This is a genomic window from Streptomyces sp. NPDC001663, from assembly GCF_042893105.1.
GTDB lineage: Bacteria > Actinomycetota > Actinomycetes > Streptomycetales > Streptomycetaceae > Streptomyces.
In genome coordinates, this window is record NZ_JBIAUR010000003.1 from 456,621 (window position 1) to 510,991 (window position 54,371).

Here is a 54,371-nt window from a genome sequence, read left to right on the forward strand (position 1 = left end):
AGCCTGTTCGGCGAGGGCGACGGCAGCGACCTCAAGGTCGTCGACAGCGCGCTCGGCCGGCTCGGCGCCCTGAACTGCGCCGAGCACGTCCAGCCGCTCAGCAAGTACGCCCTGTATGCGCAGAACGAGCAGGTGCACATCGCCAGTTGGCCGTGTTTCGGTCTCTACCGCGACCTCGCCTTCCAGCTCAGCGCCGAGGCCAACATCGCCGCGACCCAGGTGTACGCCATCGAGGGCAGCGCCTTCGTCCTGATGGCCACCCAGGTCATCTCCCCGGCCGGCATCGACGTGTCCGCGTCCACCCCCGAGCAGCGCCGTCTGCTCACGGCCGGCGGCGGCTGCTCCCGGATCTTCGGCCCCGACGGGCGTACCCTCACCAAGGACCTCGACGAGGGTGAGGAGGCGCTGGTGTACGCCGACATCGACCTCGACGAGATCGACCTCGCGAAGAACGCCTACGACCCGGCCGGGCACTACGCACGCGCCGACGCCACCTACCTCGTTCACCGTCGCGAACCGCGCCGGCCCGTGGTCCGGGAGGGAAGCCCCGCCGAGACCGTGTTCCCGGCGCTGGACGACGAGATCCCCGAGCCATGACCCGGCCTGCCGAAGACTCCCCGCCCCCGGGCCGGCCCCCCGTCCAGACCCTGGACCGGGGGCTCAGGCTCCTGGAAGTGATCGCGCTGTCGGACGTACCGCTGACGCTGGCCGAACTGAGCCAGCAGATGGGGCTGCACCGCTCGATCGTCTACCGGCTGCTGCGCACCCTCCAGGACCACCACCTGGTCGCGCACACCACCCACGGGTACGTCATCGGCACCCGCGCCCAGTCACTGGGCCGGCGCACCCTGCCCATGCTCCAGCGCATCGCCAAACCGGAGATCGCCAAGCTGGCCGCGCGCGTGGGCCTGACCTCCTTCTTCGTCGTCCGGGACGGCGAAGAAGCGGTCACACTGGTCTCCGTCGAGGTCGAGAGCACCCGCTCGCGCACCGTCTACAGCCCCGGCGACCGGCATCCGCTGACCCTGGGCTCCCCGGGCATCGCCATGCTGTCCGCCGAGCCGCAACTGCTCGGTGAGCGACCGGAGATCAGCCGGGCCCGCGCCTGCGGCTACGCCACCACACGCAACGAGGTCGTGCGCGGCCTCGGGACGATCTCGGCGCCGGTCGTGTCGGCGCCCGGCCAAGCCGTCGCCGCCGTGTCGATCGCCTTCACCGTCGAACACCCCGGCCCGCCACAGATCGAGGCAGTCCTCGACACCGCCCGCCTCATCACCGGCCGGCTGCGCGGAGAGCTGTCCACCGGAGCGGTCCTGCCCGGGGTCGAGTGACTCGTCCGCCGACTCGGCGACCGACTCACGTACGGCACGTTTCGCATAGCGAACGTGCCCGTGGTCCCCCGGGGTTGGGCGGCTTAGCGTCCAGTCCTGCCAGAAAGGGGACCCGCGATGACCACGGCCGCCCACCCCAGGACCGTCAAGGAACAGACCTTCGACGTCCTGCGCCAGTACGACCTCACCACCCTCTTCAGCAATCCGGGCTCCACCGAGGTCGGTTTCCTCGCCGATCTGCCCGCCGACATCTCCTTCGTGCTCGGCCTGCACGAGGGCTCGGTCGTCGGGATGGCTTCCGGCAGCGCGCTGGCCACCGGTCGCCCCGCGCTCGTACTGCTGCACACCACCGCCGGCTACGGCAATGCGGTCAGCGCCCTGGCCACCGCCCGTGCGAACCGCGCGCCCCTGGTGGTGATCGTGGGCCAGCAGGACCGCCGGCACCTCGCCCACGAACCGTTCCTGGCCGGGCGGTTGGACGGCCTCGCGGGAGAGTACCCCGTGTGGCAGCACACGCCGGCCCGTCCGCAGGACGTCCCCGGCGCTGTCGCCCGCGCCTGGCACGAGGCCCAGGAAGGCCGTGGTCCGGCGGTCGTCGTCGTCCCGATGGACGACTGGTTCGCCGAGGCCGACGACGACGTCGCCCAGGCCGCGCCGCGCGGACCGCTCGCGGTACGAGGCGGTCGTACGGCCTCCGACGACGCCCTGTCCGCCCTTGCCACGCTGCTGACGGCCGCCGACTCGCCCTGTCTGGTGGCGGGCGCGGGCAACGACACGGCGGACGGCTGGGAGGCCCTCGTCGCGCTGGCCGAGCGCCTGGACTGCCCGGTCTACCAGGAGCCGTTCGGCGCCCGCGCCGGCTTCCCCCAGGACCACCGTCTCTTCGCCGGTCACCTGCCTGCGGTGCGCCCCGCACTGCGCGAGGTGCTCGCACCGTACGACACGGTCCTCACCGTCGGAGCCGCCGCGTTCCGCCAATACACCTACGCCCCCGGCGACTTCACCGAGCCGGGCACCCGGGTCGCCGTCATCACGGACGACCCGGAGGAGGCCCACCGCAGCCCGGGGGAGCTGGTGCTGCTCGCCGAACCGGCCGACGCCGTACGCCGGTTGGCCCCACTGGTGCCCGCCGTCCCGCGTTCCTCGGCGCCGAACCGGCCGACGGCACCCCAGCCGCCCGCCCCCGGGGAGCCCCTGCGGCCAGCCCACGTGCTGGCCGCCCTCGCCGAGCGGCTCGACCCGAATGCGGTGGTGGTGGAGGAAACCCCCTCCAGCCGCCCGGACCTGCACCGGCTGCTGCCCGCCCGCGCGCCCCTCGGCTTCCTCAGCGCGGCCATGGGCGGACTGGGCTTCGCCATGCCGGCCGCGATCGGCGTCCGCCACGGCGCCCCGGACCGGCCCGTCGTGGCCGTGCTCGGCGACGGCTCCTCCCTCTACTCGGTCCAGGCCCTGTGGAGCGCCGCCCACTACGACATCGGCGTCCTGTTCGTCGTCCTCGCCAACGGCCGCTACGCGATCATGGACCGCCTCTCCGAGCGCGAGGGCGCCACCGCCCCGGCCTGGCCCGCCTTCACCGAGCTGAGCGTGTCGACCCTGGCCAAGGGCCTGGGCTGCCCGGCCGAACGGGTCGAGGACCACACCGCGTTGCTGTCCGTCCTGGACAAGGTCCTGCCGACACTGGCGGACCGGCGTGAGCCGCTCGTGCTCGAGGTCGCCGTCGAGGCCGACGCCCACTACTCCTCCTGACCCGCTGAACGGAAGGCACAGACCCGTGAAGGTCGTCATCATCGGAGGCGCCGGCGGCATCGGCTCCTCCGCCGCGTTCAACCTGCTCTCCGCACAGGGGACGTACGAGATCGTGCTCGTCGACACCCGCCCGAACATGATCACCAGCCACACCATGGACCTGGAGAACGCCCTCGGCCTCGGCGCCACCGCCGACACCGTGCGGGGCGGCACCCCCGAGGACGTCCTCGACGCCGACGTGGTCGTGCTCAGCGCCGCCGTCCCGCTGCGGCTGAACTCCTCCCGTTCCGTCTTCCTCGCCGACAACGCGCGGGTCGTGAACGAGTGCCTGCGTCCCCTGCGGGAGGCGGGAGCGGACTTCGGCGGACTGGTGCTCATGCTCACCAATCCCGTGGACCCGCTGCTGACCTGGGTGCACCGGCAGGGCTGGCTGCCGCGCGAGCGGCTGATCGGCTACACCCTCAACGACAGCCTCCGGCTGCGCACCGGCATCGCGTTCGCGCTCGGCGTGCCGCCGAAGGACGTCGACGCCTGGATGCTCGGCGAGCACGGCGAGGGCCAGGTCCCGCTGTACAGCCGGGTCAGGGTCGGCGGGGGGCCCGTCGTGCTCACCGACGAGCAGCGCACGGCCGCCGAGGAGTACGTGGACACCTGGTACTCCAAGCACGTCGCCCTCGACTCGGGCCGCACCTCCACCTGGACCACCGGCCTGGGCACCGCCCGTCTCATCGAGTTGATCGCCACCGGCTCCGGGACCCTCGTCCCCGCCTCCGTCGTGCTGGACGGCGAGTACGGCGTGCACGGCACCAGCCTCACCGTGCCCGTCGAGCTCGGGCCCGAGGGCGTACGCCGCATCGCGGCCTGGGACCTGCCGGAGGAGGAAGCGGCCGGCATGGTCCGGGCCGCCGACCGTGTCGAGGCGGGCGCCGCCGATCTGACCGACCAGGCCGTGGCTCAACCGTCCTGACACAACTGATGACGTATCACCACGTATCAACGACGCTACGTAGCAAGGAGATCGACCTCATGGCCATCACCCGAGACCTTTACATCGCCGGAAGAGACGTGCCCGCCGCCTCCGGCCGGACCACCGAGGACATCAACCCCTTCACCGGGGAGGTGTACGCCACCGTCGCCGCCGCCGGTCCCGAGGACGTCGTACGTGCCGTGGACGCGGCCGACGCGGCGTTCGAGGAGTGGGCCGCGCTGGCCCCCTTCGCCCGTCGGGCGATCTTCCTCAAGGCAGCCGACCTGCTGGACGGGCGGGGCGGACAGGTCGCCGACCTGATGGCGCAGGAGGCGGGCGGCACACGGCCATGGGCATTCTTCAACGTGATGCTGGCGGCGAACATCCTGCGCGAGGCGGCGGCCGCGATCACCGCGCCGCGCGGTGAGGTGCTCAGCACGCAGGAGCAGGGCGCGCTGGGCCTGGCGGTACGCGAACCGCTGGGCGTGGTCGCGGCGTTCGCGCCCTGGAACGCGCCGGTCATCCTGGGCGTGCGCGCCGTGGCGGCGCCGCTGGCCGCGGGCAACACGGTCGTCGTCAAGGCGAGCGAGGACGCGCCGATCGCCTGCGGGCTGCTGGTCGCCGACGTGCTGCGGGAGGCCGGGCTGCCGGACGGCGTGCTCAACGTCATCACCAACGCCCGTGAGGACGCGGCCGAGATCGCCGAGACGCTGATCGCCGACGAGCGGGTGCGGGCGGTGAACTTCACCGGCTCCACCGCTGTCGGACGGATCGTCGGAGAGCTGGCGGCCCGTCACCTCAAGCCCGCGGTACTGGAGTTGGGCGGCAAGAACGCGGTGCTCGTCCTTGACGACGCGGACGTGGACTATGCCGTGGACGCCGTGACGTTCAGCGTGTTCATGAACGCCGGGCAGATCTGCATGTCCGGCGACCGGATCCTCGTCCACGAGTCCCTGGCGGAGGAGTTCACCCGGAAGTTCACCGCGAAGGCGGGTTCGCTGCCGGCCGGCGACCCCGGGGAGCCGTACACGGTCGTGGGCCCGCTGGTGAGCGCACAGGCCGCCCGGCGGGTGGCCGGCCTGGTCGCGGACGCCGTGGCCAAGGGCGCGAAGGTCCTGCTCGGCGGCGGTGAACCGGACGGCGCGGTCCACCCGGCGACCGTCCTCTCCTATGTCCCGAGGGACGCGGACCTGTACCACGCGGAGGCGTTCGGCCCGGTCTGCGTGATCGAGACCTTCACCGACGACGACACCGCGGTGGTCCTCGCCAACGACACCGACAACGGCCTGACCTGCGGCATCATCACAGAGAACGCCACCCACGGACTGACGGTGGCGCGCCGGATCCGTACGGGCATCGTGCACATCAACGACCAGTCGGTGGCCGACGAGCCGCAAGCCCCGTTCGGTGGAGCGAAGGCCTCCGGGTACGGGCGCTTCGGCGGCCGTTGGGGGGTCGAAGCGTTCTCCAACACCCGCTGGGTGACCATCGCCACGCAGCAAGCGCACTACCCCTTCTGAACCGACCTGTCGGACACTTCGCGACAGGCCTGGGAACACGCCGCCCCCGCGCCCTGGGAGTCATCGCCGATCCAGGGACAAGCCGGGGACTTGCACGAACGACCTGTCCGGCGGTGAATTCCTGCGTAGAGGGGTGCTGGAGCGTCGTGCTTGAGCCCGTGGCGGGCGGTTCACCTCCGCTCGCGCGGAGGTGAACCGACCATCGGGCACGGGCCGGTGCAGGCGTTCGCCTGCCCTCCGCGCGAGCGGAGGCAAACCGTATGGTGGCGGCCCTTTCGCCGGGCGGAATGCGTGCTCACCGTCGAGAGCGCCTTTCTAACGGCCCGGTATGCCCGCGAAGGACGGTCAGCCTGAAGGCTGGCTCTGCACCGGTAGACGTCCTGGCCGTTGACAGCCAACGACACCGGTCATAGAGGCTCCGCCCCGACGGCCGGGGTGGGTTGGACACAAGGATCGGAAAAGGCTGACAAGGGCCGAGAAGGAGTACGGCGCCAAACAGGCGCCGACCTGGGAAAACGGCCAGGATGAGCATTGATCGACAAGGGTCGCCAAGATCCTCAAAGGACTCGTAATCCGTCGGCCGTGGGTTCGAGTCCCACTCGCCCCACTGTGCAGCCTTATGACCTGCGGAAACGTCTCAGCGGGCGTGCGGATTCAGGGCTTTGGGCCAACGGATTGAATCCGCTGCTCGTGAGTTCAAGGGCGTTGTGATCGGCGTTGGTTGGAACCGCTCTGACCTGCATGGACGTATCAGCCCACTGTCGGCGCAAGCCGCCGCGGGTGGACGCTGCGAGAGGGTGGACGCCGAAGTTGGGACGCTGATGGGACGCAGGTCAGCGGAAGTGGCTGCCTGGGGACCTGCGCCTACGCTGCTCTGGCCTTGGGCGGCGGGGTCGGTGCGGTGTGGTGGCGGGCCACCGGGGTACTGGGCGACTTCTGGATCACCGGGCTGCCGCCGCCCGGCTGGGAGAGGGGTTCGTGAGTGAGCGGTTCTGGTGTCGCTGATGGTGCGGGCGCGGGCGGAATCTACTCGTACAGGCTTCCCGCCCAGCCCGCCTCGCCCGACCTGCTACCCCCATCCGCCGTCTTCAATGAGGCCCGGTCCGCTGCGGGCACGTGATGTCTGCGAAGCCCTCGACCGCGAACTGCTGCCCAGGAACATCGAAGGCACCCGCGCCAAGCGGAGATGCTCCGTCAAGCTCGGCACCCTCACCGAGATCGACACCGGCAGCTTCGCCAGGAAAGCAGTAACCGACCAAGGCCCGCGACCAGCCGGGGAAGGATCATGCCCCGCCGACGTCCGGCCCGCGACTATGAGCCCCTCTCCGCCAGCTCAGCGGGAATCTGTCTCCAGCGCCGAGCGGGCGAGGACGCGGTTCAGCCAGGTCAGCAGGTCGCTGACGATCTCCTGTTTGTTGGTCTCGTGGAACAGTTCGTGGCGGGCTTCGGGGTATCTGAGGTACGTCACGTCGTCGAGGCCGGCCTCGCCGTAGCGTTCGACAAGCAGGTCGCTGCGTGAGAGATCGGCGTTCAGCGGGTCGTGATCCCCGACCAGGACGCAGATGGGCAGATCCGCCGGGATGCCCTTGGGCTGGGCAAGTGACGTGGAGGCGATGGTGATGTCGGCCATGCCCTGGGCGTCGAGGCTGAAGCCGCACATCGGGTCGGCGAGGTAGGCGTCGACGGCCGGTTCGTCCCGGCTGAGCCAGTCGAACGGCGTGCGGCTGGGCTGGAACGCCTCGTTGAGCGCGAGCAACGGGTCTCCTCCCTCCGCGGCCTCCTGTGCCTGTGCCGCGAGCATCACGTCGACCGCGGTGGTACCGGCGAGGGCGAGTGCGTCGATCAGGTGGGCATGGTCCAGGACGTACTGCTGCGAGGCGAAGGAACCGAGGCTGTGCCCGAGCAGCACCAGGGGCAGGCCGGGGTGCTGCTCGCGGATGGTCTCCGACAGGGTGACCAGGTCACCGACGAGTCGGTTCCAGCCGTCGTCCCCGAGATGACCGGGCTCGGCGTGCCTGCTCAGCCCGTGTCCGCGGTGATCGTTGGCATAGACGGCGTAGCCCTGAGCGGTCAGCTCCGCCGCGAGGGGGGCGTAACGGCCGGCGTGCTCTCCCATGCCGTGGGCTATCTGCACGACGGCTCGCGGTGGGGTGTCCGGCTTCCATACGTGCACGTGGATCTGGACGCCCTCTTCGCTGTCGAAGGTGAACATCGGACTCCTTGTCTTGGATACGCGGGGGCAGCCCTGAGCGCCCGGCCGGGTCGGAGGGGTGGGCTGCCCGGGCGGTTCAGGCTCACGGGGGTTGTGGTGTACGGAGGTTGGGGTCGCCCGGCAGAGTCAGGCGTGCTGTTCGCCGAGGTAGCCGGCGACGATCCGGGACTGGTCGGCCCGGAGTTCCCGGGCCGTGGCGTGCGTGGTGATCTCGCCGTGGGAGAGGACGTAGCCGCGGTCGGCGATGTCGAGGGCGAGCCCGACGTGCTGTTCGACGAGCAGTACCCCGCAGCCGGTGTCGTCGGCGAAGCGCCTGACGATGGGCAGCAGCTCCTCGACGATGATGGGTGCCAGGCCGAGGCTGAGCTCGTCGAACAGGAGCAGCTTGGGGCCGCGGGCCAGGGCTCGTCCCATGGCGAGCATCTGCTGCTCGCCGCCGGAGAGCAGTCCTGCCTTGCGGTCCTGGAGGCGGGACAGGGCGGGGAAGTAACGCTCGGCGGCCGTCTGGTCGAGGCGCTCGCCCCGGTGACAGAGGCGCAGGTGTTCCGCCACCGTGAGGCCGGAGAAGATGCCGCGTCCTTCCGGGACGTGGGCGATGCCGAGGCGGGCGCGCGTCGCTGCCGGAATCCTGCCGATGTCCGTTCCGTTGAAGGTGATCGTGCCGGCGAGAGGACGCAGCAGCGCGGAGACGGCCTTGAGCGTGGTGGTCTTCCCCGCTCCGTTGGCCCCGAGGAGGGCGACGACTTCTCCCGCGCCCACTTCGAGGTCAATTCCGCGGATGACAGCGGCTCCGTCGTATCCGGCGGTGAGGCCGGCCACCTCGAGGACTGGGGTACTCATGATGTCTCCGGTGTGCTGGTGAGGGCCTTGGCGGAGCCATCGCCCGAAGTGCCGGACGCGGTGGCGGGCTGGGCGGCGGAAGCCCCGAGGTAGGCGGCGATGACGGCGGGGTCGGTTCGGATCTGTGCCGGTGTCCCGGAGGCGATCACCTTGCCGAACTCCAGGACGACGATGTGGTCGCAGATCCCCATTACGAGGCTCATGTCGTGGTCGATGAGGAGCAGCGCGGTGCCGGCGTCAGCGACCGCGCGCAGTCTGTGTCCGAGTTCGGCGCTCTCCGTCGTGTCCAGGCCGGCCGCGGGTTCGTCGAGACAGATGACGCGGGGCCGGGCCGCCAACGCCCGTGCCACACCGACGAGTTTGCGTCTGCCCTGAGACAGCTCGCTTGCCGAGGCGTCGGCCAGGTCCTCCAGCCCCAGGGCCGAGAGGGCCTCCGGGACAGCGGGGTTCGAGGGCGGACGGCGGCCGAAGGTCTCGCCGAGCGCGGTCCACCACGTCGAAGGGTCCGCCGTGACCTGGAGGTTCTCCGTGACCGTGAGGTCTTCGAAGAGTTCGCTGCTCTGGAAGGTGCGGGCGAGTCCTCGGCGGGCCCGTACATGGGGCGGCCGTCCGGTCAGGTCCTTGCCGTCCAGTTCCACCCTTCCCCGGGCGGTGACGAGGCCGGTGACCGCGTCCACGAAGGTGGTCTTGCCGGCCCCGTTGGGGCCGATGAGCCCCACGAGTTGGCCCTCGCCGACCTCCAGGGAGACATCGCTGAGCGCGTGGACGCCGCCGTAACTGACGCCCAACTGCTGGACAGAGAGCACGTTCACGATGCGACCTCCTTGGCGTCGGCAGCGGTACGGCCGAGGCGGATCTCCGGGGAGCCGACGGTGGATGCGCTGTCGCTCGGTGGTCCCGTCGTGGCCGCCGCGCGTTTCGCCCTCTTCGCCGTCCTCCGGCGGTGGGCGGCGCCCGCGATGCCGTCGGGGTTGGCGATCAGCGTCACGATCAGGGAGACGCCGCCGAAGAGCAGGGCCCAGGTCCCCTTGATCCCGAACCACTTGTCCAGTGCGTGGGGCAGCAGCGCCTCGGTGGACATCAGCCCCGCGATCACGGCTCCGGACACCATGGTGATGCCGCCGATGTAGGCGAATCCGATCAGGCCGAGGGCGGCCAGAGCGGTGAAGCGGGCGGCGCTGATCGAGCCGAAGTTGTAGCCGTAGAGGGTGCCGGCGGCGCTGGCGATGAAGGAACTGATCGCGAATGCGGCAATCTTCACGGCCCGCACGTCGACACCGGCTGCCGCGGCGGCGCGCTCGTTGGAGCGGACGGCGAGCATGCGCCGGCCGAGTCCGGTGCGCCTGAGATGGGCGACGTACAGTCCGAGGGCGACGGTGACGGCCAGGACGAGGAAGCCGAACATGGGGCTGGGTTCGTTGCCGTCCAGGCCGCGGAAGTCCGCCTTCGGTCCGAGGTCGGTCCCGAACAGGCGCGGCGGGGGTACGGACACTCCGGCCGTCCCGCCGAACCAGGTGTTGTTGAACAGCGCCTGCTCCATGGCCAGGGCCGCGGCCAGGGTGACGACGGCCAGGCTCACACCCCGCACCCGCAGGGCGGAGACGCCCGCGGCCACTCCGAGCAGGGTGGCCAGCACCATCGCGCCGAGGGCGGAGAACGGGAACGGGATCCCCCACCCGACCGAGAGGTGGGAGAGGACGAAGCCCGCGGTTCCGGAGATCGCGAGCTGCATCACGGAGATCTGTCCGACGTAGCCGGTGATGACGACGTACGACAGGACGATGACCATGCCGATCATCGAGTTCGTGAGTGCCTGGCGGAAGTCGAACGGGAGCACGATCAGTGCGGCGACGGCGACCGCGGTGGCCATCAGGGCGGGACGTAGCAGCCGCTCGGGCAGCGGCACCGCGGGCAGTCGCTGTTCGACGAGTTCACCGCGGCGCGGCAGACCGGCACCCCGCACATACAGGGCGACGACCATCAGGGCGAAGACGAGGAGCTGCTGGAGGCCGGGCATGGCGTTGCCGCTGTCGGTCGGGAACCAGCTCTGCGTGGACAGGTAGTACACGATCGACTGGAGCACTCCGATGAGGATGCCCGCGGTGCAGGCGATCCACAGCGAGGTGAACCCGGCGAAGAGGGCGGCGGCCAGGGCCGGGACCACCTGCAGGGGGAGCGTCATGGAGTCGACCTGGACGATGGGCGCGGCCAGGACACCGAGCAGTCCGGCGATCAGGGCGGCCAGGAGTGTGTTGGCCATCGAGACGCTGTTGGGTGACAGACCCGCCAGAAGTGCGGCCTGTTCGTTCTCCGCGGCCGCGCGAGTGGCCAGGCCGAAGCGGCTCCACCGGTACAGGGCCCCGAGAACCAGGGCGATCACGACGACCAGTCCGGCCAGGCCGAAGCGGTCGGAAGGTGTGGTGATGCCCAGCATGGTGACGGTGCCGGCCGGAAGAATGCTCGGTGCCTGCTGCGGCTGAACCCCGAAGACCAGGAGCACGGTGGCCTGCAGGGTGAGCAGGATGCCGAGGGAGGCCGCGAGTTTGGCCAGGGGCGAGACAGTTCTCAGCGGCTTGAAGACCGCCACCTCCGTGAGCACTCCGACGGCGAGCGCGACCGCGAGGGCCCCGACGAGAGCGGGCCCGACGGGCAGCGTGAACCCGAAGAAACCGGTGGTCAGGGCCCAGAAGGCATAGGCCGAGGCCATGGCGACGGCGCCGGTGGACAGGTTGATGATGCCCGAGCCCCGGTAGGTGACCACGACGCCGAGCGCGATGCCGGCGATCAGTGCCCCCTGGCCGAGGCCGAGCACGGCGAAGAGCAGGATCTGTTCCAATTTCATGACTCCTGTCATGAGTCCGCGAGTCCGTGAGTCCGCGCTGCCGAGGCTGCGTCCCGCGAGGGCGTGCGGCCTCAGCAGCGGCGGGGGCGGAGGCGGGCGGGGCTCACTGGGGTGGGCGGATCCAGTCGGTCAGGGGCTTGAACTGGCCCTTGCCCTCGTACTTGTAGAACCTCGCCTGGTCGTTGCAGACGGCGGGGGCGTCCGCGTACTTGCCGCACGTGACCTCGGCGGCGCCCATGATGACCGGCCCGGGGAACTTCTTGAGCTGCTCGGTCACGGACGCGGGGGTGATCTTGTCCGGGCCGATGGCGTTGAGCACCTTCGCGTACGTCAGGATCGTGCTCCAGCCCAGCGGCGCGAACACCTTGGACTGGTCGTCCTTGCCCAGCCCGGCCTCTGCCGAGGCCTTCAGGAACGCCTTGGAGTCGGCGGCCGAGGGGTCCATCGGCAGCGTCTGGGCGACGCCGTACGTCCAGGTGGGCAGGTCCCCTCCGAGACCCTGGGCGACATCGGGGGACATGCACAGCGGTGTGGAGACCACCGGCTTGGTGACATTGAGCTGCTTCAGTGCCTTGGCGATCCCGACGCATCCGCCACCGATGGAGATGGGCACCACGACATCCGCGGTGTTCGCCCCGGCCGCGGTGACCGGGCCGATCAGGTCGGTGGACTGCGCGTCGAATCCGACGGACTTCACCTTCAGGCCGGCGGCTTCCAGGCCCTTCACAGCAGCCCCGGAGGCGATCTTGTCGCCGGGAGTGTTCGTGTGGATCACCGCCGCGGTCTTCGCCTTCAGCACGTCACGGGCGTACGTGCCCCAGGTGCCGAAGATGTGCGGCAGGTCGCCGAACGTGCTGAAGGTGTTCTTCGCGGTGGGCATGGTCGGGCCCGTCGCCACTCCGACCAGCACGGGCTTCTTGCCCGCGATCACGGAGTTGAAGGAGGCGTCACCGAGGTAGAGATTGCCGACGCCGATGGCGGAGACCTCCTTGTCGCCCAGCAGTTGCTGGCCGCACTTCTGTCCCTCCTCCTCGGCGGACACCACCGTGCAGACGTTCAGCTTCAGCGGGTGCCCGCCGATGCCGCCCAGCCTGTCGTTGACGTACTTCACCGCGGCACGGGCACCGAGGGTGGCTTCGGGGTTGCCGCCGGGGCCGCCTTCGACGTTCACCCAGCCCAGGGTGACCGCGTCGAGGCCGGCGTCGGCCTTGCCCGCCTTTCCGCCGACGTAGCCGAGGTAGTCGGTCACGACGTCACTCGCCGAGCGGGAGTCCGAAGTCGCGGAGGAGCCACCCCCGGAGGCGCCGGACGACGAGGGTGCGTTGGTGCCCGATCCGCCGCATGCGGCGACGCCCAGCAGGGGCGCCATGGCGGCGGAGACGAGGCCGAGTCTGAGGGGGCGTGAGATTGCGGGCATGCGGGATCCTCCAGGATCGGAAAACGGCAGGGCGGTGCCCGGCACGGCATGCGGGGAGATCGCGGAAGGCAGCAGAGGGGCAGGAGGGCGCACCGGGATGACCGGTGCCTCGGTCCAGCCCGAGGAACTTCGAAAGACCAGGTGATCGGTGCTTTCGAGTTTCGTAACTTTCTTACGGATCGGGAATCTAGGTGTACGCTGGCGCCCTGTCAACGCCCCCGTTCACACCGAATTAACGATCATGCAATGGGAGGGGAAGGACATGACGGAGCACGCCGTGAGACGCAGGCTCCCTCGGCGCTCACCCGAAGAGACCCGGGCCCTCATGCTGGAAGCGGCAACCCAGCTCGTCTGCGCCGGCACCTCCGACACGAGCGAGGCTGCCGTCTCCGCAGCCCTTGCTCATATCCGCGTCAAGCGGGTCACCGAGGAAGCCACCCGCATCATGCGGGAGAGACTGGGCGACGACACCGCACCGGCGATCACGACCGGATCCATCTACCAGATCTGGCCCGCCCAGGCCGACTTCCAGGCAGATCTCCTCTTCCACCTCACCAGCCGACAGGCCGAACTGGTCCCGGGGCTGCCGGAGAGCATCCGCCGTTTCAAGGAGGCGGTCGACACCGGCAAGACCTGGCAGGAGGCTCTCAACGACGTCCTGACGGACAATCACGAGAACCACCGAGTGGACCCGATCTACCGCGTGCTGCTCGGCTTCTACGCCAGCGCCGCCAACCCACGCGTCCGCGACGCCCTGGGGCACTACGGCGAGTCGTTCACCGAGGTCGCCTGCGAGGCGTACCAGGCGCTGCTGGACGCCTACGGGCTGCGCATGCGCGCGCCCTACAAGATCGAACACCTCGCCACCACCATCGCCGCCCTGCTCGACGGCTTCCACATGCGCTGGATCGCCGGACATCCCAACCTGGAGGACCCGGAAGGACGGGACCGCTGGTCCCTCGCCACCCGGGCCGCGGTGATGGTGTTCGACCAGTTCACCGAACCGGCGTAGGTGGGTGCGCACGTCCATGCGTCGATGAGCGCGCCGAAGGCCGCCGGATCGCGGACGGAGCGCGTCACCAACAACTCAAAGCAAGATCTCCGCAGCCCCCGGAACTCAACACCGTTGCGTTCCGCCAGGCCGTGATCCTGGTCGTGCTCGGTTGAGCCGATCGGCACGCTGCGACCCAGGTCCATGCGCAGTCCGGTGGACAGGATCGCCTCTTGATGTCAGGGATGATGCTCCACCCCGATACCTGGGAAGGAGCATCATCGCGTCGGTAAGGGACTCCGCTCTGCGAGGGTTCTATCCCCTTGGCTGAACTGGGCGGACGCGGCTGCTGCTGTGGTATGCGTCCAACTCATTGGCTCCCAGGGGCCATTGAGGGGCCACAAGGACAGGAACGGACCGACAAGCACTGCACAGGGCTGACACTGATCAGCACGTCTGACCTGCAAGAACGGCGTGAATCGGCAATGATCGGCAAGGGCCGCCAAGATCCTCAAAGGACTCATCATCCGTCGGCCGTGGGTTCGAGTCCCACCCGCCCCACCATGCACACCTGTGACCTGCGGAAACGTCTCAGCGGGGGTGCGGATGCAAGACTTTGGGTCACGGGGTTGGATCCGCCGCTCGTGAGTTCAACTCCGGTACTGTCGGCGTTAGTTCGAGTCACTCTGACCTGCACGGATGTCTTGGTTCGGGGTGGGGCAGGGCTCCGCAGGTGGCGTGTGGGAGGACATGGCGCCGGATTCGGAACGCTGGCAGGACGCGAGGAATCGGAAGTGCTGTCCGGCGATCTTCGAGTGCGCCGCTTTCATCGGATGTACTTCGCCGGCTTGGTGGCGGCGTTGAGCAGGTACTCCAGGGGACCGCGGCGGAAGAAGCGGGACCAGACGGCGGCGAACACGATCGCCCCGAGGACGAACAGGAGCAGCGGTACCCAGGACTGCTGGGTGCTGGTCCCGCTGGGCACGGACAGCGCGGACTGTACGAGGAAGTGGCCGACGTAGGCGGTCAGGGACATGGTGCCCACGGCGATGACCGGTTTGGCCAGGCGGCGCAGTCGCGGCAGGCGTTCCATCGCCACCGTCGCGCCCACGATCACGAGGATCGCGACTCCGACGCTGCCGACGATGTCGAACGTGGTGCCGCTGTGCGGCCCGGCCGTCAGCAGCAACGAGGCCGGCTGATCGGACTCGAACGACCCGCCGTCGGGGAGCATCGATCCGGAGCTGCCGGACGACGGCCCGTCCTCCGCGAGGCTCCTCAACGCGCCCGGGCCGGCGAGCAGCAAGGACATGCCGTACGCGGTCACGGTGAGGGCGGCACCGAGCGCGGCCAGGCGCCGCTGGACAGTGCCGGAGGACAGGTCGAGGCGGCCCAGTGCCATACCGGCGATCACGAACGGCATCCACGTGATCGCCGGGTAGAAGCCCGTGAGCAGCAGATCGAGCACGCCCACCTCGCTGAGCCGGTGGAACGGGTCGTGGGCGTTGATGCTCTGTTGGATCGGCTGGGTCAGCAGCGAGTTGAGGGCGAAGGCCAGCTGGGGTGTGACGACGGCGAGGGCGGCCGCGGTGGTCGCGAGCGTCCTGGCCCGCAGTCGTACCAGGGGCAGGGCGAGGAGGAAGTAGACCCCGTAGAAGCCGAGGATGATCACTCCGCCGTATTCCATCGCCATCGCGGTGCCCAGCGCCAGCAGCATCAGGGCGCGGATCGCGATCCGGGCCTTCGCCTGACGGCCCGCCAGGCCGGTCTTCGGCTCCCCGCGGCCTGCGATCAGCATCAGCGAGAAACCGGCGAGGGTGGCGAACAGGACCGACGAGTGCCCCTCCGCCAGGTACCGGACCCAGCTGCCGACGCCGTCCGTGGCCGACAGCGGGGGACCGATGTGCACGACGTACATCCCGAACACCGCCAACGCACGGGCCAGGTCCACCCCGACGAGGCGTCCCATCGAGGGACCCGGCGAGGCCGGCACGGCGGACTCGGTGGAGGTTCGGGGCTGGGGAGGCGAGCTCTCCTGCGGCGCTGACATCTCCCGCGGCGGTTGTGTCTGTGTCATAGGGAGAATCTCGCGTGGACGTCAGGGGGCGGACCATCCGGCAGGCTTCGGTGACGGCCCCGCCGATCGGCGGGTACCGCCCTGCCGACCGGCGGAGTCCCGTCCCGACCGGTCCGGGGCGACCGGACGGCTGTCTTCTCCAGCCACTTGACGGGGGTGGCCCCGACGGTCGCCGGATGGGCGCGAGTCGGCCGGGTTTCCAGGCTGGAGGCATGACACACCGTGTGCGACACAAGGAGACCGACACTTCCCTCCGGTCATCGGCCGACGTGCCGGGCCGTGACGCCGTCCCTGGCAGGGGCGAGTTTCTGGAATTCCTCGGTCTGACGCTGGCGGCGGGCGCCTTCGTCCTGTGCGTCGTCTCGCCTGAGCTTCCCGAAGCGTTGGTGCACAGCCTCGCCACGAGCACAGCTGGACTCGTCCCCTGACGCGACAGATGCTCACGCGCTGGTGCGCCGGACCGCAGTGCGGTGCCCGGCAGACTTCGTGAAGAAAGGAATGTCGTGAACACCGCATCCGCCCCGACGACGGATGAGACGTCCCTGTCCGCCCGAGAGACGGTCAGGGCACTGTACGCCTATGTCCGGCCGCACCGGTGGGCCGTCGTCCTCGGCCTGCTGTGCGCTCTGGTCGGGGCGGCCGGGGGACTGCACCCCGCGCGGTGACCTGTTCGGCGGCGTGTACGGGCTCCTGGGTTGTCGAGGTCGGCCGTTGCCGCGCTGACGCAGTTCGGCGAGCCCGCGGGCACCGGCGTCCGCCGAGGCATGTGACTTGCACGGTCCACGGAACTCGAGGGGGTCTCGTGAGCCGACGCCGCCCGACGGGACGGCATGAGGTCGGGATCGGTCAGTCCGTACTGAGCGGGATCCGTAGCCGCACTCGGTAGCCGCCCTCCGCGGTCAGGCCCGCCTCCAGGGTGCCGTGCAGAATGTCGGCCCGTTCCCGCAGACCGGCCAAGCCCTGCTGCGAACCGGGCAGGGACAGGGAAGGGCGGGTCGGCGGTGAGTTGGTGACGGTCACTCCGACGTCGTCGCCTTCCTGCCACAGCTCGACGTGTGCCCTGGCGCCGGGGGCGTGCTTGCGGACGTTGGTCAACGCCTCCTGGACCGTACGGTAGAGGGCCCGTTGGGCGGGGGTGCCGACGGCGGACGGAAGCTCACCCGACAACTCCGCGTGAGTCCCGCTTGATTCCACCAATTTGTGCAGGTCGACCAGGGTGGGCTGAGGCGTCAGCTCCGTGGCGTGGCCGCCGGAGGCGCGCAGCAGCGTGACCATGGTGCGCAGTTCGTCGAGCGTGGTGACGCTCAGCGAACGGATCGTGCGGGCGGCCTCCTTGGCGTCCGCGTCCTTGGTGGCGACCTGCAGGGCTCCGGCCCGTACGGCGATCAGGCTGACCTGGTGGGAGACCACGTCGTGCATCTCGCGGGCCAGCTGGGTGCGTTCGCGGGCGAGCACGGCCTGCGCGTGCAGGGCCCGCTCGTGCTCCCTGGCCTCCTCGATCTCGGCCAGCCGCCGCGCCAGGTCCCGTTGCGCCTGGAAAAGCTGGCCGAAGAGGACCGGGGCCGCGGCGGTCGCCAGGCCGTACACGAAGAAGACCAGTGTCATGGTCCGGTCGACCTCGGCCAGGGGCCACGGAGTACTGCTCGCGACGGCGGACAGGGCGACGCACCCCGCGAGGAGAAGGCGGTTGCGGGAGCGTTCGGCCAGGGTGAACAGCGCCACGAGCACGACGACGGCGACATCCTGCATCAGCGCGATGGGCAGGGTGAGCAGGAAGACCCCGAGCGGGAACCTGCGCCGGAAGAACAACGCGGCGCAGCCGACCGCGGCCAGCGCGACGCCGAGGCGCGTGTGGTCCCACATGTTCAGCCATACGTCCACGGCCGCCACCGCCACCAGGACGATGTCGACGACCGGCGCGGGCACACGCTGCCACAAGGCGCGTGCACGGCTCATCGTCCGGCCTCCGACTGCGGGCGCTCGTCGAGCAGCCCGGCCCGCTGCGCCAGTAGTGCGGCCTGCACCCGGCTGGTCACCCGCAGCTTGGTGAGGATCGCGCTGACGTGGTCCTTGACCGTGCCGGCACCCAGGTGGATGCGGAGCCCGATGTCGGCGTTCGACAGGCCCTCCGCCACCAGGACGAGGACGTCACGCTCGCGGGCGGTCAGCAGCCGGACGCGGGCCGCCTCCCCGTCGACTGCCGCCCCGCTGCCGGGGTGGCTGCGCAGCAGCGTCCGCGAGGCCTTGGGGGACAGCACCACACCGCCCGCGGCCAGGGTGCGCACCAGGTGGGCGAGCTGCTCCGGCTCGGTGTCCTTGAGCAGGAAACCGGCCGCGCCGCAGTGCAGCGCGGTCAGGATGTACTCGTCGGCGTCGAACGTCGTCAGCATCGCCACCACCGGCGGATCCGCCATCGCGCGCAGCTCGCGCAGGACGGTCAGCCCGTCGACGTCCGGCATCCGGATGTCGAGCAGCACCACGTCCGGCCGATCCCGGCGGACGGTCTCCACGGCCTCGCCCCCGCTCGCCGTCGCGACGACCTCGATGTCCTCGGACGCGCCGAGAATGAGTTCGAAGCCCGAGCGGACCAGTGCCTCGTCGTCCACCACCACTACCCGGATCACGTGCGCTCCGCCTCACCTTCATCCATGCCGTCCAACCCATGCCGCCTCGACCCTAAAGCCCGACAGAGCTCCCGCGGTCCGACGAGCGGCAGCTCCAGCCACACGGCGGGGTAGCAGCCACCGGTCGGCAGGGACACCGCAGCCTTGTGCTGGGTACTCCATGACCGGCCCGGTCTCCAGCTTGAGCGGCATGGCACATCACGCGGACTCCCCGTCCCTGCACGCGAGCGCGGTGGGCCCTCGACGGACGCGCCAGGCATGGGCCGACTGATCGGGTTGGACCTGGCCCGCGGCCTGGCCGTCTTCGGCATGTACGCGGTCCATGTGGGCCGCCCTGTTCGCCGTCCTGGCCGGCGTCGCCGTCGCCCTCATCACCGGGCGCCGCACGCCGAAGACCGGCCTGGCCGGCCGCCAGGCCGTCGCCAAGGTCGTCATCAGGGCCGGGATCCTGCTGGCCCTCGGCACCGTCCTGACCATGACCGGCACCCCGGTCGTCCCGATCCTCGCCTTCTACGGACTGTTCTTCCTGCTCGTGCTGCCGCTGTACCGGCTGGGCGCGGGGCCGATGGTGCTCACTGCCGCAGGTTGGGCCCTGGTCGGCCCGCAACTGCTGTACGTGCTGAAGCCGGTGGTCGGCGACCGCGCGTTCCCCACCGCCGGCCAGGCCGACGGCATCATCTCGATGCTCTTCACCGGCGGCTATCCGGTCCTGACCTGGGTCCCGTTCGTCATCGCCGGTATGGCCGTCGCCCGCCTCGACCTGGCCGCCACCGCCGTCCGGACACACCTCGCCCTCACCGGCGCCGCCCTTGCCATGACCGGGTACGGCGGCTCCTGGCTGGCGCTGCGTCTCGTGCCCGGTGCCGCCGAAGCCGTACGGGACGCCGCAGGGGGACCGGGCATGTCGTCCATGCCGTCCGCATCGCCCGGCAGCGCCGGCATCTTCGGCGACACCCCCGCCGGGATGCTGGTCGCCTCCCCGCACAGCGAAGCGACCCTGTCCATCGTGGGCAACACCGGCGTGGCGATCCTGGTGATCACCGCGTGCCTGGCTGCCATGGACGCCTTCCCCCGGCTGCGCCGCTCGGCCAAGCCCGTCATCGCGGTCGGCTCGATGTCACTGACGGCGTACGTCTACCACATCGCCGCCATCCCGCTCCTGGACACCGAGGAAACGGCCGGCCAGCCCCTGTACGTCCTGCTCGGCTTCATCGCGTCCGTCACCGTCCTTGCCACCCTCTGGTCCCGCTTCTTCCAACGGGGGCCGCTCGAATGGCTGATGGGCAGGGCGACCGGGATCGCCCGGCGCATTCGATGAGAGCGAAGTGAACGCGGCGCTTCAGCGCCCCCCGGCGACCGCCGCGCTGTCGCGCAGGAAGCCCGCGAAGGCCTCGGCCGCCGGGGTCAGGGCGTGGTCGCTCATGCGGACCAGGAGGATGCGGCGCACCGGGGCGGGGGGCAGGAGCGGCAGGACGCTGACGCCTCCTCGGATGCCCTCCAGGGCCAGGGTGGGGGCGAGGGCGACGCCGATGCCGGCGGCGACCATGGCCTGGGCCTCCTGGTAGTCGTGGGCCTCATAGGCGATCTGCGGTTCGAAACCGGCCGTGCGGCAGCTGCGGGCGAGGGCCTCGGCCACCGGATGGTGGTCGGCACGGGTGATCCAGGCGTCGTCGGTGAAGTCGGCGAGGGCGGCCGAAGCGCGGCCGGCGAGGGGGTGGTCCTTGCCGACGAGGAGGGCCGGCGGGTCGTCGACGAGCGGGGTGACGACGATGTCCGCGCGGTCGATGCGGTTCCAGTCGTAATCCCACATCAGGGACATCTCGACCTCGCGGTTCTCCAGCATCGCCCACAGTCCCGCGATACGGGCGCTGCGCACCGTCAGCCGTACGTCGGGGTGCGTCTCGCGGAAGGCGATCACGGCTCGCGGGAGGAGGGAGGCGCCGACGGTGGGGAAGGTTCCGACCCGGAGCGTGCCCGCTCGCAGTCCCGCGAAGTCGGCGAGTTCGTTCTCGGCGGCCGTCAGCTCGCGCTCGATCCGCTCTCCCCGTTCGGCCAGCGCGCGCCCCGCGTCGGTGAGGGTGACGCCCCGCGCGTGACGCTCCAGGAGCGGCTGCCCGGCCTCTGCCTCCAGACGGCTGACCTGCTGCGACACCGCTGACGGCGTGTAGTTGAGGGCTCGTGCGGTCGCCGTGACCGAGCCCCGACGGGCGACCTCGGTGAAGAGCAGGATGCGCCGGACGTCGAGCATCTCGCCACCTCCAGCGTTCACTTCAACTTAATACCCGTGCAGATTTCCGAGATTGTACTTCACGCTGCCCGCGCCCACTGTGGATCGCACCACGCACGGAAGTGCCGTCGGGTTTTCCACGAGGAGTCTGTTGTGTTGCGTCTGCAGGGCGAGATGATCCGCGGAGGTACCAGCAAGTGCTGGATCTTCGACCACCACGACGTGGTGGCGACCGGCGTGGACGCCGACACCCTGCTGCTCGCCGCCTACAACGCCGCCGACCCCCGCCAGATCGACGGCGTCGGCGGTGCCTCCTCCACCACCTCCAAGGCGGCGATCGTCCGGACCTCGACGCAGCCGGACGTCGACGTCGAGTACGCCTTCGCGCAGGTCGGCATCGGCGACGAGCAGGTGGAGTGGACCAGCAACTGCGGTAACTGCGCCACCGCCGTCGCCCTGTACGCCGTCCACAACGGCCTGGTGCCGGTCGCGTCGGACTCGACCACGGTGCGGATGCTCAACGTCAACACCGGAGCCCGGCTCAGCGGCACCATCCCCACCCCGGGGCGGGCCGCCCCCGACGCGGGGACGGCCCGGGTGCCGGGCACCGCCGCGCTCGGCGTGCCGGTGCTCCTCGGCTTCGAGGACCCCGCGGGTACCTCGACCGGCCGGGTCCTGCCGACCGGCCACGCCTTGGACACGCTGACCGGGCCCACCGGCGCCGTCGAGGCGTCGCTGGTCGACGCCGGCGCCCCGGCGGCCCTGTTCGAGGCCAAGGCGTTCGGACTGGACGGCACCGAGTCCCTCGCCGACTTCGCCACGGCGCTGCCCGCCCTCACCGTGCTGCGCCGGCAGGCCGCCCTGGCCATGGGGCTGGTCAAGCAGACCGACCCCGTCAGCCACGCCGTCCCGAAGGTCGGAGTGGTCGCCCGCCCTGTCGCCTACCGCACCACCGATGGCACCCTCGTCCCACAGGACGAGTACGACCTGGCCGTCCGCATGGTCTCCATGCACGCACCCCACCCGGCGATCGGTCTCACCTCGGCCGTCGCCCTGGCCACCGCGGTCGCCATACCCGGCACCCTCGCCCACCGCGTCGCCCGGCAGACCGCCGACGGGACGCTGCGCCTGGGCACCCCGGCCGGTGTCATCACCGCCCGAGCCGTCCCCGCAGCGGAGGGAGCGTCCCCCACGGTGCTGCTGCACCGCGCCGCCCGCCGCATCGCCCGAGCCGAACTCCTCGTTCCCGTCCTGGAAGGACGCCCCGCATGAGCCGCAACGACGCTGCCCCGGGTACCGTCAACGCTCCCCCGAGCCGCATCCGCAGGATGCTGTCCCTGCTCTACGTCCAGTGCCTGATCGGCGTCCTGGCCGGGGCCGCCGTCGGCTGGCTGTGGCCGTCGTTCGGAGCTGAGCTCAAGCCCCTGGGCGACGGGTTCATCGCGCTGGTCCGCATGATGATCGCGCCCGTCGTCTTCTGTACCGTCGTCCACGGCATCGCCTCCATGGGCAACGCGCGCGCCGTCGGCCGGGTCAGTCTCAAGGCGCTGATCTACTTCGAGGTCCTGACGACCGTCGCCATGGTGATCGGGCTGGTCGTGGTGAACGTCGTCCAGCCCGGCAGCGGGCTGCACGTCGACCCCTCGACCCTGTCGACCAAGGGGCTGCCGCCGGAGGCGACCGCGAGCCACGAGAGCCTCTCCGCCTTCCTGCTCGCCATGATCCCGGACACCCTGCTCAGCGCGCTGACCGGTCACGAGATCCTGCCCGTGCTGCTGATCTCGGTGCTGTTCGGCTTCGGCCTGAACGCCGCCGGCGAGGCGGGTGCGGGGATCACGCGGGGCGTCGAGAAGCTCTCCAGGGTCCTGTTCACGCTCATCCGCTGGATCATGCGGCTGGCCCCGGTCGGCGCCTTCGGCTCCATGGCCTTCACCATCGGCAACTACGGCCTGGACACCCTGCGCCACCTCTTCCTGCTGGTCGGCTCCTTCTGGCTCACCGCCCTGTTCTTCGTCCTGGTCGTGCTCGGCACCGTCATGCGCGTCAACGGCCTGCGCCTGCTGCCCTTCCTCCGCTACATCAAGGAGGAGCTGCTGATCGTCCTGGGCACCTCGTCCTCCGAGCCGGTGCTGCCGCGGATGATGGCCAAGCTCCAGCACGCGGGCGCCTCGAAGCCGGTCGTCGGGATCACACTGCCCGCCGGGTACTCCTTCAACCTCGACGGCACCGCCATCTACCTGACCATGGGCTCGGTCTTCCTCGCCCAGGCCCTCGGCATCGACCTCAGCCTCACCCAGCAGCTGTCCATGCTCGCCGTCATGCTGCTCACCTCCAAAGGCGCGGCCGGTGTCACCGGCTCCGGCTTCATCGCCCTGGCAGCCACCCTCAGCGCCGTTCCTCACGTGCCCGTCGCCGCCCTCGCGCTGATCTTCGGCATCGACCGCTTCATGTCCGAGGCCCGCGCCCTGACCAGCGTGGTCGGAAACGGCGTCGCAACGCTCGCCGTGGCCAAGTGGGAGGGACAGCTGGACGAGGAGCGCGCCAGGGCCGTTCTCCGCGGCGACCTCCCGTTCACCGCCGGGCCCGAGGGTGACCACACCCCCGAGCCGCAGGCAGAACCGACGCCCGACGCGAAACCCGAGCCGGTCGAGGAGGCCGACCCCAAGGCGGCGGCCGGGGCGGACCGCGAGCCGGTGCCCGCCGTCGGCTGACACACCTCTCACCGCCGGTCCGGAGCGCGGGCTCCGGACCGGCCCCTTCTCGTGCTCGGGAACACCCCCACTCATGGCGGACATCGCGGCGGCGGCAACGCTCCTCCTCGCGCTCTCGGCATTCCTGGCCGACCGACAGCGCGGCATCTGGATCATCGACGCTGTGCCTGCGAACAACCTGGTGGCCCAAGAACCCTCCGAACAGCCACAGAACGCCCATTGAGCCCGCACGGGGCGGCCACCGTCATACTCCCGCTCGGCAGGCCGGCTACTTGAGGCGCAGCTTGGGTGAGGCGTAATCGAAGGGCAGGACGTTCAGTTGGTGATTCTCGGGGCTTGGAGGGGGGCGTTCAGGCGTGGTCCGCGCAGCAGGGCGTGGGGTTGGGTACCTCGAAGGGTGCCAGGGTGCCGCCGACGGCGGGTACCAGGGCGAGGGTCAGGTGTCCGTCGCGCCATTCGGGTCGTACGTGGTCATGGGTGAGCACGGCGGTAGCGGTGTCGGGGGCGGGGCTTGTCGGCGGCATGCCCACCACGGTGACCCGGTCGATCGCGGTCCGGGCGAGCAGGTCGGCGACGGTGACCGTGCCGGTGAGGCGTTCGACCGCCGGATAGACCACGGCTCGGCCGCCACGTCGTCGAGCGTGTTCGTCGGCGGCCAGGGCGGCCGTGCGGGCGGCCTGGGCCGGGCCGTGCTCGCGGCCGCCCAGGGCCGCGCCGGCATCCGGATCCAGCACGTCGATCAGACGCTCCCACGCCGCCTCGGCCGCCTGGACGTCGGGCAGGGCGAAGGAGACGGCCACGCCCCGGCGTTCGTCGGTGCGGATCAGGTGGGTGCAAGCGAACGTGCCCGGCGGAAGGGCGAGTTGGTCCATCAGGTGGTGGATCAGATGGTCGGCCTGGCGCAGGTTCGCCGTCCCGGCGTCCACCCCGATGACGGAGTGGACGCCGGGCGCGTAGTGCGGTGTGGTCATGCGGGCAGGACCCACATCGGGTTGGAGTAGAACCACAGGTCCTTCCACGGGTCGGCGTCGCCGAGGACATCCATGGCCGGTCCTGCCGGGTCGACGGAGGCGCCGTTGATGCCGACGGCGCTGCGGTTGCCGTCGGTGCCACGAAGGCGTACGTACACCGGCTTGTCCAGCCGACCGAGGGAGTACGTCAGGCGCACCGAACCGGTGGACTTGTTCACCTCGAAGGACTTGACCACCTTGGTGGTCGGCGTGGCGAAGGTGTCCTTGTCGGAGACCGTGCCGGTGACGTCGCCCTGGATGACGTCGACGCGCGCCAACTGGGGCACGAACTGCGACCAGTTGGGTCCGTTGGCCAGGCTGATCTCGACGACGAGGTCGACCTGGCTGCCGCGGCGCACCTGCAGCACGCCGCCGAGGGTGACCGCGCGGCTGCCGGAGCGAAGCTGGGCGCCCAGGCCGCTGATGAGCCCGCCGTGGTCGACCCAGACGCGTCCGGCCCGGATGCCGTCCATGACCGCCTTGTACGAGAAGGAGGCCGCCCCGACGTGGGTGCGGGAGTACTGGCCGGGCCAGAAGTCGGTGTCGGAGAGGTTCAGGCCGCCGCCGTAGACCGGGTCGTTGTACTTGCCGTTGGCGTTGAAGTCGCCGCCCGGGCCACGTACGGCGCTGTCGGCGTAGACGTTGTGGGAGTCGGAGTTGGCCGTGATCCACCACGGCTTGCCCTCGGCCAGCAGGCTGTCCCACAGACCGCCGACGGTCGCCGTCATCCAGTCGAAGCCACCCCAGGTGCGGTAGCTCTCCAGCGGGTAGCCGGCGAACGAGTCGGCGCTGGGGCTGTTGTCGTAGATGCCGCGTGCCGAGCCCGGTCCGTTGGGCTTGGGCAGGCCGCCCGCCTGGTGGCCGGGCGCGCCCTCCATGCCGACCGCGATGGTGGGCTGCGCGTCGCGCCAGGCGCGGATCTCGTGCGGGGAGTCGATGCCCTTGCGCGCCGGGTGGTTGGCCAGGAACAGCGCGTCCTTGACCTTGCGGCGCTGCACCTGCTCGGCAAGGAAATTGACGCCCGCGATCGCCAGCGCCTCGTTCGCGGGCGTGCTCGCGGTGGCCTTCTTGACCGCGCCGTCGAAGGAGTTCTCGAACTCCTTCAGCACCGCGACCTCGTTCTTGCCCGGGTGGACGAAGACGGTGCCGTGCTCGGCGGCCGGGATGTTCCACTCCAGACCCTGGAAGACCAGCGTGTCGTCGATCTGGTCACGCGCGGCGACGATGTCCGGGTTGACCTTCTCCACACCGATCTTGGCGTGCGTCTCGCTGCCGTGGTCGGTGATGACCATCCAGTCCAGGCCGTGTGCGTTGGCCTGGCGGACGTGGTCGATGACCCGGTACTTGGCATCCGAGCTGTACTGGGTGTGGATGTGGTGGTCACCGGCCAGCCACAGGTACCCGCCGGAACGCCTGCCCGTGGTGGCGGCCGACGCGGGCACCGTCGCGGCGGCCTCGCCGGCCCCGGCCAGGACGCTGCCCGCCGCAAGCCCCGCACCGAGCAGGCCGGTGCGCCGCAGCATGGAGCGCCTCGAGAGCTGGCTGGGGGTCAGTTCCTCGTCCGGAACGTTCATGTCCAGGGCGGGCGGCAGGGACGTGGAGTCGCCGTTGACGTGGTGATGGTGGTGGTGACCGTGGTCGTGTCTGTGGCCGTGGCTCATGCTCAACTCCCGCTGGCAGCAGGCGTACACGCTTGGGACGTGCAGATTCTGAGAAGGGCGCATGAACAGCGGGGGTCTTGGTGATGGTGAGGCAAAGAAATGCTCATGTGCACCAAACGCGCCAACAGCCGCTGCCGATCGCACAGCGAAGGCGAGCATCTATGTGCCGATGGAGGTGCGGAAAGACCTTCACCGATCCGCGGCTCTGGCTCGCTCCAAAGCCCAGAAGAACAAAGCCGCAGGGTGACACGCCCGGGTCAGCTTTCCCGGCGAAGCTTCTCCAGGTCCAAGCGGAGGCTGAGCTGGCTTCCCAGCTCACGAAACCCCAGCGCCCGTGCGACGTTACGGGAGGCCATCAGGCGGGCACGCCACTGCGGCAGAAAGCCGTCGGCGAGTGCCTGCGCCACCGCCGCAGAAGCGACCTGCCGCGCCAGCCCGCGGCCTCTTTCCCCTGGTGCTGTGAGCACGCACAGGTGAGCGACTGCAGCGGGCCAGGCTTGAAACCCCGCCGCGGCCACCACGTCCGCGCCCTTGCGTACGACGAACGCAGCGGAGGTGATCTCGTCCATCCCGCTCTCACCTGCGTCCTCGGGAGGCACCGACTTCACCAATGTCTTCAGGTCCTGATGCCCGGGGGCGAGCCGTTCAACGGAAGGGCCGGCCGGCAGTGGGCGGAAGCCGTCACGGGAGACGTATCCCAAAACCGCCGGACCCAGCACCTCAGTCACAGGCAGTACGGCACGAACCGCTTCTGGAGACGTCAGCGAACTGGTCGGCATCCCGGCCAGGATCCGACGCAGAACCAGCGCAGCCCTATCGGTCGGTGCCGTGACGATCGCCGAGTCACCCAGCACCACAATCCCGGCCCACGACGGCGGAGCCATCCGCGAAGCGGGCGACGTGACCACGTTCAAGCCCCCCGCCAGGGGAAACGACAACGGCACAGCAGCCAGCATTTCCCATACGCCCTGGGCCTGCTTCGGTAACAGATCGACGGCCATCAGCCGATCCTGCCACCCCGAGATCACAGACAGCGAGGGCAGCCGGTGCGGGAGCGCAGGAGGCATGCCCCCCGTTGCCGGGGCTGCCAGGTCTTGGCCGGATCGAGGATGAGCGGGGCCCGGTGGCCGGGGATCAGAGTGCCAGGCGGCGGATCGCGACCACGGCCGCGTCGTCGTTGAGGTGTCCGTGGACGTGGGACAGCAGGTCGTCCTGGAGATGGCGCAGCAGTTCGTCGGGGTCCTCTTTGGTCCACTCGGGCGCCCGTTCAGCAAAGGGGTAGAAGACCCCGTCGGCATTGCGCGCTTCGATGACGCCGTCCGTATAGAGGAGCAGCAGGTCGCCGATCTCGAACGGGAAGGTCTGGACGTCGTAGGCGGCGATCCCGAAGACCCCGCCGAATCCGATCGGGAGGTGGCTCGCCTCGGCCAGGAGCGGGGTGATGTGACTCCCCCGCAGGAGCAGCGGCGGTGGGTGGCCGCAGCTGATGAGGTGGACGACCGGATCGTAGTCGGGGATGTCGAGCAGCAGGACGGTGGCGAAGTCCTCGTTGGTGTCCTGCTCCGCCTGCGGTCGCCACTGGCTGGTGTCCCAGCGGAACGCGCCGTCCAGGTGGACGGCGAGGCGGGGGAGGGTGGCCTGCCGATGGGCGGCAGCGCGGAACGCGCCGAGCAGCAGGGCGGCGTTGTTGATCGCGGCCAGGCCATTGCCGCGCACGTCGCCGATGAGGAGCCGGGTGCTGTGGTGGGCGGTCCGTGCGGCCGCGTACAGGTCTCCGCCCAGCTCGGCTTCCTCCTCGGCGGGGAGGTACAGACCGGCGATCCGCAGCGGGCCGGCGTGTGCGGGCAACGGCCGCAAGAGCACACTCTGCGCAGCCTCGGCCACCGACTGCACCTGGCGCAACTGGCGCTCACGCCGGTCTCGCACCACGCACACGGTGACACAGATGACGGAGACGACGATCAGAGCAGCGATCTGGGCCTGGATGTTGGCAGTGGGCAGGACCCCTCTGAGCACACCGATCAGCACCTGGGCCGCCACCGCGAGAAAGCCCATCAGCGCCGTCACGCGGGCCCCGGCGAACGCCACTGTGATCGCGGGTGCCGCCACCAGCAGCGGACCGAGGTGGATGTGCGGCGGAGACAGCACATCCACCACACAGACCGTGACGATCAGCGCCAGTGGGATCAGGATCAGGGCGGGTGCATGACCCGGCCGCCAGGAACCCCGGAGGTCCAGCCGTGGTCGAAGGGCCATGCCCCAAGCCTTCCATACGGGCACTCGTCGAACGCCTCACCGCCACGTACAGGGTGACCTCGCCGCCGCGATCGGGGCCGCTGGAGCTGTCGAGCACCGGCGTGGGACGAGGGCGTGCGCCTTCTGCCGTCCGGACACGGAACTGGGGATTCTTGAATGCCGCGGCGGGACGTCTCGCTCTGTGTGAGATGGGGCGACCGGTGTTCGCCGCGTCGTCAGTCGGAGGATTCGTTCAGCAGGGCCCTTGCCTTGCGCTCGACCAGCACAGGGACGAACTCGCGAACGGGCCGCTCACTGAAGGCGGCGTGTGCCCTGGCTACGGCCGTCTCGACCTCGTCGGAACTGTGGGTGGCGCTGAATGCGCTCTTCAGGCGCTCTACGACGCCACGGATTGCGTCTTCTTCGCGGGTCTTGTCCGCCATCGTGCCGCCTGCCAGAAAGGGGGCCTCTCAGCCTCCGCCGAGATTCTCGCGCGAAAGGACCGCGCGTTGGTGATCATTGCATTCCGTGTGCGGGGCGTCGCCGGGAACCGGCCGCGCGTGGTGTGCGTAAAGGGCGAGGCTGACCAGGGTCATGAGCAGCTCGACCTCCCCATTGCCGTCAAGGCGCAGCGTCACCCATGGCGAGTCGGGGACCAGACGCACGGCGGCTGACCCGGTGAGATGGGCTTGAAACCGCCGGATGGCCCGGGCCGTGAGGTGCAGGTCGACCGTGCTGTCGGAATGGAAGTGGACGATCTCGCTCTGAGGTGAGCGAAGCGCCCGGCCGGTGCCGCAGCTCGGCTCCGCCTCGGTGAGGTCGGGCCAAGTCGCCAGTTGGGTGAAAGCACGCGCGGCCAACGTCATGCGCCCATCATGGCCAGCTCACCTCACCGATACCAGAAGGTGAGGGATCCTTAACCGGGCCGCATACCGCGAACGGCCGGTGAGACACCGAGCCTGGTCGGAGACATCGAGCAAGTTCGCATCGTCCGGCAGCAGTTCAGGCCGTTACAGGAGGACGCGATCGTGACTTCTGGTCCAAGTAACGGGGAAAGCTTTCGTCGTGGTGGACAGAGTTTGACGTCACGAGTGGCGAGGCGGGGGACCGACGGATGTCAGGCAACGCGGTATTGCTGCTGTTGGCCGCCGCCTTCGGAGCGTGGGCGCTGGTGGAGGCGGTCTGGTACGCGACGAGGTTCACCTCGGACCCGGTGGCGCGCTCCGTCGGCTCCCGTATCGTGCGGGTCGACGTACCGCCGCCCGACACGGATCGAACGCACGGCCTGCCGGTGGCCGTGGCCTTCCAGGACCCGTCGACCGGGCAGGAGCTGACGCTGCGAACGGCCGACGGGAAGAACGGCGCACTGTTCGCCGCCTGGGAGGGCCGGCCGGTCTGGGTGCGTTTCCCGTCGGGAGAACCCTCCCGGTTCCGCGTGCAGAGCTCGCCGGTCAGCCGGGGGCAGGAGCTGGCCGGTGCGTTGTTGGCCGCGGTGCTCTGCGTGGCCGTCCTGCTCGTGCGTTTCACGACCGTCCAGCACCACAGTTACGGCTGGGCCCTGCTCGGGTTCGGCGATGGCCTGACCGTCCTCCTCGCATGCGCCTGCGTCGGCGCCGTCCGGCGGCGAAGGCGTCGCCAGGCTCTCCTCGACGATGCCCCGACCGTTCCCGCCGAGGTCGTCTCCCTCATGCGCGACGCCCATCACAACGAGGAGATCACCACATACACCTACACCGCCGTCGTCAGCTTCACCACGCACGAGGGCCTGACGGTCATCGGTATCGGCCCCGACGGCCTGACCCACCAGGACGACGTCCCCCTCGGGACCCGGCTGTCCGTCCGCTACAGCCCCAAGGACCCCGCGACCTTCACCTTCGTCCCACCCTACGATTCCGATCCTTACCGCACGGTGACCGCCTGGATCGTCGTGACGATCGTCTGGGGGGCGATCGTCACGCTGCCCGGCATTCACGCTCTCCTCTGAGCCAGGACACAGACGTAGGCCGTGCCCAGGAAGTCGTCCCTCCGGACCGGATCGTTCGGGTGTGGTTCCTTCTCGGACACCGTTCCGGGCGACTCTCCCGTGCGTAGTTCCGGGAGTCATCAGAGAAACCACGTAGTCGAACGCGTAGTTCACGCCGGGCGCCTGACCGGAATCTGGACGTATCAACCAGAGGCGGAACATGACCCTGTCGGGGCAGCGGTGGTATCAGGCGAGGGCGGCGACCAGCAGGGTGAAGGCGGCGATGATGACGGCGACGCGGACGTAGTGGTAGCGGTTCCAGCGGTGCAGCTGCTGCTTCCAGTCGGCGGGCCGGTTGTCGGGAGTCCAGGTGCTGTTTCGGTTGTTGATCGGGACGAGCAGCAGCACCGACATGACCACGCTGACGATCAGCAGGCCGGCGGCGGTGACGACGAGTCCGGTGCCGTGGTGGTGCCATCCGGCGATGGCCCAGATCGCGCTGAGGACGAGCGAGCCTATGTACCAGAACGGCATCAGGGCGCCGAGCATCCGGCCGCCGTGGGCGTGGCCGAGCTGGCCGCTGTCCCCGGGAAGCGCGTCCAGGATCCGGTTCATGATGAAGGCGACGGAGAACTCCACCCCCACCATCAGCCCCACGACGACGGTGGTGACGACCTCAAGTGCGTTGAGCATGACGATCCCTCCGTGAACTAGCGTTGCTAGATGATGAGGCAACGCTAGTACTACTGCCGCTCGATTGTCTAGCGGTGCTAGGATCGAATCATGTCGGTACAGGAACGCAAGCAGCGCGAACGGGCGGAGCGCGAGCGCCTCATCGTGGCCACCGCCCGCGAACTCGCCGAGCAGCAGGGCTGGGACGCGGTCACCACCCGCCGGCTCGCCGAGCGCATCGAGTACAGCCAGCCCGTCCTCTACAGCCACTTCCGCGGCAAGCGCGAGATCATCGGCGCCGTCGCCCTCCAGGGCGCCACCGAGATGGCCGTCGCGTTGCGGGCCGCGACCTCCGCCGCGGACGGCCCCCGCGCCCGGGTCGCCGCCCTGGCCCGCGGCTACCTCGACTTCGCCGAGCGCAACCCGGCGGTCTACGACGCCCTGTTCCAGCTCGACGGCGGCCTGGCGTACGCGCAGGAGGACACCCCCGAGCCACTCAAGGACGCCTTCGCCGCCCTGCTGGAGACTCTCGCCGAGGTCGCCGGCGACGGCGTTCACCCGGGACTGTTCACCGAGACGTTCTGGGCGGCCCTGCACGGGCTGGCCACCCTGACCCGGGCGGGACGGCTGCCGCCGCAGGACACCGAGCGGAGGGTGGAACTGCTGGTGGACCGGCTCGCCATGGTCTGACACACCGTCCCGGCGGGCACGCAGCCGGGGCCCCGGTGGGGAGATCAACTTCAACCCTCACGCAGCGGAGTGTCGAGGCGTCGCCCAGGTGGGAGCCACGGGCGGCTTTCCGGCCGTCCGCCGGACCATGTTGAGGGCTATGGTGGTGTACGGACGTCCCAGACCCCGGCGGCTTGTGGTTGCTCGATACAGATGGCTGCGGGGAGCGGATCTTTCGTCCGTCACCCGGCGCATCCCTGGAGGGAAACTGGGTGGGTCCGCTGTCCTGTCGTACAGGCTGCCGGGCCGGCCGATGCTCCGCCTCCGTCGAACGTACGCCCCTGCCAGGAGCGCGCCGGGAGGGCCGGGAATGCCGGCGTCACCGCGTGCGCTGCCGGATGGTCTTTTGAACCGAGGCGTCATGCCCCTTCCACAGCTCATCATCCACCGCCGTGATCGACGGAACCGGGCGCTGATCACCCTGGCCGGTGAGATAGACCTGGATTCGGCCCCGCTGGTGCACACGGCACTGGCGCTGTGCCTGCGCGACGGCATCCGCACCGTCGATGTCGACCTCACCTCCGTCCCCTTCTGCGACTGCAGTGGCCTCAACGCCTTCCTGGACGCCGCGCAGAAGACCGCCGAGGCCGGCGGGACCCTGCGACTGCACCACCCGCCACCGATACTGGGCCTGATTCTCGACCTCACCGGCTCCGGGTTTCTGCTCCTCGGCCCTCCGCCTGGGCAGCCGGCACCTCCTCTCGGGGATGTCCCGGCCCCGACCACCGCAGCCCCGCCGCACTGGCCCGTTCCGCTGGGCTCTGTCCTCTCGGGTGATGCGCGGTGACAGCACGGTCGGAGCCGGGGAGGCAACGAGAACCCCATGGCAGCGAGCCGGCCACCATGGATGCGGTCCTGTTGCGTCGGCTGAACCGCCGGCAGGCGCAGGCCGTGAGCGGGGAGCTCGCGGATCTGTACGTGGGCTCCCGCGAGAGGTCGCCCCGTGAGGCGTATCGCCCTCCCGGCCGTCAGGACTTTCTGAACCGTCTCACCGCCGAGATCCGTCGGCCGGGGTTCGCCATGGTGATCGCGGAGACGGACGGCCTGGTGGGATGCGCCTTCGGGTTCCCGGTGCGCAGCGGCGGCTTGTGGTGGCTCGGGTTCGACGGGGCGCTGCCGCGCAGCATCGAGCAACTCACCGAGTCGGGCGGAGTCTTCGCGATCACCGACATCCTGGTCCGCCCGCACCCGCAGGACCAGGACGTGGCTCGCCGGTTGCAGCAGCGGCTGCTGACCGACCACCACGCGGCGCGGGGCGCCACCCTGGTGGACCAGGCCGATCACCCGGCCCTCGCTGCGCGCCGCTCCTGGGGATGGCTGGACGCGGGAGAGATCTGGAGGCCGATCAGCGCCACGCTGCTCCGGGCGCTGGTCCTTCCGGCCGGGGAGCGAACCGCGGCGCGGCTGGAAGGACTTGCGCACGATGCCTGGACGCGGTGGCCCGGATGAGGTCCGACAGCCGCTCGGCGCAGGTTCAGGCACTGGTCGCCGCGCAGGCGGCGCGACGTGGTGCCCGGGTCGGTGTGGTGGACGTGTGCACCGCGGCCGTGGCCGCGCTCCCGGTCGGTGGGGCGGGACTGTCGGCGATGTCCCGGACCACGGCGAGCCATCCGTTGTGCAGCACCGACGACGTCAGCGAACAACTGGAGGAGTTGCAGCTCACACTGGGCGAGGGGCCCTGCGTGGACGCCTTCACCCATGGCTCGGCCGTCCTCACGCCCGATCTGCTGACCGGCGCACTGCAGGACCGCTGGGTCGTGTTCGCGGATGCGGCCCTGGAGGCAGGGGCACGCGCCGTGTTCGCGCTTCCCCTGCAGATGGGAGCGATCAGCCCGGGAGTCCTGGACCTGTACGCCGACGTGCCGACCGTGCTGGACGCCGAGGAACTGGCCGACGCGCTGGCCTTCGCCGATCTCGCGACGCTGCTCCTGCTCGATGCGCGGATCGACGAGACGGGCGGGCCGGCCGGCGGACCGTCGCCGGACCGTGGCTTCGAGGACCTGGGCGCATACCGGGCGGAGATCGACCAGGCGACCGGCATGCTCACCGTCCAGCTCGGCGTCGGCATCGACGAGGCCTTCGTCCGGCTGCGTGCCTACGCCTTCATTCAGGGACACCGGCTCGCCGACGTGGCCGCCGACGTGGTGGCCCGTCGGCTCCGCTTCTCCCCTGACACGGAACCCGGACGGACCGACGAGGAGACCTGATGCACCAGTGCCGTCCGACGAACGCGCCGCACTTCCCGCCCCTTCACGGCGGGCACAGTCTCCATCGAGGGTGACACGATGAATCAGCAGCTCCTGGCCAAGACCTTCGTCGAGCTGGCGGACAACCTGGTCGCCGACTTCGATCTGATCGATTTCCTGCGCCTGCTCACCGACCGCTGTGCAGGGCTGCTCGGCGCGGGCGCCGTCGGTGTGCTGCTCGCGGACCGCGACGGTGAACTGCGCGTGATGGCCGCCTCCGACGAACAGGTGCGCCTGTTGGAGCTCTTCCAGCTCCAGAACGACGAGGGCCCCTGCCTGGAGTGCTTCCGCACCGGCACCCCCGTGATCGTCCCCGACCTGACCCGGGAGGTAGACCGTTGGCCGCGCTTCGTCACGGCGGCCCACCGCGGCGGCTTCGGGGCGGTCCAGGCGCTGCCCATGCGCCTGCGGGACGAGGTCGTCGGCGCTCTGAACCTCTTCCGCGCCGCCCCGGGCCCCTTCGACCCGGCGGGCACGCTCGTCGCCCAGGCCCTGGCCGACGTCGCCACCATCAGCCTCCTGCAACAACGCTCCGCCCAGCGCAGCAGTGTCCTCAACGAGCAGTTGCAGACCGCGCTGAACAGCCGCGTACTGATCGAACAGGCCAAGGGCAAACTGGCCGAACGCCAGGGCGTCGACATGGAGCAGGCGTTCACCGCGCTGCGTGGTTACGCCCGCGCGCACAACCGCCGCCTGTCCGACCTGGCCCGCGCCTTCATCGACGACTCCGAACCCCTCCCCGGTCTGGGATCCTGACCCACTCCGCGCCGCACTGCCCTCCGCAGCGGCGGGACTTGGTGGGAACACCCCGTCCGGAAAATGCCGGGAGGACGGAGGCGGGAGGACGGAGGCGGGAGACAACGGCCCCCGGCGAGGCGCCGATCCGGGGCTATGCTGGCGTACAGACGTCCCGGACCCTGGCGCCGCACCGCCCGTCGGCCACGACGGCACTCCCGTACATCTCCCGGTCTTCTGAACCGAGGCGCCCCATGAGCAGCCCGCGGCACCCGCACGAACCCGAAAGCTCAGAGCGTCCCGTACTGGACACGGTGCGGCTGCGCCGGCTGAACCGCTGGCAGGCCGAGGGCCTGCGGGAGGACCTGGCGGATCTGTACGTGGAGTCGTCCGTCACCCCGCCCGGCGAGGAGTTCCGCGGCCGGCAGGAGTTCCTGCGCCGGCTGGAGCACGACGTACAACTGCCGGGATTCGACATGCTGGTCGCCGAGGCAGAGGGTTTGACCGGCTGTGTCTCGGGGTTCCCCGTGCCGCGCGACGGCTCCTGGTGGGAGGGGTTCGACGGGCCGTTGCCGCAGAACCTGGAGCAACTGACCGCATCCGGGCACGTCTTCGCGATTCTCGAAACCGTCGTCCATCCGCACCAGCACGCCCTCGGGCTCGCCCGCCGGCTCCAGGAGCGTCTGCTCGCCGACCACCAGTCCTCGCTCGGTGTCACCTTGGTGAATCAGTCCGCCCGTTCGGTCCGTGCCGCCCTCAAGGACCGGGGCTGGCAGGAGGCTGGCCAGATCCACCGCCTGCCCGGTCCAACGGCCCTGTGGGTGCTGGTATTTCCTCTCGGCGAGCGCACGGAGGACCATCCGGACGGCCTCGCTCACAACGACCGGACCCAACGGCCCGAATAGAGCGCGGCGGATCGCCGCGGTGCGTCGACAACATCCGCCACGGCACCCTCCGGAGCCTCGGGCACCGCGCACACCAGCCTGTCCTCACGAGCACCCTGACGGAACAGCGGTGCGTTCTCCGCGACACGGCGTGCGCTCGAACGGGATTCGGCCATGGTGCGAAGGACGCGCGCGGAAGGCGTACGGCTTGCTTCCGAGGTCCTGCCGCGTGCGCCGGGCGGGATCGTTCCTGTCGACTCGCGGGAGTGGGAGGAGGGGCGGGTGGGGTGGCGGGATCTGGTTCCGCGTCCGCCACGGGCCGTGTCGTTGTGGTTCGCTGGCGTGGACGTCGGCTGCGGCCCGCCACCCGGGGGCCGAGGTACGTGACCGAGGCGATCCCGCGTACATGATGCGGGGATGCGCTCGACGAGCCGACGTGTCCGATGCGCCCTGCCCCCGCGTGCCCTGTGGTGAGAGAAGGGTTCTTCCATGCCGGTTCCGCGAGGGTCGATCCCGACGATGCCGTCGGCCGCCTCCGGTACGACGGCCGTCTTCTTCACCGCTCTCGTCGGTCTCGCCGCTCACCGTGCGGCGCACCGGCCCGGACAGTACCTGCCGGTGGAGGTGGAGATCGACGGCGTACGGCACTGGCGTACGTACTCGATCACCTCGCCCTCGTCCCGCTGCTCCACGCCCGCTTCCGCGAGCTGCGGACCGGTGAACTGCACGGTGAACCGCGCGAGTTGATCCAGACCTGCGGCAACGGAGCGGCAGGTCCGCTCGCCCTCGCTCTCTAGGCCCCTCAAGGAGCCTGCGATGTCCACAACTGCCGTACCTGTCACACCCTTTGAGCCGCGCGAAGACCAACTCGAGGATCACACGGAGCTGCTCGGCGAGGAGCTCGACCGGATCCGCGCCGAGATCGTCGCGGCCCGTGGCGCCGAGGACGCCCGCTACATCCATCAGGTGATCGCCGCCCAGCGCGCCCTGGAGGCCGGCGGCCGCGCCGCCCTCGCCGTATCCCTCTTTCCGCCCGCCTGGCTCGCGGGAACCGCGATGCTGACCACCGCCAAGATCCTGGAGAACATGGAACTGGGCCACAACATCCTGCACGGCCAGTGGGACTGGATGGGCGACCCGGCGATCCACTCCACCACCTGGGAGTGGGACTTCCTCACCCCCGCCGACGCCTGGAAGCACACCCACAACCACTTGCACCACACGTACACCAACATCGTCGGCCTCGACCGGGACCTCGGCTACACGATCCTGCGCATGAGCCCGGACCAGCCCTGGCATCCCGTCCACCTCCTCCAGCCGCTGTACACCGCACTGCTCGCGCCCGTCTTCGAGTGGGGCATCGCCCTCTACGACCTGGAGGCGGACGCCGTCCCGTCCGGCCGCAAGAGCGTGCGGGCCCTCCTCGGCGACCTGGCCGGCCTGGTCCGCAAGGCCGTGCGCCAGGCGGCCAAGGACTACGTCCTCTTCCCCCTGCTCGCCGGCCCGTCCGCGCTGCCCTGCCTGGTCGGCAACGTCATGGCGAACGGGCTTCGCAACATCTGGGCGCACACCGTGATCTTCTGCGGCCACTTCCCCGGCGACGTCCAGACCTTCTCGTACGAGGAGGAACAGCTGGAGGGCGAGACGCGCGGTCAGTGGTATCTGCGCCAGATCCAGGGCTCGGCGAACATCGAGGGCGGACCCCTCCTCCATGTGCTCACCGGCAACCTGAGCCACCAGATCGAGCACCACGTCTTCCCCGACCTGCCCAGCAACCGCTACGCCGAACTCGCGCAACGGGTGCGTGAGATCTGCGCCCGGCACGGGATCACGTACGTGAGCGGGCCGCTGTGGCGCCAGTACGCGTCCATGTGGGGCCGCGTCCTGCGTCACTCGGTGCCGGATGCGTCCTGGCGCCGCGAGGTTCGGGCCGGATGACGGGCGCGGGCACAGAGGCGGAGAGGGGCGAGCCGCAGTAGCCTGGAACGTGGGTTGGCTCACGCTCACGTGCAGCCGCCCGGAAGGGCGACTCCGGCGTGGTTGCGCCGGAGTCGTTGTCACAGCCGCAGTGCAGTTTCCGGCCAGGCGGCGACCTTCGCCGCTGAGCGACCACACCACGACCGCCGGTGCGGCGGCAGTTCTTGCTGCAATGGACGGCCGACCTCGGCGGCCGATCGGTATCAGGGTGTTCGGTCGCGGACTGTCCACTTGCCACATTTGCACGGATCGCGTCCTGGAACGGTCCGGAGGAGTACCCTGGTGTTACCGAGGGTATTTCGTGCACCGGCCGCCATGCTTGTGTCGTTTTCGGCGATTGATCACACCGGGCCGGTTCGACCGGCCCGGAGCAGGGTTCGCATCATGACCGCGACCGTTTCGTACACGCCGAGGCTCGAAGACCGGCCTTCCTCTCCCTCTCCCCGCATGTCGTCGGCTCTCACCGGTTCGGCTTCGGCTCTGCTGGATGGCCCCTGGCGGCCCCGCTCCTGTTATCCGGGGGCTGAACTTCCCTCGCCGACTGCCGTGTTCGATCCGCAGACGGTTCCCGTCTCGGCCGCCTGGTTGATGGCCGCCGTGAGCTACCCGCTGCGCATGTCGAGCACGGGCCGGCTGATGGAGGAGGCGGCGCTCCTGCGCACCGTGTCGGGGATCGACCGGGCGGTGGGGGCCGTCTGGGACGCCGAAGGAGGCCATGAGGCCAGCGGTCCGACCTCACGTCCACGGATTCCGGCAGTCACCGCTCCGGTACTCGGCATCCCGGCAGGCGCTCAGCGGACACCGCATCCGGCAAAGGGGATGTGAGGGTCATGGAGACCTTCGTGACCGCGGTCGTGCTCTCGGCGATGGTCGCTGTGGGTGTGCTCCTGATCCATCTGCTCAACAACCAGCACGACGAGCGCATCGAGGCTTTCCACTACGGCCGCTCCCGATCGGCTGTCCGGCGACGGGGGCGGCTGCGGGCACGGCGTCGGACCCGGACGGCGGGGAAGTGAGTCGCCGTGCTCCCCGCCATGCACCCCGTCAGGCTTCTGGCGGACACCGGCAGTGAGCCGGTGTTTCCCGGCACCGCGGTCCTGCGGATGGAGACGACAGCCAGGCGCACGGGGACGTTCGACGGAGCGTGGTGGCCGCGGTCACGCGATCTCAAGAGCCAACTGTCGGGTCTCCTCACCGTGCTGACGGCTCGTCTGGGCCCCATTGCCCGCGTGGGCCTCGACGCGGGCGACTGGGACGGTGCCCCGGGTCATCTGTTCGTCGACGGGCGCATGGTCCGCATCGACTGGTCCGCCGTGGGCGACAACACCATGATCGTCACCCGTGGCGACCAGGACCACTTCCTGTTCCTCGTGATCCCTCCGGGGACCGGTATCGGCCCAGCGCACGCCGCGATGGTCATGGCCGTACAGGACGACAACGCCGTCTCGGCCGAGGGGATCCTGGCCGCCACCGGCATCACCCGGGCCGACCGGAGCGACATGCCGCAGAGTTCGCCCGGCTGAGCCGGGCCGATACCGCAGAGCCTCGACAGCAGCCCGGGACCCCGGCCGCACCACGGACGACAGGCCGGGGTCCCTCCGTGCCGCCTGCCTTCGGGACCGCTCGGGTCCCGGGGACGCAATCGACGTAAGGAACGTGAGAACCATGGGTGTTCTGATCACCGTGCTGGTGGTGTTCGCCGTGGCCGGGCTGGTCCTGCTCGCGCTGAGCCTGCGCAACGTCCAGCAGTACGAGAAGGGCGTGGTGTTCCGCTTCGGGCGGCTGCTGCCGGACATCCGTGGGCCGGGCCTGCGCGTCATCCGGCCGATCGGGGACCGGATGCGGAAGGTGTCGGTGCAGACCGAGGTGCTCGGCATCCCGCCGCAGGGGTCCATCACCGCCGACAACGTGACGCTCACCGTCGACGCGGTCGTCTACTTCCGGGTCATCGACCCGGTCAAAGCCCTGGTGAACGTGCGGGACTACCGTGGTGCCGTCTCCCAGATCGCCCAGACCTCGCTGCGCGCGGTCATCGGCAGGGCGGATCTGGACACGCTCCTGTCGGACCGCGACCACATCAACGCGGAGCTCAAGAAGGTGATGGACGCCCCCACCGAGGAACCCTGGGGACTTCGCATCGAGCGGGTGGAGATCAAGGACATCGCCCTTCCGGAGTCGATGATGCGCTCCATGTCCAAGCAGGCCGAGGCCGAACGTGAGCGCCGTGCCCGGGTCATCGCCGCCGACGGAGAGTTCCAAGCGTCCCAGCGGCTGACCGACGCCGCGGCGACCATGGCCAACACTCCGGGCGCGCTCCAACTGCGCCTGCTGCAGACCGTGGTGGACGTCTCCGCGGAGAAGAACAGCACGCTGGTCATGCCGTTCCCGGTGGAGATGCTCCGCTTCTTCGAGCACCAGAGCAGGGAGACCGACGGCGAGTTCGCGCGCCGGAGTGTCCCGCGCCCCGCGCTCTCCGAACCGGCCACCCCTGCCCTGCCCACCGCGACCGCCTTCCCTCAGAGCGGCGAACGGGTCGGCTTCGACGGTGACCGGATCGGCAGTCGCGCGGCAGTGGCGCGGGACCGGCGGGACAACTGGCCGACACACGCGGACTCCGACTCCGACGCGTCACACGCCCACGGCTGATCCCCGCCCGCTCTCAAGCGGGCGCTCGGGCGCGGCAAGACAGCCCGCGGCGCCAGAGCGTCAGGACCATCAGCATGCCGCGGGCCTGGTCGATGACCGCGCGCCCGGCCGGCACCCGCCGCAGCTGATCGTTCTCGGCGCGCAGTGCGACGACGTCCTCTCCGCGGATGGGTTCCCTCACGTGGCCTCGGCCCGCGCTTCCCATCACTCCTGTCGGATCACGGTCGTGCGTTGCATGGCATGCAACTCTTGGCGACCGCGACGTGTCCGGCCCGGCGTGAGCCGTCCTGGAAGCCGTGGCTGCCGGTCCACCTCACCGGTCACCTGTGGTGTTCGTGGTCCCGGCGGTCCTCGCGCCGCCAGCGCGCCCGGTTCTGGCGGCTGTAGCGGCGGTCCCAGCGTTCGCGGCGGTCCCGGCGCTCGCGGTAGTCCCGGTAGTCCCCGAGGTCGGACGTGCCGCTGCGGCTCCGGCCTCCGCCACGATCACGGCCGTAGCGGGTGGCGCCGTAGACCAGCACCGCCGCGGCCACCCACCAGACGGGCTGGAGGAAGCCGAAGCCGAACAGGACCGCGATGAGGATGAGGAGCAGGACGAACACGGTGGGCCTCCCCGGGAGCGGGACACGGCTTCGATACCGGGGACTGGGGCCTCACCCCGCAGCGTAGTCCTGTCCAACGGTTGCGGATACGGCGCGAGGTCAGCGCCTCCTGCCGGGCATGGATGGCTGCTTGACACCTGTCGGGGGACTGCTGCGAGGGCTAGCGTGCGCCATGCCGCCCCTGCCCCCGGCAGCGTCGCACCGCCCGCGCGCTCCCCAGGGGGCGCACCCCGCGCATCGGTGTCGGAACCCGCCGCGTCACGAGCGAGGCCGTTCCCGCACGCCCCGCAATCACGCTACCGGTGCACCCGATGCGCCCCGAGCGGGCACCGATCTGCTGCCCGCCGCGTCGCACACGTCCCACACCAGGCGGTACACATGTACGCGCTGATCATTCCCGCTTCGACGCCCTTCGTCCTGCTCGCCACCGTGCTGGCCCTGTCCTGGTGGGAGGACCGCATCCTGCCGACACCGCCACCGGTCGAAGCCCTCGCCGAGGCTCCGTTCACCCCGGCGGTCCCGGCGCAGCTCCCGGAACCGCCCGGTGCCGACGCTGCGTTGACACGGGAGGATGCCGGGCGTTGACTGACAACACGGCGTAGGGCCATGCCACTCCGGATCATTCGGGCGCAGCATTCCACCTTCCCGCTTCGCCCGGACCCCGCGGAACCAGGAAATCCCCGCGGTCTGGAGGCCCGGCAATGATCTGGATTCTTCTCCTTCTGCTGATCCTGGTGGTCTTCGGTTTCGGCTTCACGACGCAGATCCTGTGGTGGGTCGCGGCCGTCCTGCTGGTCGTCTGGATCGTCGGCTTCGCCAAGCGCGGGCGCGGCGGAGGCCGCCGCCGCCACAGCCGTGGTCGCAGGTAATCCGCTCCACGCCCGAACTCACCCCGCGGGAACGACGGCCTGTACGGCGATCACGCGGGAGCCCTTCCAGTCGACAAGCAGAGGACCGTCATGAGCGTCGGACAGACGATCAAGCACAAAACACAGGAATTCAAGGGCCGGATCACCGAACGCATCGGCCGGACCACCCGCAATCGGCGGCTGCAGCGCGAAGGCAGGACCGACCGGGTCTCCGGGAGCCTGAAGCAGGCCGGAGACAAGGTCAAGGGCGCTTTCAGGCATTGATCGGCGAGTCCTTGAGTGGCGCGCCGGGATGCAGGTGTGGAGCACGGGCCGGATGCCGGCCGACGCTCGGACACGGGCGGGAGGCCCGTACGCGGACCGTGCGAAGCCCACCGGGATTCGCCTTCGCGGCCCGCCAGGATTCACCTTCGCGTTCTTTCGCCACGGGTGGCAGGCCGAGCCGTGCCAGGGTGTGGCGAGCGGGGGAGTGACAGGGCCCCTCACGCCCCTGCCGTGCAGGTCAGAGCGGTGTGACACTGAAGGACATGGCATCTGAGCAGAGCAGCGGCGGCGCCGAGCTGGGCCGGTTCCTGCGTGCCCGCCGCACGCAGACCGCACCCGAACAGGTCGGCCTCACCGTCGGAGCCGGCCTGCGCCGCACCCCCGGCCTGCGCCGCGAGGAGCTGGCCACCCTCACCGGGATCAGCATCGACTACTACGTACGCCTGGAACGCGGCAAGGAGACCCGGCCCAGCCCCTCCGTCGTCGACGCCCTCGCTCGCGCCCTGCAACTGGACGACGCCGAGCACCAGTACCTGCGCGAGCTGGCCGCCCGCGCCGCGAGGTACACCCCCGAGCCGCCGCCCGCCCCGAGCCGGACCGTGCGCCCGCACCTGCAGATGCTGCTCGAGGCGATGCGCCCGAACCCGGCGTACATCGTCAGCCGCAGCATGGACCTGCTCGCCTTCAACCCCGGCGGCCTCGCCCTGTACACGGGCCTGGACGACTGGCCCACCAGTCGGCGCAACCTCGCCCGCTACTTCTTCCTGCACCCCGCGGCCCGCGAGCTGTTCCCCGACTGGGACATCCAGATACGCGCCTGCATCGCCCGGCTGCGCGCCCTGGCCGGCACTGCCCCCGACGCCCCCGACCTGACCACCCTCGTCGGCGAACTCGTACTCAAGAGCCCTGACTTCGCCAGGCTGTGGGAGCGTTACGACGTCACCGGCCGCAAGGCCACCCACAAGACGTTCCACCATCCACAGGTCGGCACGGTCACCCTGGCCGCCCAGTCCATGGAGCTGGACGGCACACCGGGCCAGCGCCTCGTCGCCTACGCCGCCGAACCAGGCACCCCCGACCACGACGCCCTGCTCCTGCTGGACATGACCGCTCCCGACCTCGGACCCGGCAGGCGGCCGGCCAGGAGCGACGCGGCCCAGCCGCACGCATCGCCCTGAGCCGGAACCGGGACCGGGACCGGGACCCCGCAGGCCAAGCCGGGGTGCAGACCAACAGATACACACCCCCAAAAAGACGGGCAAAATATACGCATGGAGCGCCCAGCGGAGAAGGCGAAGGGCCACACGACGGGTGCCACGAGTGACCTCGGCACCTATCTACGAGCCCGCCGCGCGCAGGTCACCCCCGAGCAGGCCGGGCTGACCGCATCCCCCGGCCCGCGCCGCACTCCGGGTCTGCGCCGGGAGGAGCTCGCCACGCTCGCCGGGATCAGCATCGACTACTACGTACGTCTGGAGCGCGGCAGGGAAACCCATCCCGGTCCCACGGTCGTCGACGCCCTCGCCCGCGCCCTGCTCCTCGACGCGTACGAGCACCGGCACCTGCGCGAGCTCGCTTCCCGTGCCGCCTACGCCCCCGAAGCGCCGCTCGCACCCGGCCACACCGTGAGGCCACAGCTGATGGTGCTCCTCGAGTCCGTGCGCCCGAACGCGGCCTATGTCGTCAGCCGCACCCTGGACCTGCTCGCCTTCAACCCCGGCGCGCTGCGGCTCTTCGCGGGCCTGGCCGACTGGCCGCCGCCGCGGCGGAACTTCGCCCGCTACGCCTTCCTTCACCCGCTCGCCCGCGACGTACTCGACGACTGGGACGAGCAGGCCCGCGCCTGCGTCGGCCGGCTGCGCGCCCTGGCCGGCACCGAACCGGACGCCCCGGATCTGGCCGACCTGGTCGACGAACTCCTGCCGAAGAGCCCGGACTTCGCCGACCTGTGGAACCGCTTCGACGTCAAACCGCACGCCCCGGACCCCAAGACCTTCCACCACCCCGACGTCGGCGACCTCCACCTCGGCTACGAGTCGATGCCGCTGGAGCACAGCCAGAAGCAGCGGTTCGTGGTGTTCTTCGCCGAGCCGGGTACTGCCGACCACGACAAGCTGATCCTTCTCGATGCGGAACATCGCGAGCCGGGCTCAGGGTTGGACGGCGCGGTGGGGTGCAGCAGAGTGTGAAGGCGTCCACCCCCCTGTCAAGGCGGGTCGTCAGGGGGTGAGTTGCTGGTGCCCTATGACCGAGAGCAGTTCCAGCTTGCTGTGGCTGTCCGTGCCGGGGCGGGTGGTCAGCACCACCAGGGTCTGGGCGCGGTTCTCGGTGAACAGCACCTGACCGTCGACGTCGATGCGGCCGAGGTCGGGGTGGAGGATGGTCTTGCTCTCGTCGTAGCGTTGGGCGACTTCCTGGAGTTCCCACAGGCGGACGAACTCGGGGCTGTGTTCCTGGAGTTCGGCGAGGATCCGGGCGGCCCGGGGGACGTCGCTGCCGGCCGTGAGCGCGACCCGCAGACGGGCCGCCTGGGCGCGGCCGTGGCGTTCGTGGTCTTCCTCGGGATACACCAGGCGCTCGGAGGGGTCCATGAACCAGCGGTAGTAGGCGCTGCGGGCCAGGCCGGTGTGGCGGGTCTGGTCGCCGAGCAGGGCGATGGCCAGCGGGTTCATCGCGAGGGTGTCGGACATGTCGGTCAGCACCAGGGCCGGGGAGTCGTCCAGGCGGTCCAGGACCCGCATCAGCGTCGGGCTGACGTGCTCGGAGCGGTGGAGACGGGCCGGGGCGTTGTGGCCGATGAGGACGAAGAGGTGGTCGCGCTCGTCCAGGGTCAGTCGCAGCGCCCGGGCGAGGGCGGTGGTGATCTGTACGGAGGGTTGCGGGGCGCGCTGCTGTTCCAGGCGGGCGTAGTAGTCGGTGGACATGCCGGCGAGCCCGATGCCCGAGGTGCCGCCGGTGATCAGGATGGTGTTGCCGGTCATCTTCATGGGAGGTCTCTCTCCTTCGTGCGGGCCGCGGGCCGGTGATCGCCCGCAGCCTCGACCGTAGGAGCGCCCGCGTCGGGGCGGGAGGGGAAGGTTTGTCCATGGACCGGCGGTCCCTGCCTCATGCCGCGGAAGCCGCATTCCCGCTCCTTTCCAGAACCGTCCCGGCTGCCTCCCTTCGACCAAATGCGAGGAGAACGGTCGGCGGAGGCGAAGTCGGCGTGCGGTTACGGGAGTTCGGTGCCCGAGTTGGGGCGGCGGTGCGGTGTGATGCTTGTCGGTGTGCTGTGAAGAGGGAGCCGCAGCGGCGGTAACGCGCGTACGCTCGCGCCGAAGGAGGGCGCCATGGCCGCGCATGCGAGAGCGATCAGGATGTGGTGGCTGGCCACGCTGACAGCCGTGACCGCGGCCGTCATAGCCGTCGTGCTCGTCCTCCAGGCCGACTCCGGCGAGGCGACCCCACCGCCACCGGCGGATTCCCCCGCGATGGCGCCGTCGGCGAGCACCCCGAGGACGTCGACCGCGCTGCCGTAGGGCGGCACCGGTCGCACGGGAGCGCATCGGCCTCCCCGGTAGGGTGCTGATCACTGCAATGAGACCCGTCCGGCGGCTGAAGGAGCGGGAATGCGGCTTCCGCGGGCCGTGCTGTGTGCTGTCGTTCTTGCCGTCGGCCTGAGCGGGTGCGGCGGGGTGCGGGGCGGTATCCGGGTCGAGGGACCCGCGGCGACGTCGGTTCCCTGGTCGGGGCCCGTGTATGTGGAGGACACGTACGGACGGGCCTGGCAGCGCCCCGAGACGATCGTCCTGACCGAGCTCATCCTCCTGGACGGGATGGCGTGGCGGGGATGGGGCTCGGCGCGGGCACGGGGCACCGGCGAAGTGTCCTGTCAGGGCGCCTGCTCCAGTGGCGAGCCTCGCAGCTACCGGGTCGAGGTCACCCTGAGCGACCGGCTGCGGCGCGGCTCCGTCTCGTACTACAGCCAGGTGGTCGTCAAGCCCGTCGATCCCCCCGCGCCGGGCTGGGCGACCGGATTCGACACGACGGAGAACCTGGGCGTACCGGACGCGTGACGACGACACGAGAGCGGCCGTCGGAAAGGTCGGAGAGGAAACCGTATGCACGATCTTCTGGACGCCTGCGTCCGGCGGCCGCGCGCATGAGGGTGCCCGCCGTGAACGTGGGGACGAAGGTCGCGCTCGCCGTCGCCGTCGCGGCCGTGTGCGTGGCGGGTGCGATCGGGGTGCTGGTGCACCGGAGCACCGCCGCCGACCAGCTCGCCACCGCCCGCTCTGACCTGGACCGGCAGCTGCTCGGCGCCGCCGACGACCTGGCGGCCGGCCGCCGCTCGCAGGGCAGGATCGATCCGCCGGATCTGCCCGCTCCGGTGGCACGGGCGGTGCGCGGGAACGTCCGCGTGACCTATCTGCAGAGCGGGGGCGCGCATCGGAGGCTGTGGGCGGCGACCCGGATCTCGGGCGGGAAGGTGCTCGCGGTGCGGCGTTCGTACGCCGCCGAGGAGCGGTCGCTGGCCGCGCTCGACCGGACGTTGCTGATCACGGGCGCGGCGGCCACGGTCGTGGTGTCCCTGGCGGGGCTCTTCCTGGGCGTACGGATGGGCCGTCGGGCCACGGTCGCGGCGCGCACGGCGGAGCGCATCGCCGACGGTGACCTCGACGCCCGGGTCCGTCCCGGCGGCCGGGACGAGATCGCCCGGCTCGCGGCCTCCGTCGACACCATGGCGGACGCGCTGGGCGCCCGGTTGGAGGCCGAGCGGCGGGTGACCGCCGACATCGCGCACGAACTGCGCACCCCGGTGGCCGGGATGACGACCGCGGTCGGGCTGCTGCCGCCCGGCCGGGCGTCGGAGCTGGTGAAGGAGAGCGTGGACAAGCTGCGCGGGCTGGTCGAGGACGTGCTGGAGGTCGCCCGGCTGGACGCGCAGGTCGCGGCGGTGGAGACGGAACCGCGTGAGGTCGGCGCGATGGCCCGGCGGGCGGGCGGCCCGCTCGAGGGGGTGGAGGTGTGCGTCCTGGCGGACACGGTCGTGACGACGGACCCGCGGCGCGTCGAGCGCATCCTGGTCAACCTGGCCGCCAACGCGCTCCGGCACGGTGCGCCGCCCGTGCTGGTCGAGGTCGACGGGGCGGTCGTCCGCGTCCGTGACCATGGTTCCGGCTATCCGCCCGAACTGCTCGCCGTCCTGAACACCTCCGGCCCGCAGCGCTTCAGCAAGGGCTCCCGGACCGGCGGCACCGGCCTGGGGCTGACCATCGCGACCGGCCAGGCCCGGCTGCTGGGCGCCCGTCTCGACTTCCGCAACCATCCGGAGGGCGGGGCCGAGGCCACGTTGTCGCTGCCGACGGACGGGGGCGTCGACAAGGGAACGGCCACGTAAGGCACGTACGCCTTCGAAGGCACGGTCGTGGTCGAGTGGCGGCTCAGCCCGCCTCCGCGCGGAGTCCGTCGCGCAGGTGGCGCAGGTCGTCGGCGTGGCGGCCCAGGCCGTTGAGGCGCAGGCGGACGGCCTCGGTGCGGGGGTCCGGGCGGAGGGTGAAGGCCAGGTTCAGGGACTCGCGCAGCATCCAGAGGTCGTAGGCGAGGAGCCGGGCGGCACGGGCCCGGGCCTGCAGCAGGTCCGGGTCGGTGAGTTCGAGGTCCTGCAGGCGGGTGCGCAGGCGGTGCAGGGTGATGCTCTGCTGTCCGCACGAGCGTGCCGTCCGGCTGGAGACGGGGCCCGGTTCGCCGCAGGCCGCCACCGCCGCGTCGGCCGGGGTCTGCGCGGCCACCGCCTCGTCCAGTACGGCGACCAGTGCGCGCACCTGGGCCGGGCGTGAGGGGCGGGCGGGGGCCGGGGCGCGTTGCAGGCGCACGAGGATCCGTACGGCACGGTGCCACCGGGCGGTGCCCGGAGGGGTGCGTATACGCATGGTTCCAGTGTGCGCCTCGCCGCCGGGGGCGGGCCCTCGCTCGGTGAACGGTCGGCCCCTGGGTGGCCGTCAGCGGGCGCCGTGCGGTTTCTCGGCGTCCTTCCTGAGGCGTTCGAGGATCTGCCGTTCGGAGGCGTTCAGGGGAGGCTCGCTGAGCCGGGGGAGGAGAGGCCCGTTCAGGGTGGCCAGCAGAGCTGCCGGGCGCATCACCCGCGACGGACGTGTCTTGAGGCTGGTGACGTCCCACAGTGCTGCCGCCGCGTTGTACGAGCCCGTTGCGGCGCGGGTCAGCCGGCGTGCGTACGCGGCGTTGAGACGGTCGGCGATCGTCGGCTCGGCGCCTCGCACGTCCGGATAGAAGACATCCATCGCGACGGCGGTGGACCATGCCGAGTCGACGTGACGGGCCGCGTCGTGCAGAACGCGACGGGGCAGGCCGGGGCTGGAGATGCCGCCCTGCCGCAAGGCACGGAAGAGGTCGAGTGCGCCGAGGGCGGCCACGGACATGCCCTGTCCGTAGGCCGGATTGAACGTCGCGAGTGCGTCGCCCAGCACCAGGAACCGCTCGGGCCACAGCGGAGATCTCTCGAAGTAGCGGCGGACGTTGCTGGTGCTGCGGCTGACCGCCACATCTGTGAGGGGTTCGGCGCCGGAGGCAAGGTGGCCGACGATCGGGTGCGGCAGGCTGAGGGCGTACTCGAGGAAGCCCTGAGGGTCGCTCGGCGGCTCGCCGCCTCTGGTGCCACCCGCACTGACCATCCATCGGTTGCCCTCGATCGGCAGGACCATCGCACTTCTGCCGGGCCGGCCGCTGTAGGGGTTCGCCTGGACCAGGGTCAGCGGGAACGATTCGGCACCCGGGGGAGTGCGGTAGATGCGGGTGGCGTTGGTGAGGCCGGAGTCGATCTTCCTTTCCTGCACGCCGCCGACGCCTATCTCCGCAAGCCACTGGATGTTGCGGGAACCGCGTCCGCTCGTGTCGATGACGAAGTCCGCCTCCACCTCGCCGCCGAGGGCGGAGTCGGAACCGCTGACGCGGACACCACGTACCCGCTGTGCGTCCCCGATCAGTCCCTCCACGGCGGCCTGATGGATCGACACCTTGGTCGTCTGTTCCATCAGGGCCTCACGGAGGACCCAGTCCAGCAGGGCGCGCGTACAGGTGATCATGCGAGAGCCGTTCCACCGGTACCGGCGGAACCAGCCGGCGTCCGGAGTGAGGGCCAGCATCCCGTTGCCCATCGAGATCTCGTGCGCACCTGCCTCGAAGAGGCGCTCACGCAGGCTCTGCGTGAAGAGAACCTCCATGGCCGACCACCCTCCGGCCAGGAGCAGATGGGCATGCCGGCCCTGGGGAACTCCTCGGCGGTTCTCGGGTCCGTCGGGAAGCTCGTCCTTGTCGAGGAGGAGGACTTCCGCCTCGGGAACGGTCCGGGACACCGCCGCTGCGGCGAGCAGCCCGGCTATGCCTGCTCCGACCACGACGGCTCGTTGCGACACTGGCTCTCCTTGTTGCGGTCGTGCGGGGTTTTCAGTGGGTCCGTATCTGATCCGGTGTCACGTCTGGAAGCAGGCTTACGGCGTGTGCCAGCTCGACCAGTTGAACGGTGATGCGGAGCTCGTCGGGCGGATCGGCGGCGCTGTCGACCTGGCCCGACGCCCGGAGTATGCCATTGATGATCATCGCCTTCTCCGCGGCGGTGCGGGCTTTCTCCTGGCTTTCGCCGAGCTCGACTGCGGCCGCGTAGGCGGCTTCGCCGACGCGTTGGTCGAAGTGGGCCGTCAGCTGGAGCAGGGCGTCGCGGATCTTTGCCTCGAGCAGGTACAGGCGGCTGCTGGGCAGTTGCCACCAGAAGTGCCACCACCGTGGCTCTGCCTGCGGGGTGGTGGTGATGTCCCTGACCGCCGCCCACAGGGGCAGCAGCGCGCGGTAGTCGGCCAGGCTCTGCTTCTCTGCCGCGGCCGATGCCAGGCGCGGAAGGACGAAGCCGGCGGAGTAGATGAGCGCGCCGAGGGAGGCGGCGGGCGGTGCCACCGTGGTCGACAGGACGTCCAGGTCGTACCCGCACCACCGGGCAACGACCGCGGTGACCTTGGTCAGTTCGAACCCGAGGACGTCCAGCAGCAGACCGGCGAGGATCAACCGGAGCCCGACGCGCAGCAGGCCTGTGACCTCGTCGCGGGCCCACTTCAGACAGACCACGCTGAGGACGATGGTGCTGGCCAGATGCCCCACCAGGTAGAGAACGATCATCTCTCGCATGAACGGGGTGTTGGCGTAGTACGTGTCCAGGTCCCTGAGCCGCTCCGTGTCCGCGTCCGCAAGGAAGAACAGCACGATGATGGCGACGATCAGCGTCCCGTACACCGCAATGCTGATCCGGACCATCCGGCGCACCTGGTCGTCGGGTCCGCCCCGCCAGTGGATCAGCAGGATGATCAGGGAGCAGCTGAACGCGGAGATGGAGCTGTACGTCAGCGGGGCCCCGATGTTGGGGATCCCGGTGAGGCGATTGACCGCGGCCAGCGTGGCCGGCGCCGCGCAGACGAAGCACACGGCGCCCAGGAAGGCGGTGGCCCGTGTGGGCACGGTCAGCGGCGTACGAGGAGCCGTGCGTGATCGGCGGATCACCATGGCGGCCATGACCAGGAGCAAGGCCGCCGTATACACGACGAGGCTCATGTCAGGGGACTCCATTCCGCCGGCTGTGGGGGGCAGCCGGTGCCGCGCGTCACAGCGACCCGGCCCTGGCGGGGCCGGTCGCCATGGAGCGTGCCTCACGCTCCGACCGCTTCACGGCATCGGCGATCAGGACCAGCATCCTGGGGTCTCGCGGCAGCGACGGGGGGACCGATGGGCCGAACGGCTCGGCGCTCGGCCGGGTACCTCGGCGTGCCGCCGAGGCGATGGTGGCGGCCCATGCGGCCGAGGCCGCGCGCTCATGAGCGGCACCCACGTGGCTGCTCCGGTCGCCCATGCGCTGCAGCCTCTTCAACTCCGCATCGTGAACCCGGTCGTAGAGACCCTGGTCGAAGAGCATTTCGATCTCACGGAGACCGTTGAGGATGGTGCTGCGGCGCCAGGTGCCCCACAGAAACGGAGAGCGGGGCCGTGCGACCCGTAGGGCGCGGTCCTTCAGGACCGGGTCCAGCACGGCGTCAAGGGGCGCGAGACGGACGAAGTCGGCCCAGGCCGACAGGTGGTGACCCGCCATCGGCAGGAGAACCCCCGTGACCGTCAGCAGCGCACCCAGACCGGCACACAGCGGAGACACCGAGGTGCCGAGCGAGGACCAGTCCCGGCCGGACCACCGGGCGACCACGGCAGCCAGCTTGGAGATGCTGTACCCGGCGCTGAGCGCTGTGCCGGCGCCGATGGTCACCAGGCTGGCCCGCAGCCAGGGCCGCTGCCGGACCTCCGTTTCGCGAGCCCAGCGCAGCGACCAGATGGCGCTGACGGTCGTGGCCGTCAGATGCGAGATCAGATACAGGACGACCATCTCCGCGACCCACGGAGTCGTCGCATAGAAGGTGTCGAAGTCGGTTCGCCGCTCGTCAGCGGGGTTCCCCACGGCGAAGAGGACGGCGATACCGACCAGCACGGCCGTGTAGCCGTAGATCCAGTTCCGTGTCGTCCGGCGCATGGACGGGCCGCCGCGCCAGCAGGCGATCAGGACCAGGGAGGCTGCGCTGTAAGCAGTGATCGCGGCGTAGGTCAGAGGGGCGGCCAGATTGGGCACGCCGGTCACCCGGTTGATCAGTGCAACCGTCGGAGGCGCCCCGAAGAGGAAGCACAACGAGGCGAACCCCAGCACTCCGATGATGGCCCGCAAGGACGGCTCGGACCAGTGACGCTTCAGATCGGGCAGCCTGAACAGGAGCGCAGTCCAGAGCAGGCCACAACTTATGTAGTTGATCGCTCCGCTCATCTGCGATGCCTCTGATAGCCGAGAGAGTCGGCGATGCGACGAGCCGTGTCACCGACGATCACGTCTCGATCCATCAGGGATCGCATCTGCTGCCCGATCAGAATGCCGAACAGCTCGGCATCCCGCTCGGGATCCTCGTCGAAGCGGGAGCGCGCAGCGGTCGGCCGGGCGTCGTGCAGATGCCCCGGCCCGAGTACGGAACAGGCGTCCGCTGTCTGCTGATCGGGCGTCGAGCCGTCCTTCTGCCGCATGTGCCACAGCTCGTGACCGAGGATCTGCGCCTGATGCCAGACCTCGGCATCCGCCTCGACGATCACGTCGTCCTGCTGGGTTCGCTCCACCCACATCCCCGTGGCGAGGAACTTGCGCGGAATGCGCACCCTGTGAACCTCGAGCGGGCGATCGCCGCGCCACCGGCGCGCGGACTCCACCAACGCATCGAACAGGGCCTCGGGATCGGCCGAGTTCTGCCGGCCGGACGCGTCGCCTTCTTCGGCGGCCAGTCTTTCCCGGATGGGACCGATGAGTGTCTCGGCGAACTCATGCATGTCCCTGTCCCGCCGCCGCATGCGCTGCCACTGCCGTAAGCCGACCAGAGGATTCATCGTCAGCCCTTGCGGCCCGGAGGCCGCACAGCAACCCCGACAGGCTCACCGATCATGACGTCTCCTTGCCCTTCGTGAGTCCTGCCGCGGTATCAAGGTGAGTAGGGAACCCTGTTGACGCTGCCCCGACCCTACCGGAGCTCACCCGCCCAATTTCCTGCTTCCGTACGGGATTACGGCGCGGCCCGGGAGACCGCGGTGACCGAGTCGTCAGGGTCGGTGTCCTCCCCGGGGAGTAGCGACGTATGCGTCGGCTCATGCTGCGGAGGCATGACAAGTGCCTCCGTGGGCACGATGTGCCGAAAGGGCGCGCGGACCAGGCTGGTTCACGTCAGCCGGAGCAGGTCCGAGACCCGAGGAGGGCGTCATGAACCGCCAGATCCGCGTCCGCGTCACCCGCCGGCCGTCGGCCCCCCGCGACACCACCATCGACCGCAGGACGCCGTCGGGACGGATCCTGCCGTACTGATCCGCTGCGCGAGCTCTCAGCCAGGCAGCGTGTGATCGCCGTACGCAGTGCCCGGCGCAGTTCCTCGGGCGGGGCCGGGCCGGCGGTCTCGGTGCCGGCCGTGACCGCCGCGGCGACCGTGTGCAGCTTGATGTTGGAGCGTTGTGAGGCCTCCCGCAGGATGTTCCACGCCTCGTCCGAGGTGCAGGAGTGGGTGGCCATCAGCACACCGCGCGCCTGGTCGATGACCGGGCGGGAGGCGATCGCCTGACGGAGCTGCTCGACCTCCTCGCGCAGTACGTCCAGCTGCTCCGCACGCTCCAGGGCCACCGCGGAGGCCGAGGGCGGGCCGGGCTCCGCATCGGAGGCGTGGGCCGTGCGGTCCAGGGGGTCGGTGGTGTCGAGGCCGGCGAGTTCCAGGATGCGGCGCGGCTGGCCGTTCCAGTGCGTGGCCCGCACCGGGATGCGGTGGCGGTGGCCGTAGCTGTCGAGAAGGTCCAGGAACTGCAGTCCCGCCGTGTCCATGAAGACGACCCGGCCCATGTCCAGGTCGACCCGGCCGGTACCGTCCGGCAGCTCGGCCAGCGTCCTGGCCAGCATGTCCGCACAGCCGTGGACGAGCTCTCCGCGGGGGATGAGGACCGCTCGTTCGGCGTCCACGCGGCTGTCGATGGTCAGGGCGTTCAGCCGCCCCGCGAGAGGTGTGTGTGCCCCTGAGGTCATGGTCTGCGCCTCACTGCTCCCGACAGTCGTCACGACGTTGAGTCACCTGGTGCCGTCGGGTCCGGCGCGGAGAGTCGTGGGCCGTGCTCCGCGGGGGCCCGGCGGTGCTGACCATGCGCCTGCCCTGAGCACCGCGGAGTACACGCGGGCCGGGGGAATGACCGGTTCCTGTCGGGGGTACGGGGGCACACGTCCTGGAAGTAGAAGAAACCGGTGGGGGAAGCCGGTACAAGAGGGAAGAAACCCGCTGGAGGAGGGCAGGAGGATGAGCGCCACGACCGACCCCTTCACGCCCTTCGCCGAGGATCCCTTCGTCCACCCCGCGCTGTTCTACGCCGATGAGGAGGAGTACCTCGCGGGCACCGTCCCCTTCGTCCTGGAAGGCCTCGAGGCCGGCGAACCCGCCGCGGTGGCCGTGCCCGCGGAGAACCTCCGGCTGATCCGGGACGCGCTCGGCGGCGCCGCCGGGGCCGTGCGGTTCCTGGACATGCGGGAGGCCGGGCGCAACCCCGGCCGGATCATCCCCGGCGTGCTGCGCGCCTTCGCCGACGCCCAGGCGCCCGGCACGCGCGTGCGCATCATCGGCGAGCCGATCTGGGCCGGCCGCAGCCCCACCGAGTACCCGGCCTGCGTCCAGCACGAGGCGCTGATCAACGCCGCCTTCCAGGGCCGTACGGCGACCATCCTGTGCCCGTACGACCTCGCGAGCCTCGACCCGCGGGCCATCGCCGACGCCCACGCCACCCACCCCACCGTCGT

57 protein-coding genes and 1 pseudogene (2 of these 58 cut by a window edge) are annotated in these 54,371 nt (G+C 70.3%); 33 read left to right on the forward strand and 25 right to left on the reverse strand.

All coding sequences use genetic code 11. The features are described 5' to 3' along the window. The 5 genes from ACFY1L_RS12580 to ACFY1L_RS12600 form a co-directional block, all read left to right on the forward strand. Positions 1-597, forward strand: partial view of a carbon-nitrogen hydrolase family protein gene (locus ACFY1L_RS12580; protein ID WP_388822274.1) — the 3' portion only. 414 nt of this gene lie to the left of the window's left edge; 597 of the gene's 1,011 nt are visible here — the last part of the coding sequence; the start codon falls outside the window, past its left edge; it ends in the stop codon at positions 595-597. After that, positions 594-1,331: an IclR family transcriptional regulator gene (locus ACFY1L_RS12585; protein WP_388822277.1), complete on the forward strand. Its 738-nt coding sequence runs from the start codon at positions 594-596 to the stop codon at positions 1,329-1,331. Before ACFY1L_RS12580 ends, ACFY1L_RS12585 begins: the two co-directional genes overlap by 4 nt. Before the next feature lie 117 nt (positions 1,332-1,448). Further along, the gene (locus tag ACFY1L_RS12590; RefSeq protein WP_388822279.1) at positions 1,449-3,077 is read left to right on the forward strand and encodes a thiamine pyrophosphate-dependent enzyme; all 1,629 of its coding nucleotides are present in this window, start codon (positions 1,449-1,451) and stop codon (positions 3,075-3,077) included. A 25-nt stretch (positions 3,078-3,102) separates the two neighbouring features. Then, a complete protein-coding gene (locus ACFY1L_RS12595; RefSeq protein ID WP_388822282.1) occupies positions 3,103-4,044 on the forward strand; it encodes a malate dehydrogenase in 942 nt (313 codons plus the stop codon). Positions 4,045-4,103: 59 nt separating this feature from the next. Further along, a complete protein-coding gene (locus ACFY1L_RS12600) occupies positions 4,104-5,564 on the forward strand; it encodes an aldehyde dehydrogenase family protein (protein WP_388822285.1) in 1,461 nt (486 codons plus the stop codon). A gap of 1,333 nt (positions 5,565-6,897) precedes the next feature. Here the strand turns inward: ACFY1L_RS12600 and ACFY1L_RS12605 are convergent. From ACFY1L_RS12605 to ACFY1L_RS12625, 5 genes are all read right to left on the reverse strand, one after another. Beyond that, positions 6,898-7,776: an alpha/beta hydrolase gene (locus tag ACFY1L_RS12605; RefSeq protein WP_388822288.1), complete on the reverse strand. Its 879-nt coding sequence runs from the start codon at positions 7,774-7,776 to the stop codon at positions 6,898-6,900. Between the two features lie 126 nt (positions 7,777-7,902). Further along, positions 7,903-8,616: an ABC transporter ATP-binding protein gene (locus ACFY1L_RS12610; RefSeq protein WP_388822291.1), complete on the reverse strand. Its 714-nt coding sequence runs from the start codon at positions 8,614-8,616 to the stop codon at positions 7,903-7,905. Then, positions 8,613-9,428 (reverse strand): ABC transporter ATP-binding protein, encoded by an 816-nt coding sequence (locus ACFY1L_RS12615; RefSeq protein WP_388822293.1) that lies wholly within the window; start codon positions 9,426-9,428, stop codon positions 8,613-8,615. Before ACFY1L_RS12615 ends, ACFY1L_RS12610 begins: the two co-directional genes overlap by 4 nt. Next, on the reverse strand, positions 9,425-11,458 hold the full coding sequence (locus ACFY1L_RS12620) for a branched-chain amino acid ABC transporter permease (RefSeq protein ID WP_388822296.1): 2,034 nt from the start codon (positions 11,456-11,458) through the stop codon (positions 9,425-9,427). Before ACFY1L_RS12620 ends, ACFY1L_RS12615 begins: the two co-directional genes overlap by 4 nt. Positions 11,459-11,561: 103 nt before the next feature. After that, positions 11,562-12,875 carry an ABC transporter substrate-binding protein gene (locus ACFY1L_RS12625; protein WP_388822299.1) on the reverse strand — a complete coding sequence of 438 codons (1,314 nt, stop codon included), beginning with the start codon at positions 12,873-12,875 and terminating at the stop codon, positions 11,562-11,564. 325 nt (positions 12,876-13,200) lie between these two features. On the opposite strand from ACFY1L_RS12625, the gene ACFY1L_RS12630 reads away from it, so the two are divergent. Beyond that, positions 13,201-13,887, forward strand: a complete 687-nt coding sequence (locus tag ACFY1L_RS12630; RefSeq protein ID WP_388822302.1) for a hypothetical protein — start codon at positions 13,201-13,203, stop codon at positions 13,885-13,887. 805 nt (positions 13,888-14,692) lie between these two features. Here the strand turns inward: ACFY1L_RS12630 and ACFY1L_RS12635 are convergent. Continuing rightward, positions 14,693-15,835: a DUF418 domain-containing protein gene (locus ACFY1L_RS12635; RefSeq protein ID WP_388822305.1), complete on the reverse strand. Its 1,143-nt coding sequence runs from the start codon at positions 15,833-15,835 to the stop codon at positions 14,693-14,695. A gap of 611 nt (positions 15,836-16,446) precedes the next feature. On the opposite strand from ACFY1L_RS12635, the pseudogene ACFY1L_RS12640 reads away from it, so the two are divergent. Next, positions 16,447-16,593 (forward strand): annotated as a pseudogene (locus tag ACFY1L_RS12640) (ABC transporter ATP-binding protein); the annotation flags it as partial. 196 nt (positions 16,594-16,789) lie between these two features. On the opposite strand, the gene ACFY1L_RS12645 reads toward ACFY1L_RS12640, so the two are convergent. Beyond that, complete coding sequence (locus ACFY1L_RS12645) at positions 16,790-17,899, reverse strand: sensor histidine kinase (protein ID WP_388822308.1); 1,110 nt, start codon at positions 17,897-17,899, stop codon at positions 16,790-16,792. Beyond that, positions 17,896-18,567, reverse strand: coding sequence for a response regulator transcription factor (locus tag ACFY1L_RS12650; protein ID WP_351572159.1), 672 nt, complete (start codon positions 18,565-18,567; stop codon positions 17,896-17,898). The genes ACFY1L_RS12645 and ACFY1L_RS12650 overlap by 4 nt, the downstream gene beginning before the upstream one ends. 322 nt (positions 18,568-18,889) lie before the next feature. On the opposite strand from ACFY1L_RS12650, the gene ACFY1L_RS12655 reads away from it, so the two are divergent. Next, positions 18,890-19,885 carry a DUF418 domain-containing protein gene (locus ACFY1L_RS12655; RefSeq protein WP_388822311.1) on the forward strand — a complete coding sequence of 332 codons (996 nt, stop codon included), beginning with the start codon at positions 18,890-18,892 and terminating at the stop codon, positions 19,883-19,885. Positions 19,886-19,906: 21 nt separating this feature from the next. Here ACFY1L_RS12655 and ACFY1L_RS12660 read toward each other — a convergent pair whose 3' ends face one another. Beyond that, a complete protein-coding gene (locus ACFY1L_RS12660) occupies positions 19,907-20,815 on the reverse strand; it encodes a LysR family transcriptional regulator (RefSeq protein ID WP_388822914.1) in 909 nt (302 codons plus the stop codon). A 132-nt stretch (positions 20,816-20,947) separates the two neighbouring features. Here ACFY1L_RS12660 and ACFY1L_RS12665 point away from each other — a divergent pair, with 132 nt between their 5' ends. The 3 genes from ACFY1L_RS12665 (at position 20,948) to ACFY1L_RS12675 (ending at position 23,728) form a co-directional block, all read left to right on the forward strand. Beyond that, positions 20,948-22,066, forward strand: a complete 1,119-nt coding sequence (locus ACFY1L_RS12665; RefSeq protein WP_388822313.1) for a PrpF domain-containing protein — start codon at positions 20,948-20,950, stop codon at positions 22,064-22,066. Continuing rightward, positions 22,063-23,505, forward strand: a complete 1,443-nt coding sequence (dctA, locus tag ACFY1L_RS12670) for a C4-dicarboxylate transporter DctA (RefSeq protein ID WP_388822316.1) — start codon at positions 22,063-22,065, stop codon at positions 23,503-23,505. The genes ACFY1L_RS12665 and dctA overlap by 4 nt, the downstream gene beginning before the upstream one ends. A 73-nt stretch (positions 23,506-23,578) precedes the next feature. Beyond that, a complete protein-coding gene (locus ACFY1L_RS12675; RefSeq protein WP_388822318.1) occupies positions 23,579-23,728 on the forward strand; it encodes a hypothetical protein in 150 nt (49 codons plus the stop codon). Between the two features lie 127 nt (positions 23,729-23,855). On the opposite strand, the gene ACFY1L_RS12680 is transcribed toward ACFY1L_RS12675, so the two are convergent. The 6 genes from ACFY1L_RS12680 to ACFY1L_RS12705 all read right to left on the reverse strand — a co-directional run bounded on the left by ACFY1L_RS12680 (position 23,856) and on the right by ACFY1L_RS12705 (position 29,277). Next, a complete protein-coding gene (locus ACFY1L_RS12680) occupies positions 23,856-24,476 on the reverse strand; it encodes a hypothetical protein (RefSeq protein ID WP_388822321.1) in 621 nt (206 codons plus the stop codon). Beyond that, positions 24,473-26,176 (reverse strand): PHP domain-containing protein, encoded by a 1,704-nt coding sequence (locus ACFY1L_RS12685; RefSeq protein WP_388822324.1) that lies wholly within the window; start codon positions 26,174-26,176, stop codon positions 24,473-24,475. The genes ACFY1L_RS12680 and ACFY1L_RS12685 overlap by 4 nt, the downstream gene beginning before the upstream one ends. A 257-nt stretch (positions 26,177-26,433) precedes the next feature. After that, positions 26,434-27,177 (reverse strand): GNAT family N-acetyltransferase, encoded by a 744-nt coding sequence (locus ACFY1L_RS12690; protein WP_388822327.1) that lies wholly within the window; start codon positions 27,175-27,177, stop codon positions 26,434-26,436. A 133-nt stretch (positions 27,178-27,310) separates the two neighbouring features. Further along, positions 27,311-28,432, reverse strand: a complete 1,122-nt coding sequence (locus ACFY1L_RS12695; protein ID WP_388822330.1) for a PP2C family protein-serine/threonine phosphatase — start codon at positions 28,430-28,432, stop codon at positions 27,311-27,313. Between the two features lie 215 nt (positions 28,433-28,647). Next, positions 28,648-28,854 (reverse strand): three-helix bundle dimerization domain-containing protein, encoded by a 207-nt coding sequence (locus ACFY1L_RS12700; protein ID WP_388822333.1) that lies wholly within the window; start codon positions 28,852-28,854, stop codon positions 28,648-28,650. A gap of 27 nt (positions 28,855-28,881) precedes the next feature. After that, a complete protein-coding gene (locus ACFY1L_RS12705) occupies positions 28,882-29,277 on the reverse strand; it encodes a luciferase family protein (RefSeq protein WP_388822336.1) in 396 nt (131 codons plus the stop codon). A 248-nt stretch (positions 29,278-29,525) separates the two neighbouring features. Between ACFY1L_RS12705 and ACFY1L_RS12710 the strand changes: the two genes are divergently transcribed. Then, positions 29,526-30,395 (forward strand): DUF3592 domain-containing protein, encoded by an 870-nt coding sequence (locus ACFY1L_RS12710; RefSeq protein ID WP_388822339.1) that lies wholly within the window; start codon positions 29,526-29,528, stop codon positions 30,393-30,395. Between the two features lie 225 nt (positions 30,396-30,620). Here ACFY1L_RS12710 and ACFY1L_RS12715 read toward each other — a convergent pair whose 3' ends face one another. Further along, a complete protein-coding gene (locus ACFY1L_RS12715) occupies positions 30,621-31,067 on the reverse strand; it encodes an anthrone oxygenase family protein (RefSeq protein ID WP_388822342.1) in 447 nt (148 codons plus the stop codon). Positions 31,068-31,157: 90 nt separating this feature from the next. Between ACFY1L_RS12715 and ACFY1L_RS12720 the strand changes: the two genes are divergently transcribed. From ACFY1L_RS12720 to ACFY1L_RS12775, 12 genes are all read left to right on the forward strand, one after another. Next, positions 31,158-31,736: a TetR/AcrR family transcriptional regulator gene (locus ACFY1L_RS12720; protein WP_388822344.1), complete on the forward strand. Its 579-nt coding sequence runs from the start codon at positions 31,158-31,160 to the stop codon at positions 31,734-31,736. A 400-nt stretch (positions 31,737-32,136) separates the two neighbouring features. Next, positions 32,137-32,562 (forward strand): STAS domain-containing protein, encoded by a 426-nt coding sequence (locus ACFY1L_RS12725; protein WP_388822347.1) that lies wholly within the window; start codon positions 32,137-32,139, stop codon positions 32,560-32,562. A 56-nt stretch (positions 32,563-32,618) separates the two neighbouring features. Next, on the forward strand, positions 32,619-33,224 hold the full coding sequence (locus ACFY1L_RS12730; RefSeq protein ID WP_388822350.1) for a hypothetical protein: 606 nt from the start codon (positions 32,619-32,621) through the stop codon (positions 33,222-33,224). Then, positions 33,221-33,982, forward strand: coding sequence for an ANTAR domain-containing protein (locus ACFY1L_RS12735; RefSeq protein WP_388822353.1), 762 nt, complete (start codon positions 33,221-33,223; stop codon positions 33,980-33,982). Before ACFY1L_RS12730 ends, ACFY1L_RS12735 begins: the two co-directional genes overlap by 4 nt. A 78-nt stretch (positions 33,983-34,060) precedes the next feature. Continuing rightward, complete coding sequence (locus tag ACFY1L_RS12740) at positions 34,061-34,777, forward strand: ANTAR domain-containing protein (RefSeq protein WP_388822355.1); 717 nt, start codon at positions 34,061-34,063, stop codon at positions 34,775-34,777. 233 nt (positions 34,778-35,010) lie between these two features. Next, positions 35,011-35,661, forward strand: a complete 651-nt coding sequence (locus tag ACFY1L_RS12745; RefSeq protein ID WP_388822358.1) for a hypothetical protein — start codon at positions 35,011-35,013, stop codon at positions 35,659-35,661. Between the two features lie 468 nt (positions 35,662-36,129). After that, positions 36,130-36,387, forward strand: a complete 258-nt coding sequence (locus ACFY1L_RS12750) for a hypothetical protein (protein WP_388822360.1) — start codon at positions 36,130-36,132, stop codon at positions 36,385-36,387. A gap of 69 nt (positions 36,388-36,456) precedes the next feature. Then, on the forward strand, positions 36,457-37,578 hold the full coding sequence (locus ACFY1L_RS12755) for a fatty acid desaturase family protein (protein ID WP_388822363.1): 1,122 nt from the start codon (positions 36,457-36,459) through the stop codon (positions 37,576-37,578). Positions 37,579-38,163: 585 nt separating this feature from the next. Continuing rightward, positions 38,164-38,442: a hypothetical protein gene (locus tag ACFY1L_RS12760; RefSeq protein WP_388822366.1), complete on the forward strand. Its 279-nt coding sequence runs from the start codon at positions 38,164-38,166 to the stop codon at positions 38,440-38,442. A 5-nt stretch (positions 38,443-38,447) separates the two neighbouring features. Then, complete coding sequence (locus tag ACFY1L_RS12765) at positions 38,448-38,633, forward strand: hypothetical protein (RefSeq protein WP_388822368.1); 186 nt, start codon at positions 38,448-38,450, stop codon at positions 38,631-38,633. 18 nt (positions 38,634-38,651) lie between these two features. Beyond that, complete coding sequence (locus ACFY1L_RS12770) at positions 38,652-39,140, forward strand: DUF5994 family protein (RefSeq protein ID WP_388822371.1); 489 nt, start codon at positions 38,652-38,654, stop codon at positions 39,138-39,140. A gap of 142 nt (positions 39,141-39,282) precedes the next feature. Next, positions 39,283-40,263, forward strand: a complete 981-nt coding sequence (locus ACFY1L_RS12775) for a slipin family protein (RefSeq protein ID WP_388822374.1) — start codon at positions 39,283-39,285, stop codon at positions 40,261-40,263. Positions 40,264-40,276: 13 nt separating this feature from the next. Here ACFY1L_RS12775 and ACFY1L_RS12780 read toward each other — a convergent pair whose 3' ends face one another. Together ACFY1L_RS12780 and ACFY1L_RS12785 are read right to left on the reverse strand one after the other, a co-directional pair. Next, positions 40,277-40,444: a hypothetical protein gene (locus ACFY1L_RS12780; RefSeq protein ID WP_388822376.1), complete on the reverse strand. Its 168-nt coding sequence runs from the start codon at positions 40,442-40,444 to the stop codon at positions 40,277-40,279. Between the two features lie 139 nt (positions 40,445-40,583). Beyond that, positions 40,584-40,862 carry a hypothetical protein gene (locus tag ACFY1L_RS12785; protein WP_388822378.1) on the reverse strand — a complete coding sequence of 93 codons (279 nt, stop codon included), beginning with the start codon at positions 40,860-40,862 and terminating at the stop codon, positions 40,584-40,586. A gap of 378 nt (positions 40,863-41,240) precedes the next feature. Here ACFY1L_RS12785 and ACFY1L_RS12790 point away from each other — a divergent pair, with 378 nt between their 5' ends. The 5 genes from ACFY1L_RS12790 (at position 41,241) to ACFY1L_RS12810 (ending at position 44,184) form a co-directional block, all read left to right on the forward strand. After that, positions 41,241-41,447: a hypothetical protein gene (locus ACFY1L_RS12790; protein ID WP_388822381.1), complete on the forward strand. Its 207-nt coding sequence runs from the start codon at positions 41,241-41,243 to the stop codon at positions 41,445-41,447. 116 nt (positions 41,448-41,563) lie between these two features. After that, positions 41,564-41,731 (forward strand): hydrophobic protein, encoded by a 168-nt coding sequence (locus ACFY1L_RS12795; RefSeq protein ID WP_388822383.1) that lies wholly within the window; start codon positions 41,564-41,566, stop codon positions 41,729-41,731. A 90-nt stretch (positions 41,732-41,821) separates the two neighbouring features. Beyond that, a complete protein-coding gene (locus tag ACFY1L_RS12800; protein WP_388822386.1) occupies positions 41,822-41,995 on the forward strand; it encodes a CsbD family protein in 174 nt (57 codons plus the stop codon). 263 nt (positions 41,996-42,258) lie between these two features. Continuing rightward, positions 42,259-43,173, forward strand: a complete 915-nt coding sequence (locus tag ACFY1L_RS12805) for a helix-turn-helix transcriptional regulator (RefSeq protein ID WP_388822389.1) — start codon at positions 42,259-42,261, stop codon at positions 43,171-43,173. Positions 43,174-43,266: 93 nt separating this feature from the next. Further along, positions 43,267-44,184, forward strand: a complete 918-nt coding sequence (locus ACFY1L_RS12810; protein WP_388822392.1) for a helix-turn-helix transcriptional regulator — start codon at positions 43,267-43,269, stop codon at positions 44,182-44,184. 30 nt (positions 44,185-44,214) lie between these two features. On the opposite strand, the gene ACFY1L_RS12815 is transcribed toward ACFY1L_RS12810, so the two are convergent. Continuing rightward, a complete protein-coding gene (locus ACFY1L_RS12815; RefSeq protein ID WP_388822394.1) occupies positions 44,215-44,982 on the reverse strand; it encodes a helix-turn-helix domain-containing protein in 768 nt (255 codons plus the stop codon). A 342-nt stretch (positions 44,983-45,324) separates the two neighbouring features. Between ACFY1L_RS12815 and ACFY1L_RS12820 the strand changes: the two genes are divergently transcribed. The 3 genes from ACFY1L_RS12820 (at position 45,325) to ACFY1L_RS12830 (ending at position 47,375) form a co-directional block, all read left to right on the forward strand. Continuing rightward, positions 45,325-45,513 (forward strand): hypothetical protein, encoded by a 189-nt coding sequence (locus ACFY1L_RS12820; RefSeq protein WP_388822397.1) that lies wholly within the window; start codon positions 45,325-45,327, stop codon positions 45,511-45,513. Between the two features lie 90 nt (positions 45,514-45,603). Then, positions 45,604-46,050, forward strand: coding sequence for a hypothetical protein (locus ACFY1L_RS12825; RefSeq protein ID WP_388822400.1), 447 nt, complete (start codon positions 45,604-45,606; stop codon positions 46,048-46,050). A gap of 101 nt (positions 46,051-46,151) precedes the next feature. Beyond that, positions 46,152-47,375, forward strand: a complete 1,224-nt coding sequence (locus ACFY1L_RS12830) for an ATP-binding protein (protein ID WP_388822403.1) — start codon at positions 46,152-46,154, stop codon at positions 47,373-47,375. Positions 47,376-47,418: 43 nt separating this feature from the next. Here ACFY1L_RS12830 and ACFY1L_RS12835 read toward each other — a convergent pair whose 3' ends face one another. The 6 genes from ACFY1L_RS12835 to ACFY1L_RS12860 all read right to left on the reverse strand — a co-directional run bounded on the left by ACFY1L_RS12835 (position 47,419) and on the right by ACFY1L_RS12860 (position 53,612). Further along, positions 47,419-47,907: a hypothetical protein gene (locus tag ACFY1L_RS12835; protein ID WP_388822406.1), complete on the reverse strand. Its 489-nt coding sequence runs from the start codon at positions 47,905-47,907 to the stop codon at positions 47,419-47,421. Between the two features lie 69 nt (positions 47,908-47,976). After that, complete coding sequence (locus tag ACFY1L_RS12840; protein WP_388822409.1) at positions 47,977-49,407, reverse strand: NAD(P)/FAD-dependent oxidoreductase; 1,431 nt, start codon at positions 49,405-49,407, stop codon at positions 47,977-47,979. A 31-nt stretch (positions 49,408-49,438) separates the two neighbouring features. Continuing rightward, entirely contained in the window at positions 49,439-50,590 is a 1,152-nt protein-coding gene (locus ACFY1L_RS12845) for a DUF6545 domain-containing protein (RefSeq protein WP_388822411.1), read from the reverse strand. 49 nt (positions 50,591-50,639) lie between these two features. Next, positions 50,640-51,836, reverse strand: a complete 1,197-nt coding sequence (locus ACFY1L_RS12850) for an MAB_1171c family putative transporter (RefSeq protein ID WP_388822413.1) — start codon at positions 51,834-51,836, stop codon at positions 50,640-50,642. Next, positions 51,833-52,384, reverse strand: coding sequence for a toxin (locus tag ACFY1L_RS12855; protein WP_388822416.1), 552 nt, complete (start codon positions 52,382-52,384; stop codon positions 51,833-51,835). Before ACFY1L_RS12855 ends, ACFY1L_RS12850 begins: the two co-directional genes overlap by 4 nt. Before the next feature lie 388 nt (positions 52,385-52,772). Continuing rightward, entirely contained in the window at positions 52,773-53,612 is an 840-nt protein-coding gene (locus ACFY1L_RS12860; RefSeq protein WP_388822419.1) for an ANTAR domain-containing protein, read from the reverse strand. A gap of 265 nt (positions 53,613-53,877) precedes the next feature. Here ACFY1L_RS12860 and ACFY1L_RS12865 point away from each other — a divergent pair, with 265 nt between their 5' ends. Continuing rightward, positions 53,878-54,371: the 5' portion of an anti-sigma factor RsbA family regulatory protein gene (locus ACFY1L_RS12865; RefSeq protein WP_388822421.1), read on the forward strand. The gene runs 463 nt beyond the window's last position; the window shows 494 of its 957 coding nt (coding positions 1-494); it begins with the start codon at positions 53,878-53,880; its stop codon lies beyond the right edge, outside the window.

What these genes read in the sequence shown, in the direction of transcription:
- ACFY1L_RS12585 (WP_388822277.1), top strand. Translation starts at nt 594, where the DNA reads ATGACCCGGCCTGCCGAAGACTCCCCGCCCCCGGGCCGGCCCCCCGTC.
- ACFY1L_RS12590 (WP_388822279.1), top strand. Translation starts at nt 1,449, where the DNA reads ATGACCACGGCCGCCCACCCCAGGACCGTCAAGGAACAGACCTTCGAC.
- ACFY1L_RS12600 (WP_388822285.1), top strand. Translation starts at nt 4,104, where the DNA reads ATGGCCATCACCCGAGACCTTTACATCGCCGGAAGAGACGTGCCCGCC.
- ACFY1L_RS12605 (WP_388822288.1), bottom strand. Translation starts at nt 7,776, where the DNA reads ATGTTCACCTTCGACAGCGAAGAGGGCGTCCAGATCCACGTGCACGTA.
- ACFY1L_RS12610 (WP_388822291.1), bottom strand. Translation starts at nt 8,616, where the DNA reads ATGAGTACCCCAGTCCTCGAGGTGGCCGGCCTCACCGCCGGATACGAC.
- ACFY1L_RS12620 (WP_388822296.1), bottom strand. Translation starts at nt 11,458, where the DNA reads ATGAAATTGGAACAGATCCTGCTCTTCGCCGTGCTCGGCCTCGGCCAG.
- ACFY1L_RS12625 (WP_388822299.1), bottom strand. Translation starts at nt 12,875, where the DNA reads ATGCCCGCAATCTCACGCCCCCTCAGACTCGGCCTCGTCTCCGCCGCC.
- ACFY1L_RS12630 (WP_388822302.1), top strand. Translation starts at nt 13,201, where the DNA reads ATGCTGGAAGCGGCAACCCAGCTCGTCTGCGCCGGCACCTCCGACACG.
- ACFY1L_RS12635 (WP_388822305.1), bottom strand. Translation starts at nt 15,835, where the DNA reads ATGGGACGCCTCGTCGGGGTGGACCTGGCCCGTGCGTTGGCGGTGTTC.
- ACFY1L_RS12645 (WP_388822308.1), bottom strand. Translation starts at nt 17,899, where the DNA reads ATGAGCCGTGCACGCGCCTTGTGGCAGCGTGTGCCCGCGCCGGTCGTC.
- ACFY1L_RS12655 (WP_388822311.1), top strand. Translation starts at nt 18,890, where the DNA reads ATGTGGGCCGCCCTGTTCGCCGTCCTGGCCGGCGTCGCCGTCGCCCTC.
- ACFY1L_RS12660 (WP_388822914.1), bottom strand. Translation starts at nt 20,815, where the DNA reads ATGCTCGACGTCCGGCGCATCCTGCTCTTCACCGAGGTCGCCCGTCGG.
- dctA (WP_388822316.1), top strand. Translation starts at nt 22,063, where the DNA reads ATGAGCCGCAACGACGCTGCCCCGGGTACCGTCAACGCTCCCCCGAGC.
- ACFY1L_RS12675 (WP_388822318.1), top strand. Translation starts at nt 23,579, where the DNA reads ATGGCGGACATCGCGGCGGCGGCAACGCTCCTCCTCGCGCTCTCGGCA.
- ACFY1L_RS12680 (WP_388822321.1), bottom strand. Translation starts at nt 24,476, where the DNA reads ATGACCACACCGCACTACGCGCCCGGCGTCCACTCCGTCATCGGGGTG.
- ACFY1L_RS12685 (WP_388822324.1), bottom strand. Translation starts at nt 26,176, where the DNA reads ATGAGCCACGGCCACAGACACGACCACGGTCACCACCACCATCACCAC.
- ACFY1L_RS12690 (WP_388822327.1), bottom strand. Translation starts at nt 27,177, where the DNA reads ATGGCCGTCGATCTGTTACCGAAGCAGGCCCAGGGCGTATGGGAAATG.
- ACFY1L_RS12695 (WP_388822330.1), bottom strand. Translation starts at nt 28,432, where the DNA reads ATGGCCCTTCGACCACGGCTGGACCTCCGGGGTTCCTGGCGGCCGGGT.
- ACFY1L_RS12700 (WP_388822333.1), bottom strand. Translation starts at nt 28,854, where the DNA reads ATGGCGGACAAGACCCGCGAAGAAGACGCAATCCGTGGCGTCGTAGAG.
- ACFY1L_RS12705 (WP_388822336.1), bottom strand. Translation starts at nt 29,277, where the DNA reads ATGACGTTGGCCGCGCGTGCTTTCACCCAACTGGCGACTTGGCCCGAC.
- ACFY1L_RS12710 (WP_388822339.1), top strand. Translation starts at nt 29,526, where the DNA reads ATGTCAGGCAACGCGGTATTGCTGCTGTTGGCCGCCGCCTTCGGAGCG.
- ACFY1L_RS12715 (WP_388822342.1), bottom strand. Translation starts at nt 31,067, where the DNA reads ATGCTCAACGCACTTGAGGTCGTCACCACCGTCGTCGTGGGGCTGATG.
- ACFY1L_RS12720 (WP_388822344.1), top strand. Translation starts at nt 31,158, where the DNA reads ATGTCGGTACAGGAACGCAAGCAGCGCGAACGGGCGGAGCGCGAGCGC.
- ACFY1L_RS12725 (WP_388822347.1), top strand. Translation starts at nt 32,137, where the DNA reads ATGCCCCTTCCACAGCTCATCATCCACCGCCGTGATCGACGGAACCGG.
- ACFY1L_RS12730 (WP_388822350.1), top strand. Translation starts at nt 32,619, where the DNA reads ATGGATGCGGTCCTGTTGCGTCGGCTGAACCGCCGGCAGGCGCAGGCC.
- ACFY1L_RS12735 (WP_388822353.1), top strand. Translation starts at nt 33,221, where the DNA reads ATGAGGTCCGACAGCCGCTCGGCGCAGGTTCAGGCACTGGTCGCCGCG.
- ACFY1L_RS12740 (WP_388822355.1), top strand. Translation starts at nt 34,061, where the DNA reads ATGAATCAGCAGCTCCTGGCCAAGACCTTCGTCGAGCTGGCGGACAAC.
- ACFY1L_RS12745 (WP_388822358.1), top strand. Translation starts at nt 35,011, where the DNA reads ATGAGCAGCCCGCGGCACCCGCACGAACCCGAAAGCTCAGAGCGTCCC.
- ACFY1L_RS12750 (WP_388822360.1), top strand. Translation starts at nt 36,130, where the DNA reads ATGCCGGTTCCGCGAGGGTCGATCCCGACGATGCCGTCGGCCGCCTCC.
- ACFY1L_RS12755 (WP_388822363.1), top strand. Translation starts at nt 36,457, where the DNA reads ATGTCCACAACTGCCGTACCTGTCACACCCTTTGAGCCGCGCGAAGAC.
- ACFY1L_RS12765 (WP_388822368.1), top strand. Translation starts at nt 38,448, where the DNA reads ATGGAGACCTTCGTGACCGCGGTCGTGCTCTCGGCGATGGTCGCTGTG.
- ACFY1L_RS12770 (WP_388822371.1), top strand. Translation starts at nt 38,652, where the DNA reads ATGCACCCCGTCAGGCTTCTGGCGGACACCGGCAGTGAGCCGGTGTTT.
- ACFY1L_RS12775 (WP_388822374.1), top strand. Translation starts at nt 39,283, where the DNA reads ATGGGTGTTCTGATCACCGTGCTGGTGGTGTTCGCCGTGGCCGGGCTG.
- ACFY1L_RS12790 (WP_388822381.1), top strand. Translation starts at nt 41,241, where the DNA reads ATGTACGCGCTGATCATTCCCGCTTCGACGCCCTTCGTCCTGCTCGCC.
- ACFY1L_RS12795 (WP_388822383.1), top strand. Translation starts at nt 41,564, where the DNA reads ATGATCTGGATTCTTCTCCTTCTGCTGATCCTGGTGGTCTTCGGTTTC.
- ACFY1L_RS12800 (WP_388822386.1), top strand. Translation starts at nt 41,822, where the DNA reads ATGAGCGTCGGACAGACGATCAAGCACAAAACACAGGAATTCAAGGGC.
- ACFY1L_RS12805 (WP_388822389.1), top strand. Translation starts at nt 42,259, where the DNA reads ATGGCATCTGAGCAGAGCAGCGGCGGCGCCGAGCTGGGCCGGTTCCTG.
- ACFY1L_RS12810 (WP_388822392.1), top strand. Translation starts at nt 43,267, where the DNA reads ATGGAGCGCCCAGCGGAGAAGGCGAAGGGCCACACGACGGGTGCCACG.
- ACFY1L_RS12815 (WP_388822394.1), bottom strand. Translation starts at nt 44,982, where the DNA reads ATGAAGATGACCGGCAACACCATCCTGATCACCGGCGGCACCTCGGGC.
- ACFY1L_RS12820 (WP_388822397.1), top strand. Translation starts at nt 45,325, where the DNA reads ATGGCCGCGCATGCGAGAGCGATCAGGATGTGGTGGCTGGCCACGCTG.
- ACFY1L_RS12825 (WP_388822400.1), top strand. Translation starts at nt 45,604, where the DNA reads ATGCGGCTTCCGCGGGCCGTGCTGTGTGCTGTCGTTCTTGCCGTCGGC.
- ACFY1L_RS12835 (WP_388822406.1), bottom strand. Translation starts at nt 47,907, where the DNA reads ATGCGTATACGCACCCCTCCGGGCACCGCCCGGTGGCACCGTGCCGTA.
- ACFY1L_RS12845 (WP_388822411.1), bottom strand. Translation starts at nt 50,590, where the DNA reads ATGAGCCTCGTCGTGTATACGGCGGCCTTGCTCCTGGTCATGGCCGCC.
- ACFY1L_RS12850 (WP_388822413.1), bottom strand. Translation starts at nt 51,836, where the DNA reads ATGAGCGGAGCGATCAACTACATAAGTTGTGGCCTGCTCTGGACTGCG.
- ACFY1L_RS12855 (WP_388822416.1), bottom strand. Translation starts at nt 52,384, where the DNA reads ATGCATGAGTTCGCCGAGACACTCATCGGTCCCATCCGGGAAAGACTG.
- ACFY1L_RS12860 (WP_388822419.1), bottom strand. Translation starts at nt 53,612, where the DNA reads ATGACCTCAGGGGCACACACACCTCTCGCGGGGCGGCTGAACGCCCTG.